The following is a 57,671-nucleotide window of genomic DNA, read 5'->3' as shown; positions in this document are numbered from 1 at the left end:
ATAAGGTCAGGAATTTCAACTGTTGCCCATTGAGCGTTACAACCCCTTGTTGGGCAACACTGCTTGCTTCGCAAGCATATTCGAGGGTCACTTTATACTCGCCGGCATCTTGTACATCGAGCGGAAATATAACAGCATCATCTGGAGTAAGCATGTCTGCAATAATACAATCATCATATTTCCAATCACCGGAATCACGCGAATAGATAACCGGTTTCGTTTGGGCATGGCCATTAAAAATAGCCCATATCGCCGGAATATCTGCCTGTGGATATTGGTTGCTGACTGTTTGTGTGCGGAGTTGCGACAGGTCGGGTTGCAGACCTTCATATTCCATTACAAGTACGGTATTACGCGTATCTGGGAGTATAGCCGGTAACGTTACAATGGCTTCCTCAAGCCGTTGTTGCCATTGTAACATTACCGGATTACCAAGTATTTTTACAGCCAGGATCTTTGCTGTTATACCAGGCACGCGCAGCTCATGGTTGGCGGGCATTTGCCATACATGCAGGTATAGCTTCCCAGGCTTGCTGGTGGTTACTCCCTAGGGCTGGGCGGGAACAAGCCCCCAGGTGGTGCCATCAATGCTTTCTCCATATTGCTGTAGCCATTGGCCTGTCTCTTTCAGATAAGCCGAGGAACATGCTGGCCACTGGCCATTGCCACCGAGGTTGAGCATCAGACTTTTTCCTTTAGCAGCCATATTAGCCAGCAACCGTATTATTTCAGAGGATGATTTAAAATTAAGATTGTGCTGTACATAACCCGGAGGATCATCATGGAGACCGATCGATTCCCTAGTGTCGGCCACCGGCGCCAGATGCAATACTACCATACGGTTCGAACTGTCCGGTATATCCTGGGAAAAAACCGGACATTGCAACAATAAGAGGTAAATGAATAAGAACGTGAACGGAATACGGCAGCACATAGGTTGATGATTTAATAATAGCAGGAAAAAATACCCCTATCTGCCAGCATTAGCAAATGGAAAATGTTATCAAGGAAAGGGAAAATGATATTATTTTAAAAATTGCAGGCAGCAGTGCAGCAAAAGGTATTAACCAATGATTAACGATTATTACCAGTGTTCTTCCCTAACTTAGCTATGCAAAAGTAAACATATGCTGAATATGTAAGTAACTTTTCAAATTTAGCAATCATCTTATCTAATTATTATAGGCTTTAATGTGTTTTCGCATCTGACGCTATGACGCGGATGCCATGTGAATGTTTTATTTAGCCCCTGCTGTATATCAGCAGGGGCTTTGTTTTGCCGGTAATTATCGTTTTATGGATCGTTATTGCAATTATTGTTTAGGTTGAATTAACCTTCGGGGGTGATGTTACTTCTAATATTGTTCTACCATTTCTTCAGCAACAGCAGCCTTTAACTGAAAAATGCATACAACTAATAAATATTACAGCTGAACCTGTTGGTTTCTCAAGCCGACGGGGTGTTTTTTGTCTTTCTTAAAAATATTGAACAAAAACCCATAGCTCTAACGACCCATGGGTTTTTGATTTAATCATCATCTAGCTATAGCGCCTTTGCGGTTTCCACTGCGGAGGCTTTTATATATCTGCCCCAATGCTCCCGCCTGGCACTTTTCCGGGAGCCAGCCTCAATCTATAACATGAATATTTATTCGCTTATCTTTGTAGGGTGAAATTGAAAGATAACAAGAAGGTAACGCAAATTTTCCAGGCTGCTTTAAAACTGGTGGCGAGTAAAGGATTATCCGGGATTACAATGTCTGATTTATCCAAAGAAGCAGGTATAGCCACCGGTACAGTATATATCTATTTCAAGAGTAAAGACGAACTGATCAATGCCTTATTTGCCGCTTGCCGGGCAAATTCCGTGAAAGTATCTTTCCGGGGATATAATCCGCAACAGCCTTTTAAACTGGAATTCAGAAAGATATGGCTGAATATCCTGCGGTATAAACTACACAATTTCGAGGAAACCATTTTTTTAGAGCAATGCTACCATTCGCCCTTTATCACTGCTGAAACCCGCGAAAAAACGCAAGCCCTTTCTGCCCCTTTTCATGCTTTGATAGAACGGGGTAAAAACGAGCAATTGATCAAACAAGTGGATACGGTATTTTTACTCACCTTTATGTTCGGCACAATGAATGAATTAGTGAAACAAACCCATTACAGCGGGATAACACTTAACAGAAGCCTTATCAATACAACTTTTGACCTCTGCTGGGATGCTTTGAAAGCTTAATAAAAATGAATATAAATTCATAACTTAATATACCTTACGTATGTCGGACATTTTGATTGCAGTAGATCTGAGCAGTTTTTCCGAAAACCTGATCAACACAGGCCTGGACATCGCTAATAGAATGAACGCCTCCGTTACTTTATTTTCGGTGGTAGAATTGGGCATAGGTATAGGTTTGCCCGAAGGCGGCCCCGTGTACGTTGATGATATATCCAGTCGCATCAGTGAAGTAGAAAACAGGTTGGAGGCTTACAAGGAGAAATATCCTGACCACAATATTAACATCGTGGTTGCCACAGGAAACCCTAAAACCGCTACCCTTACCCAGGCACATGACAGCAACGCTGCTATTCTAGTAGTAGGTACCCATGGCAGAACAGGGCTGGACCATATGCTGCTGGGCAGCAATGCGGAATATATTATCCGGCATTCCCGTATACCCGTGCTGGTAGTACCTTACAACCGCGAAGAACATTAACCTGCAGAGATTAACACTCAACAATCATAAAACACAACAGTATTGCCCAAAGGCTGTTTACCCAACCGGTAGACGGCCTTTTTTGCACACCACTATCCTGAATACCCGTTTTTTATTTTTGCAAACCCTTGAATTTTAACAAAGAAGAAAGCTTATATTTATAACGAATAATTAAATGTACACCAAAGTCTTCCTCCTCCCTTTCCAGCTCCCCACTGGTTACGGGTTGCTTTTGTATTCTTTCTCCTTCTATTAACAAACCATTACTATGAGACAATGCTACTCTCAAAAAAGTTTATTGCTGATCGTTATACTGCTGCTAACTGCACCTGTTGCATTTGCCCAGTTAAAAATCGGCGATAATCCTGCTACTATCAACAAAGCTTCTATTCTGGAATTGGAAAGCCTGCGTCAGGGTTTATTGCTGCCCCGTATTACAGATACCACGCTTTCCCCTCTCAACACGGCACCCGATGGTATGATCATTTATTTCACCGGGAATCAAAGTTTACTCGTAAGACGTGGCGGCTACTGGGCCAAACTGGTAGATAGCTTAACTGCCTCTAACAATAGTTGGCAACTGCAAGGCAATGCCGGTACCAATACCAACAATTACCTGGGTACCTCCGACAATCAGCCTTTATCTATCCGCACCAATGCTATAGAAGCCATCAATATCAGTAATGCCCAAACAGTAGCCCTCAAACAGGTACCTGCCAATAACTCCCTGATAAGCGTATTGGTAATAGACCCTGCTACTGGTACTATTAATCAACGTAACCTCTCTGCCGCCGCCTTCAGCGATGCGATCCGGACGCTCAACGGCCTGGCACACCAGGGATTCACTATCCGGGCAGATACACTGAATGCTAATTATGGTATTACCTCCTCCGACGCAGATAGTACCATCACCATGAACATCCCTATTGTAGGCGATGCCTCTCAAAAAACGGGGTTGCTCACTTATGCCGACTGGGAAGCATTCAACAGTAAGCAAAAAGCTATCACTGTAGGCGCTTTCGTACTCACGCCTACCAGTCCCAATGGCCTGGTACTCGACAGTGCAACCGGCATCCTTCACCTGGTAGCGGCAGATGCTACCAATCCTGGCGCGGTATCTACTGCTGCACAAACATTTGCCGGTGTAAAAACATTCAGCGATAGCATGTATGCCACCCAAGGCCTCGGCGTAGGCGGACAAGCCACTATTAACAACGGGCTCAATGTAACTGCCGGCGGCGCCAATATTACTGGGAATGTGGTGCTAGCCACTGCACCGCCCAACGTTAGCACGGCTACTACTTCAGTGTTGTTCCGTAATCCTGTAACCGGCGCCCTGGAAAAAAGGGAGGTAGACTCCTCTGCTTTCTCTTCCGGCATACGGCGTATTAGCGGTCAAACCGGCCCTGTGATCTATCTCGCCACCGGAAAAGCAGGCACTGATGTTAACCTCGACAGCACCAGCGTTACCAATACCCTCACCTTCAATATTCCCGACGCCAGCGTTACTGCCAGAGGTGTGGTAAACGACTCTACTCAAACCTTTGCAGGCTATAAAACCATCCGCGACACCCTGGCGGTAGGTAAAAACGCTATTGTAGGTACTGGCACTACGCCTAATTCCACCCTGCAGGTAAGTGGATCTATGTCGCTGAACATCCGCACAGCCAATAGCTCAGATGCTCTCTCTGAAACAGATAATACCTTACTGGTAAATGCCAGCGGCACCAATACCGTTATCACATTGCCGCCTGTTACCAATATCACCGGTAGGGTATATACGATCAAAAAGATATCCGGCACTATCGACAATGCAGTAACGCTGCAACCACAAGGCGCTGCTCAGATAGAGGGTGCAGCTAATTATGTCATCTATAACAATTACACCTATGTAACCATTCAAACAGATGGCTCCAATTGGTATGTGATCAGGAAGTAAAAATGAATGGTTCTACTGTAAATTGTTATTCATGCTGAAAACAAGGATTAAACGCCATATCCTGTTATGTAGCCTGTTAGCGTTGTTTTCGCATGTACATGCACAACAACTCAAACTGGGCGACCCTACTTCCTCTACGGTGAAAGCGGCATTACTGGAACTAAATTCCACCAACCAGGGGTTATTGCTTCCCCGGGTAAGCGATACTACGGTAGCGCCTCTGTCTACTTCCCCTGATGGTATGGTGATATATTATATACCCGCTGGCAGCCTGCTGCTCAGGCGCAATGGCACCTGGTCGCGACTGGCCGACAGCACCGCCGTAAGCAACAATCAATGGTTGCTCACCGGCAACGCACTAACAGACAGCACTACACGTTTTATAGGCTCTACCAATGGTTATGCTTTTAACATCGGCACCAATAATATCAGCAGGGTAACAGTTTCCTCCACCGGTAATGTGGGTATCGGCACTACTGCGCCCACTGCACTACTAGACGTAAAAACCGGGGCGGCCAATACGTCGGGGGTCCGGCTCGAAAACCTCACCAGCGCCTCTAGCGTTACGGCAGGCGCTGGTGGTATAGGTGTAGATGCCAGCGGAAACGTAGTAAGAACAGCTACGCCTCCGGTATATTACAATGCAGCCGGTATCGTTTCACAGCCCTTGAAAATATTTGCAGACTCCCTAACGGCTACTACTAGCGCCAGCGGCCAGCTGTCTGTTAATATTTCCAGCGCAGGATTCACAAAGATCCTCTCCATTACGGCCACTGTAAAGGGAGGAACAGATGCTAGCAGCGTTTCTATTCCGGTAATCCTGGGATATAGCTTAACAGCCATTAATTTCCAGCTGGTACAAAACAACTCTACTGTTGTGCTACTCTTGAACACATCGGTACAAGGGCTAACTGCCAGCGCCTCGGTGAGCCGAACTATTTTCGTGAACGTAGTGGGTTATTAATTCATTAAAAAAATGGAGTGACAGGTCCCGTAAAATATATATTAACATTATTCTTCACCCTCATGGTCCCAGTGGCCATGAGGGCGCAAGCGGTTACCTGGTTGCATCCCAACAGCAAAGTAGGTATATTCGGTACCGACACCATTGCGATATTCGGCGACCTGGTCAATGAAGGCGCTATCCGCACAGAAAAAGGAGCCACACTTAATTTTTACGGGCTGCATTGGCGCAATAGTAATAGTGCATTGCTCCTGGATGAGAGCAACGATGGATATAGTGGTACAGGCGGCCTATTCCGGTTCATGCAAACCGATCCAGCCCTGTACCAGTACATTAGCGGCGGATTTAGTGCCGTCACCGGGGAAGGCCCTGGCTTTCCCAATATCAGTGTGGAAAACTCCCCGGGCGTTTTCCTGGATGACCTGAGCGATCTGAAAATCGTACATACGCTCGATATGCAACAGGGATATGTTTTCCTGAACGGGTGGAACCTGGTAATAGGACATCATAATCCTGGCAACATCCTCCATTATTCCTCCCGGCACTTTATTGTTACCGGTGGTAATTTCGGTAGCGGAGCGTTATACCGCAGTAATATTTCCCCGTCGGATCAAACTGTGGTTTTCCCTATTGGCACACGGCCAGCCGATTATACGCCACTGGCCCTGGAAAATTCCGGCGCCCCGGTTACCATCCGTGCAGGCGTTTCCGATAGCGTGCGGCAACAGTTGACCACCGGGGCTAACCTGCAACTTACCAGTGTTAATAAAACCTGGGAGGTAGCTATGCCGCAACCCGATGCCGCTATTTCTCTACACCTAATATACCGCCGGTCCAACGAGGGCCCCATCTATGAGGCTAACCGCAACACCGCATACCTGGCCAGGTATGTGGATACCGCCTGGGATGTGGCCACCCTGCGGGCTGCACCGGTAGCACCTAATATTTACACCGCCGGCGCCCCCGACCGGAACCAGGAATTTGTGTCCCAATCGTTCCAACACCTGGGCACAACCAATTATTTTACCAGCTTGGTAGCTGAAACCAACAACAATCCCCGCCAAACCACACTGACATTCTTTAAAGCAGAGCGTAGCCATACCAACGAAGACTCAGTACTGCTTACCTGGATCACCGGCAGGGAATACCTCTGCAGCGGCTTTTCTATAGAGCGAAAACCTGTAAGTAACGCCGATTTCGACTCTATCGGGTTTATGCCCAGCAAATCTCCGGGAGGCATCAGCTTTTTCCCAGTAGGATATGAGACAACTGATTTTCCCAATAATGATGGGTTTATCTTCTACCGGTTAAAAGTGATCATGACCAATGGCACCTATTTCTATAGCCCTATACAGTTAGTAAAAGGCAAAAATGCGCGGGAAAATATTTCCGTATGGCCTAACCCATTACGTGGCAACATCATACACCTGTATTATGGCGCTTCTCAACACGTAAAAGCGATCTCACTGGTAGACGTGCCCGGGCACCGCCTTACCTATGAGAAATTCCAACAACCTTTACAACCAAGAAATTATTATGAAATTACTGTTCCTTCCGGCCTGGCCAAGGGGACCTATTTTCTGCAGCTGATAGGCGAAAACAATGAATTGATCCATACAGAAAAAATTATCCTGATGTACTAGCCGCCAATATACTGCAGCAACTTAAAATCCCCTTAAACTGCCTCCCTCTAAGGGACTGATATAAAAGTTCATTTAACTTTGCGGGTTAATGCGAAAACCGCGATAACGAAACCTGAAACCTTTGGGAAAGACATTATTTACTGCAGCGTTCTGGCGCAAGCTCCACCTAAAAGAGCTATTGGCAGTGTTATTTATCTTGCTAGCCATTTATTTTTTCCGTTCACAACGTAATGAACTGTATTCCCTGATCCCTGCTATCGAAAAATCGGACAGCGGCTGGGTGATCATGGGCATAGTAGTGACTATTATTTATATCCTGTTACAGGGTAGTATGTACGTATTCAGCTTTCGTTCGGTAGGCGCCCGCCTGGATATCATGAAAAGTATAGAACTTTTTTTGAAACGCAATCTGCTGTCGGTGTTCCTGCCGGCAGGAGGCATTAGCTCGCTGGCTTATCTTCCTCAAAGCCTACGCCGCAGCCACTTGCATAAGCAGCAGATCCACCAGGCTTCAGGCATTTATGGTTTTGTGGGCATCCTGTCGGTTTTTCTGGTAGGCATCCCCGTAGTAGGCTATGCCATGTTGCATGCCTCTACCATGAAAGATGCTGTATGGGGACTAACCGCCATTTGCGTGCTGCTCCTAGCCGTAGTATGGCTGGTACACTCCATGCAAACGAAAGGCAAGGCGTATCAATTACTATTGAGATACTTTCCCGGTGCAGCACATGAGGTAGACGAGATATTTACCTTTCACCTGTCTGTTCCCGATTTTATATATACCGTGCTCGCTTCCGCGCTGATTGAAATAGCAGGAATCGCGCATTTGTACATCAGTATGCTGGCCGTAGGCGTAACTCCTTCCTTGGAAGCCGCCTGTGTAGGGTATATTGTGGCCACCATTTTCCTGATCATATCCCCCTTCCTACGCGGGCTGGGCGCGATTGAGCTGTCCCTGGCCTATCTGCTCAGCAACTATGGGTTTACTACCCTACAAGCATTAGAGATCACGCTATTATTCCGCTTATTTGAATTCTGGTTACCCCTCATTGCCGGCATGTTTGCTTTCGCTTTAAAGGGCAAAGAGCTGGTATTGCGGTTGTTACCGCCTATCCTGATCTTTTTGTTGGGAATGGTGAATATATTTTCCGTGCTAACCCCTCCATTGGCCAACCGCATGCACTTATTAAGGGCTTACATTCCTGGTACTTCCATCCATGCCACCAATTTACTGGTAGTATTCCTGGGATTAGTACTGCTGGTAACGGCTACCTTTCTGATACGTGGCCTGCGCAGCGCCTGGATTGTAGCACTGGCGGTGTCCTTGCTGTCGGTACTGGGGCATATAGGCAAGGCGCTGGACTATGAAGAGGCATCCCTTGCCCTCATTACCAGTATTATTTTATTGATCACTTCCCGGCAATACCGGGTAAAAAGTAATCCCCAACTGGTGAACATTGGTGTGGTAACGGCGTTGGCCACACTATTTGTAGTGCTCATCTTTGGTACTATCGGATTTTATTTCCTGAATGCACGGCATTTCAATATCGATTTTAGCTGGCAGCAATCCATCCGGCACGCTTTCCACTGCTTTATGTTACTGGAAGATGACGGACTACAACCAGTTACCCGCTTCGGGAAAGAATTTATGTCTGCCCTGCAAGTGCTGGGTGTAAGCACCTGGGCCTTTCTTTTCTATACCATCATACGTCCTTACCTACACGTCACCCAGCAAAGCAATACCAGTCTCGAAAAAGCCCGCTTTTACCTGAGTCAGTATGGCGATTCACCCATGGATTATTTCAAAATAGGACAGGATAAACTACTGTATGTCTCTGAACAATATGAGGGCTTTATCGCTTACCGCGTAGCCGGCAGCTTCGCCATTGTGTTGGAAGAACCGGTATCCAGCGAAGAGAACAAAGTATCGTTATTGGAAGAATTTGACCAGCAATGCCGAAAAATGGGGCTGCGGCCCGCGTTTTACCGGGTAGATGAAGACAGCACCTACTATTTCAGCCATCTCAAAAAGAAAAAGATGTTGATCGGCCAGGAAGCGATCATGGATATACGTCATTTTACCCTGAGTGGGAAAGATAAAAAATCATTACGCAATGGCTTAAACAGCCTGGCTAATAAAGGTTACGTTACCACTTTTCATGCAGCGCCACAAACGCCGGCTATACTGAAAGCTTTGCGGGAAGTAAGTGATGAATGGCTGCATCAGTATGAAGTCAAGGAGCTTACTTTCTCACAGGGATCATTCGATGAAGCTACCCTCCGTGAACAGGATGTCATTACGGTATCGGATGCCAATGGGCAAATAGTAGCTTTCCTTAATATTATCCCGGATTATGCACCGGGAGAATGTACCTACGACCTTATCCGCAAACGTTCCGATACGCCCGGCGGTGTTATGGATGCATTAATCATTGCCTTGATACAGGATGCGCAGCAAAAAGAATTGCATTATCTCAACCTGGGAATGGTGCCTATGTCCGGGATCATGCATCCTCAAAATACAGCGGAACAGATGGTGAAATATGCATACGAAAAACTGCGCTTTTTCCGCCACTATCAAGGTTTACGTGAATTCAAGGAAAAATACGCTACCCAGTGGACCAATAAATACCTGGTATATGAGCATGATTTCGACCTGATTCAACTGCCATCAGCGCTGAGTAAAGTAATGCAGCCCTGATGACAAACTATCGTGGAATGGCTTTTGTTTCATAGACTCGCTTTAAATTAGGATATGTTATTTACACACACTTTGTCCAAAACAACAAGACTGTTTATTTGCCTGATATTATTTACGGCGATGCAGTTAAAAGCTCAAAATGGCATCAGTAACCTGCCGGTAGTAACTAAAGCGCCAACGGCAGGTTGTACGGCGCCCTTAATACTCTATATTACTGGCGACGGGGGCATGAAAAAATTCTCCGCCAATGTGATTGAGTCATTTCATCAAAAAAACTATCCGGTAGTAGCGCTCAATGCGTTGAAATATTTCTGGAGTAAAAAAACACCCCAACAAGCCGCCAAAGATGTAACTGCCCTGATCCGGTATTATCAGTCGCAATGGGGCAGCAACAATGGAATTGTGTTAATCGGCTATTCACTGGGGGCCGACGTACTACCATTTATCTACACCAGTTTACCAGCGGAACTCACTGAAGAAGTGAAACAGCTCGTACTATTGTCGCCCTCTCTGTATACCGATATGGAAGTACATGTATCCGATATGTTGGGCAAATCCAGCAACAGGGGAATGAGCGTTCCTTCAGAAATGAACAAAATTACAGACAAGCCTTTTCTGTTGGTGTTTGGTGCGGAAGAAAAAGACTTTAACTTTTCTGTGCTAAACGTTCATTATCAGAAATTAATACTACCCGGAGGGCATGCATATGATGAAGATGCCAATGGGGTAGCAGGTAAAATAATTGACTCCTTACAACCTTAAAGCATAAACGAAATAACTTACATGGGCAGTTGGTAACGTTTAGACAGTTCTTTCCGCATGTCTTTGGTGAGTCCAATTCTGGCATTACCTACTACTACGTGGTCTTGGTCTAGATGGGTAATATGCCGGAAACCGATTACATACCAGCGGTGCACCCGCATAAAAGCAGTAGTTGGTAACTGTGCCATGATCCAATCCAGCGTTTCTGTGGTTACCAGTTTTTGTTCTTTCAGGTGCAGCAGGATGTAGTCATCCATTACTTCTACATATTGCAGGTCTTCATAAAAGATCTTTTCATACCGGTGCTGCGTTCTCAGCATAAAGTAATTTACCGTATACCTGGCAGGGCGGATAGTACCTTCCATATCTATTATATTATGAATGTGAATAAATACTTCGTATAACCGATCCTGTGTAAACGGCTGTTGCAACAAGGCTGCTGGCAGGAAGTCGTAGCTTCCGGGGGAGCTATCCGGATATACCATCATCATAACCGGCAATACATTATCATATTCCGGTGCTGGTACTGCCAGATCTTCATAGCGCCCTATAAGTAGCACATCAATAGTCTGAGTTTCCAGCCAATAACGCGCTTTGTCCATAGTATTGCAGCGGCAAACCAGATAAACAAATGGTATAGCAGACAAGTAATTCTCTAACGCATCGAATCCTTCAGGGTCATTACCCAAAATAACACAGTTTAGTACCATAGAGCAGATTTAGGTCTTTTACCTATATGAAAACTTACTCCAGTCAGTTGACCGCGGATACAGATGATTTAAGTAGGAGCAGGTGACTGAATAGAAACCTGCGTATTATCTAAAATCTAATCTAAACCGCGTTATGAAAAAAGTTGATCATCATCATACTTTGTCGAAAAGCTGACAATTTATTTCTTAGCTAAAGTTGGATTTATTTAGGGAAGGAACAGTTAATCCAATGTTAAGTATTACAGAAAAAGAAGGTGGACAGTAAAAGCATTTGCCACAAGTTGGCAATACTTTCCCTGTCCACCAATTAAGGAGGATTACATAAAAGATCCTGTAACAACTGTAATTACAGCTGCGCATGCAGATCTAAGGCCCAAAGGGGCAACGAAGGCGCAATAGAGAGCTAACGGGAAGGCCGGTTAACTGGTCAGTGCGCGCAGGCCATGTTACAATACGAGGAAGAATAAAAGTAACATCGTACTCACGGCTAGCAGGTTCTTAGAAAACCTGACATTAAAGCCGCCTTTTTCTGAGTAGTAGTAACTTTCTTTGTACCGGTCGTACTCAATGGGAGCACCTAACTCCTTCATCATTTTGAGGAATTCATAGAGTGTTCTTTCGGAAATACGAAGCCGCTTGGCTAACTGAGCTGGCTTACCGGTCCCTTTGATCCTGATAAGGTAATCAATGGTCTGTAGTCTGTCAAAATAACGCTTTGGCATGTGGCATAGAGGGGTCTTAACGGTTATTTACTGAATATACGATTTGTGTCTTTATTAAACCAGTATTATCATATATATATTTTAATGTAAATATTAACAACCTGGTTTAAATGGGTTTTTGAAATTCTGGCTGCGGGACAATGGCGCTGATGCGGACGAATTGCGTATATATACTAAACGTTTTACCGCACCTTTTATTGAAAATACTGCGAAAAAACTCACTGCAATAATGCTTCATAGAGGATATTGGCTAATGCAGTACCATGATCTACTGCAGGATCCGGCGGTCTGGTGGCAAATACTTTTCCATTTCTACTGATGATGATCAGGGAAGGGAACCGGGTAATACTATATTGCGACAACACCTCTTGCTGTGGTTCGTCCAGGTGCAGCAGCCATCCCGGCAAACCGTTACTGGCATTACCTTCGCAGCAGATATTCACAAACGATACCTGGTCGTTAAAGCAGAGTTGTATTTCAGACAACGCTGATAATATAGGATTCCTTCCGTTATAAAAATGCAGTAACACTACTTTTCCGTTAAACTGCTGCAGGTTAACCAATTTTCCTTGTTGATCCCGGAAACTACAGGCTGGCGCTATACTTCCGCGACCAATCCCCTTCTTTGCCTTGCCATATAAAACGGTAATGGCTTGTTTACAGGCAACGTTTTGCACAGAAGATAAGAAGTCGCGGGCACACCATTCTTGCTCCTCCTGCTGATTGCCAGCGGCAAAGCCCTGTATCAATGCATGCGCCAGTAATTTATCCCGTAACTTCCCATTATAACGGGTTTTGAGCCATTCGTAAATGGCCCGGTTACTACACTCAAAACGATGCTGCACAAAATATTCCGCCTCTGCTTTTTGCAACAGGTAACTTAAATACCGTACGGCCATGGCAGTAGTATCTGAAGGAATAATCGTTGGCAGGAAAGGTAAAATCTTTCTCCGGTAAAAATCCACCTGTCTATCTTCTAATGTGCTGTCTGGCGCCGGAGGCAATTTCCAAAGCGTACCAAGCAACCTCCCACCTATTTCCCCCAATACATGCGCCTTTACTAACACCTGGGCCACTACACCCATGCTATCTTGGTATGCGGCTAATACCTGGTTGCCAGCTTGTAACTGTTGCCGGTAATAATCTGCCAATAACCCGGCATCGAGGCGCTCTGGCGGGGCTATCCGCTCCATTGCCTGCCTGGCAGCGTATATACTACGGCATGATACCGCCCCTCTCCCGCCAAACGTGAGACTATCCCCCCGCATGCCGATCTGTATACTGTCCCCACTACCTATCAATCCATAAAAATTATATCCCTGGCCGGCATCTACATAAAAAAAGACCTCCTCTCCCGGTGATAAAGGCAAACGGAAATAAAAAGAATCCGGCTGTATAAGATTATCCTGCGTAACAGCAGGAGATATACCCGCATCCTGCCAGTATATTAGCGATACCTGTTTTACAGAACGGTCAGCTATCCTACCTGTTATTACAGTAGTGCTTTGTGCAGCGGTGATATCGCTCCATAACAGTAAAATGCAGCCTATTATGTACTGCAACAACTTCTGAGGGTTCATAATCAATTTTTTTAAATGGTAAAATCCCCATGGTAAAAACCACAGGGAGATAATATTCACAACGATAGTAAATGAAAACTTAAAGTATATCTTATACAGGGTACGATCGATTAATACTCCAGGTTTTGTGATGCAAGTATAGCAGTATTAAAATGCCCAAGTGTTAATCCTTTCTTAACTGTTAATACATTTCCGGCAATCGCCCATCTACCGGGTAGTTTCCCAGGTAGATAAAAACATACGCCATACCCATACAGGCGTGGCTTAAAACCTACAAAGGCGCAAAGTTGCCTTCATCAAGCCACTTTGCGCCTTTGCCAATATTTACCAATAATATTAACCTTTATTAACCGGGCGGTCAGCTACGGTACCTTTACCGTAGTAGTACGGCTGCTACGACCTGCCGGGCTGAACACCTTCAGTTTCACTGTTTTCCCGCCTGCCTGTATAGGAGTAGTATATACAGGGCTTTTTTGCGTAGGCTCTTCACCGTTAGTAGTATACCGGATCACCAAACCTGGCAGCTGTACATTGGCGCGGAACACGCCGTCATCCACCTGAACACCCGGGGTAGGAATACGCCAGTTAAAACCACCATCATAGTAATCTAGACGGGGCATTTCCCGTTTACCCAGCACATTGCTGAACACACTCCACGCCTCTGCATACAGCGTGTCTGCCTTTGCCGGATCTTGCGCTGTAGCCCAATACGGATCTTGCGCCCATGCACGTTCCGCCAGTCCGAGTAATTTGGGCAGCATCATATACTCCATACGATCAGAACTGGTTACCGTTTCACTCCACAGCAACCCTTGGATACCTGGAATATTAGAGGCGCCGAAACCGGTTAAACGGTCTTTACCTACAAACAATTCCGGCGTCACCTGGTTGCCACGGCCATCTACTTTTGAATTTTTATAATAGTCGAAGGGAATAAAATAAAACGGTTTGTCCACATCAACAAAACCGCCCCAATAGAAGCCCGGTTCATCGAATGATTTCATGTAGGCCATATCAAAATAGAAGTTGCTTACACCAGACAATACCACCTTATAACCTGCATTTGCCAGGCGGTAGGATAAGTCTTCCTGCCCACCTCCGATTACATTATTCCATACATTCAATTGGAAACTATCATTCACAAAATCGGGATTGGGAATACTGGTGCTGCGGCCATTCAGCGTTGTTTTACGCATGCCTGTTTCTTCCCAACCTGCCACCGACAGGCCACGGGCTTTCAGCAATTCATTTACCTTACGGTAATAGTAATACCAGAGGTCTTCCACCCCCTTTATCGATTTGTTTTGCTGCATCAAAGCTATGCAGGCCGGGGATTTTTCAAAGGCGCCATTAGGCACTTCATCTCCTCCCATATGCACTGCCGTGAGCGGAGCGCCGGCTTCCTTATACATCCCTTGTAACTCTTCCACTACTTTATCCAGGAAGCGGTATACTGAAGGCAGGGCCACATTCATTACGTTATCGTTCCAGTACTGTACGGAATGATAGTCAGATTTGTCTTCCAGATCAGTGAGCAGAAACTCAGTTGCTTCTTGCGCTTTACCGGCCGCTTTCAGGCGGTAGTAGCGCGACTCCATAGATTTAACTGCCGCCCGGGCATGGCCGGGGCTTTCAATTTCCGGCAGCACGCGTATATGCCGCTCCGTTGCATACCGTAAGATGTCTATAAAGTCTTTACGGGTAAAATAACCGGAACCCGCCATATTGGCCGTATCCGGGCCGGAGCCATAGGAAGGCGGAAGCATGCTTCTGCCATCAGCGCTATGTCCACGCTTTCCCCCTACAGATGTTAATTCCGGCAGGGAAGGTATTTCCACCCTCCAACCTTCATCATCACTAAAATGAAAGTGCAGTACATTCAGTTTATAGAGGGCCATCAGATCCAGTATACGGAACAGATCCCGCTTATTATGAAAATTACGGGCCACATCAATCATAAAAGCCCGGTAACTGAAACGGGGATGATCGGTTACACTTACGCAAGGGATGCTCATGGTAGATGAAGATCCAGCCCAGGCCGCAGGGGCTATCAAGGTTTTAAGGGACTGTATGGCATAAAAAGCGCCAGCTTCTGTACCTGCGGTAATAGTAATCCCTTGCTGCGTTACCTGCAAATCATACCCTTCCGGCGTTGTCATGGTAATACTACTATCGTATACCAGCTTTACCGGTGTTTTTCCCGTAGCAGTTTTCCCCAGCAGGGGTTGCAGCTCTTCCCTCAGCATCGCAGCACTGGCGGCCAGCTGCGGTGAGTTAGTAATCACAGGTAATCCTTGCAATACCAGGTTTCCACCAGTAGCCGTGTAAGATACCGGGGTAGGAAACACCAATGGCAACGCCGATACAGGAATGTCCCGGATACTGGCGTTTTGTTTAAAAATATCGGCAGGCGTCACCACCGCAATTTTATCACCAGGATAACGCATTAATTGCTTAGCAGCAGTGGAAGGCCGGATGCTATAATCTGTAATGGCTATCCCTTTCCCCGGTTGTTCTTCCCATACTATGTATAACCCGGAGGGAGCATCTGTGAAGTTCACCGCCCACGCGTTGCCAATAACATTTAGTTTTAATGAGTCGCCGGACGCAATCCCAGTGAATCCCTGCGTTGGCGTAAAACGATACAAATCGCCGTTAATATGTTCTACACGAATATGCTCCGGCAGCTCTCCCGGCGTAACCATTCTTACAAAGTTGAAATACAGTTGCCATCCTCTGGCCGGGAAAGGCTTGTTGCCTGTATTGATAAAGGTGAAGGCCGACAGGAAGTTGTCTTTCCCCTGATAGTGGTTCTCTATTACTTCCCAGCTTGTTTTTAAGCGGGCAACGTCATAGGGTACAGGATGCTGGGCTTTTAGCCCGAAGGCAGTCGCTAACAGCAGCGTACAGAAGGCCATCAACTTACCAGGATAATTATATCTTTTCATGTGGTGGGCGGATTAGAAAAATAGTAACTGGCAAGATAGTAAAAGATGAGGAGGAAGAATGGGTTAATAAAAAAAATTAAAAAGCCATATGATTCATTTGATTTTATTGGAGGATATTTAAAGCGTAACAGCACTGCAGGAGCAGGTATGCTACTGGACCGTTGGTTGATAGAGTGCCAAGGCATTTTCCCGGCAAATAGCAGCAGCGATATTATCGGGGAAATGATCCAGGATCAGTTGCAGATCGGTTGGTACAAAAGTACGGGGTGCGCGGGTAGAAGGCAGATCTGTTCCAAATAGTAAAGCGCCGGGATTAATAGCACTGATCTGCTTCATAGCCGTGAGCACATCAAAATCACAACGGCTAAAGCCTGTGGCCTTCACCCTGGCGCCTTTTTCCACTAATGGTAACAGGTACTTGAATCCTGCTTTGGAAAGCCCCAGGTGGTCTACCACCACAGCCGGCAATTTATGCAGCGTAGTAAACAAGCCCGGTAATTGCCGGGAATCCACATATAATTCTACATGCCACTTTACCAGGTCGTATACCCTTAGTCCCAGTTGTTCTAAGAACCGGATGCTTTCAGCACCACCGTGCTGTACATTAAATCTTATCGCGCGCACACCAGCTTCGTGCAGGGCTATAATAGTGTCGTCGGGAGTACTGGCAGGGAGCTGTGTTACGCCTACATAGCCGGGGCCCAATTGCTTCAACGCTGCGAGTAACCAGGCCTGGTCAAATCCCTGGAAAGACCCGGATACTACTGCACCTCCTTGTATAGGCAATGAGGCAATTTTTTGCCGGTAGTCTGCTACTGAAAAATTAGCTGGTAGGTACCCATAGTTGGGTTGTAAGGGAAATTGGTGATCTATAATATGCAGGTGTGCATCAAATATGGGCTTATCAAACATGATCTCATCATTGTTGGTACAAACTACAAGCTACAAAATTTAAATGTGAACCAACAGCATCCGGTTACTACCCACCAATGGCCAGCAATCGTCAGGGAGCAAACCCGTGATCAGCATGGCATTACTGCTAATCATAGGTCAGCTCCCTGTTATTTATTTGAGCCATTATATCTCCATTGCTCCGGCAGCCGCTTCATCTACAAACCAGTGCAGTTCACCATCTACAGGTCTGATAAGCTGTGAAGGGAATTTTTCGGCATCGAAAGTGCCTTCAATTACATTTTTGAGCGTAATCGCTTTGTTTTCGCCGGTGGTCAGGAACAGTACGCAGGCAGACTTATTTACTACCGGCGCTGTTAAAGTAATGCGGTACATGTCTTGCGCCTGCAGGAAAAAAGCTTTCACCCAGGCTTTCTGTTCGTGCACTACGGGGGTACCAGGAAACAACGACAACGTATGTCCATCATCTCCCATACCCAATAAAACCAGGTCGAAGGTAGTATCGCTCTTGCTAAAATAAGATTGGAGCAGCGCTTCATATTCAGTTGCTGATGCTTCCGGACCTATATCGGTACGCATTACGTGGATATTGTCTGGATTCACGGCTACTTTATCTAATAATTCTTCGAAAGCCATACGGGCATTATTACGGTCATCTTCAAAGGGCACATCTCTTTCATCTCCCCAGAAAAAATGTATTTTCTCCCAGGGGATCATCATGTTGTAAGGTGCTTTAGCCAACAGGCTATATAGTTGCCGGGGCGTATTGCCACCAGATAATACGAAAGTAAACTGTTCCTGAGACTGTAACACTTCCTGGATATAATTGCTGATCCAGGCGGCTACGTTTTCACTCAGCTGTGCAGGGTCTTTAGCGATATGCAGTTCCATAAGGGTATTTTTATTTCATTACAATAGGGCTAAGAAAACAAAGGAGTAAAGGAACATATCTTACATTATACTTCCTTTACTCCTTTGCTTCGGCCTCTCTGAGAGGAATTATTTAGAAGGTAAATTGATCCAGGTATGGCCATCGCGGGCTACCAATGCGTCTGCATCATCCGGGCCCCAGGAATCTGGTGCATAGTTCGGGAAGTCCTGCGGAGCGCGATTTTCCCAAGTTTCCAGGATAGGCATAATCACTTTCCAGGCAGCATCCACCTGGTCGCCACGCATAAACAGGGTAGCATCTCCTTCCATTACGTCCAGCAGCAGGGTTTCATATGCTTCCGGCGCATGCTCGCCATTGGCGGCATCGTAGTTAAAGGTCATATCTACAGGGTCCAGTGTCATGGTTTGTCCTGGGCGTTTTGCCTGGAAGCGGATACGTATATCCATTTCCGGTTGGATGCTGATGGTGAGCCTGTTGGGGCGCCATGTTTGGGCAGCTTCCATTGGGAACGAATAAGGCGGCGCTTCTTTAAAGGTGATGATAATATTGGTGGCCTTCTGGTGAAGGTATTTACCGGTACGCACATAAATAGGCACACCCTGCCAACGCCAGTTATCAATAAAGAACTTCACCGCGGCGTAAGTTTCGATATTAGACTTAGGCGCTACTCCTTTCTCTTCACGGTAGCCCAGCACCTGGTTGCCTTTCATCCAGCCAGCAGAATACTGTCCGCGTACAGCGTATTCATGTACCTTATCCGGTGTAATGCGGCGGATAGCATTAAGCACATCTACTTTTTTGTTACGTACTTCGTTGGCATCGAAAGATACCGGCGCTTCCATAGCGAGGATACACATGATCTGCAGGATATGGTTCTGCACCATATCACGCAAAGCCCCAGCCCGCTCATAATAACCACCCCTGCCTTCCAGTCCTACGCTTTCTGCAGCAGTGATCTGGATATTATCGATATAATTACGGTTCCATACCGGTTCAAACAAGGCATTTGCAAAGCGGAATGCCAGGATATTCTGGATGGTTTCTTTACCGAGGTAATGATCTATGCGATAAATCTGTTCTTCTGTAAATCGCTTCGACAATAGTTCATTGAGCTCATGCGCGCTTTGCAAATCGTGGCCAAATGGTTTTTCGATTACAATGCGGGTACAATGTTTATCGCTGCAGAGATCAAGTTCTCCGAGGCGGGTAGCTATATCCGGCACCAGTTGCGGCGCTACGGCGAGGTAAAAGATAACGGTAGGATGTACGCCCCATTCTTCTTCCTTCTGCTTCACATAATCCGTAATTTTGCTGTAAGAAGAAGGATCTTCGGCGTCCATCTGCAGATAAGAAACATGGCTGCTGAAATCTTTCCAGTGACCGTTCTGTTCTCCTTTGCGGCGGGAAAATTTACTGATCCCTTCCAGGAGGTGTTTATGATAATCTTCGTCGTTGTACGGACTACGGCCCATACCTGCAATGGCGAAATGCTCAGGCATCCACTCATCCAAAAACAGATTGTAAAGTGCAGGCGTGAGTTTGCGGTAGTTTAAATCGCCGCTGCCTCCGAAAATAAAGAGGATAGAAGCAGGAGGGCGTTTATGGATCTGCATATGCTTAATTGAAGATGAACATTATTTTATTGATGCTGCCATTCTGTATGGAAAGTGCCGGGCATATCAATACGCTGATAAGTGTGCGCGCCGAAATAATCGCGTTGCGCCTGTATCAGGTTGGTAGGCATACGGCCTGTACGGTAAGCATCAAAGTAAGACAAGGCCGACATAAAGCCGGCTACAGGAACACCTGCAGCCACTGCTTGCGCGATTACGCTGCGGGTATTGCTTTCTACCGATTGCACCAGGTAAGCAACAGCTTTATCCAACAGAATGTTTGCCAGGTCAGCATTTTGCTGATAGGCTTGTGTAAATACTTCCAGCAGGGAAGAACGGATAATGCAACCACCTCTCCATACTTTTACTACTTCTGGTAATGGAATTTCCATTTTCAGGTCGTGGGAAGCTTCACGCAACATAGCTAATCCCTGAGCATAGCTCAGGATAGTAGCGAAGTACAGAGCGTCATGCACCTGTTTGATCCACATCTCCGCCGGAGTGTGTATAGCATTTTCAGGTTCTTTATACAGAGTAGCAGCTTCCAGGCGCTGGTCTTTATAGCCAGAGAGGGTACGCATCGCCACAGCGGTATCTATTACGGGAACGGCTACCGGCAGCTCCATAGCATCCTGGGAAGTCCACTTGCCCGTACCTTTAGAACCCGCCTTATCTGAAATAACATCTACCAGGCGTTTGTCTGATTGATCATCTTGTTGCAGGAAGATATCTGCTGTGATTTCTACGAGGAAAGATTGTAAAGCGCCCTGGTTCCAGCTTTTAAACACTTCATGCAGCTGGTCGTTGTTGAGGCCAGCCCCTTTTTGCAGCAGGGCGTAGCTTTCACTGATCAATTGCATAATAGCATACTCGATACCATTGTGTACCATTTTAACATAGTGGCCGGCGCCTTCTTTACCAAGATAAGCTACACAAGGGGTATCCTTTACTTTGGCGGCAACAGCCTCCAACATAGGTTTTACCTTAGCATATGCTTCCAGATCGCCACCAGGCATGATGCTGGGGCCTGTACGGGCGCCCTGTTCACCACCGGATATGCCCATACCCATAAAATGGATACCTTTCGGGCGGAGTTCCTGTACGCGGCGTAAAGTGTCTGTGTAATGGGAGTTTCCTCCATCTATTACTACATCGCCCTGTTCCAGCAGCGGCAACAGGGATGCTATCACGTCATCTACCGGCTGACCGGCGGGTACCAGCATCATCAACTTGCGGGGACGTTCCAACAACTGCACCATAGTGGCCAGCTCGGAAACGCCTTTAACAGTAGTACCAGGGGTAGCGGCTGCTTCTAATGCGCTGTTCTTGGCAGCGTCTTTATCAAAGCCGATAACGGAAAAGCCATGATCTGCCATGTTGAGCAACAGGTTTCTACCCATTACGCCGAGGCCAATCATTCCAAAGTCATATAAGCTGTTTGCCATATAGAGAAGTTACTTAAGGAGCTGTAAAAGTAGGGAAGAATTGGGAAAAAAAACTATGTCTTGTAGAGGCCCTATGGGGGCCAGCTTCATAACGTACCAAATGATACAAAGCCCTAAGGCCAGGTAATACCACAGATCTGCCCGGATGTAAACGGAGCCTTGCGTAAAGTAAATAAAACAACAGGGATATGTCCGTAAAAACACCAAGAGAAAAACATTCAGGCTTTTGTTGGTATCTTTACGGAACGATCTCCAGGCACGGCTATGCGGAGTTTCTGCCTGCATTGATAATACCAAAAGAACAACGCATAATCAGCTTTTCATAGGTTTCCCTGCCATGTCCGTTGCCCGGCATTGCATCCAGCTCTCTTATACGCGTCAACGCATATTGCTGCGTTGTAAGCAATGGCAATACAATACGTTCTCTCATCTGTATCGAGAGCAGGTCTATAGGACTGCCGGCCATTAACTCGGATTCTCCGTTCAGGCGCAGCAGATACTTTTTAGTAAGTTCAAATTCGTTGTAGATCATCTGCCATACTTCTCCGTATTGCGGATGCTTGGCTAAATAAGCGGTGAGCGGGAAATAACTCTTCTTCATGGCCATCTCGCAGTTGTCCAGCAAAGTTCTGAAGAACAGGGAATGTTGGTACAAATGGAATACCTCTTCCCATTTACCTTGTTTATCCAATTGTTCCAACGCACTGCCCACGCCGTAGTAGCCAGGCACGTTCTGCTTCAATTGGCTCCAGGCGCCTACATAGGGTACAGCCCTCAAATCATTGAGATTTAATTTTGCAGAAGCATTCCGCTTGCTTGGACGGCTGCCGATATTCGCTTCTGCATAATAGCGCAATGGGCTGGCATGGTCCAGATAAGCCAGGAAATATGGATGTGTTTTTAATTTATTGTGGGCCATATATCCTTCGTCTGCCAACGATTGTAACAGATTTTCCTCTGATTTGGTCAGCGTTACTTCACGGGAGGAAAACAAGTCGTTGGTGATACCAGCATGTATCAACTGTTCCACATTGAACTGTGCAGCATCTACGGTACCGAAATTAGAGCTGATAGTTTGTCCCTGTATGGTTTGCTGTATTTCTTTATTGGCAATATTCCTGCCCATGGAAGCATAGAACTGGTGCGTTTTTCCGCCACCGCGTGCCGGAGGACCTCCTCTGCCATCGAAGAATACCACGTTGATACCGTATTCTTTGGAAATAGCAGTGAGTTCTTCCTTTGCTTTATAGATGCTCCAATTGGCCATGAGGTATCCCCCATCTTTAGTGCCATCGGAAAAACCCAGCATAATGGTTTGTTTGCACTGACGACGGCGCAGGTGCTCACGGTAATCTGTATTTTCATACAACAGCTTCATCACCAAACCGGCTTGACGCAGATCCTCGATGGTTTCAAATAACGGTACTATGTCTACCGACATCTCTTCCTTTTTCCAGCCACTCAACAAAAATAAACCATATACTTCCATTACATTAAGCACACAGGTACTATGGCTGATAATATAACGGTTACACCCCTCTTCTCCATTGGCTAACTGTATCTGTTTAATACCGGCAATGGTTTGCAGGGTATCCTGATGGAGCGGATTTTCCAGCAGCATTGGATCTATAGCATCCTGGATACCTAATAAAGTGCGGATCTTTTCCCGGTCGCTCAGGGAAGTATAATTATCTGGCAGGGCAGATGTTTTAGCTGCCACTGCTTCCAGGACTGCTCCATGTATGGAACTGTCTTGCCTTATATCCAGTGATGCGAAGAATAGGCCGAAGATCTCTACCTTGCTGATCAGGTTATCTACCAGGTGTACAAACAGGCCATTATGATCTGTAATAATAGTATTTCGTATATCCGCTAACGTATCAAGTATTTCCTGACGGCTGATATCTGCTTTATGGCCAGGTTTAAATAAATTGCGCGACAATTTTCCTTCCAGCGAGGCTACAACATTTTCAACACCTTTAAACGTAAGGCGACGGCGCAAGTTACGTACTTCACGGAAGTAGCATTTCATTATGGAAGCGCGCAGGGCTGTAGCCACCTCCATAGTAGTAGGCGCATTCACAAAAGGATTGCCATCTCTATCGCCACCTGGCCAAAAGCCCATGCGGATCAGGGAATTATTACTACTGATAGCACCGGGGAACTGGCCTCTCATAAAAGAGAGAATACGGCCGGCCGACTGATAAAATATATTTTCCAGGAACCACACCAGGCTGATAGCTTCATCGTATGGGGTAGGTTTTTCCTTCTTAAAGAAGGGCGTTTTACCCAACTGTTGCAGGTACATATTTACCTGACTGGTGTTTTCATCGATCAATGCTTTAGACAGATCGTTGATGATACCTAATACTTCGCTAGGATAAAACTGGGTAGGATGCGCGGTGAGCACAAGCCGTACTGAAAAGTCCTTCAATTTCTCTTTCAGTTGTTCCTGGGCCTGTTCCTGTACCACTTCCGACTGGAGATGACGTAATGTGCCGGCGCCTTGCAAGTCGCGGATATTACGGAAAGCGGCATCTTCAAGGGCATCAAACAACACTACTTGTCTTTCGGCATATTGCACAAAACGAAACAACAGATCGTTGCGCTGCTGCTCGTCGGTATAGGTAGTATATTGCTGAAAGAAAGTATCTATGATCTCCTGCGGACTACTGCCTTTGGCATAGCCCTCCTCACAATGCAACAAAAAAAGCGACAGGAATATGCCTGTTTTTTCCACACGGTGGAAAGGCAAAGAGGTAAAGAGGCTATTATATAGCTGAAACTTGGTTCCAACGAGGTTCTTGAACTGTTGCAGCGAATTGTTTACCGGCGCTTCCATACTAATTTATCCGTTTAGGGTGCTAAAGAAGAGAACTAAACAGCCGTTAAATTAATAATTATTATGATGATTTATTAGTTTTTTGATTTTTGTTTTACATACACACTTAATGTTTGAATATTATCTAATAGATAAGTAGATATACAAAAGGCAATCCCGGCCGCTGTAATGCGCACCGGGATTGTTAATCAGGATTAGAAGGCGTGGGTTATATGGACAAAGGCCGGGATAAATAGGAATGGCGGAAGAAAATCATACGGTATTGGTTATCTGAAAATTTTTATAGGTATACAACATTATTGGTGTAGTGCAAACCGGATTGGCAGGTTAAAAAATACGGAGACATTTTGTCCATTTTGCCGGCCGGGTTTCCACTTAGGCATTTTGCCAACTACGCGTATTGCTTCTTCTTCCAAACCACCGCCTTGTACAGCACCTACAGTTTTTACATCGGAGATACTACCGTCGCGGTTCACTACGAATTGAACAAAAACAGTACCCTGTATTCCATTTTCCTGGGCTAAAGTTGGGTATTTAGTTGTTTTACCTAAATACTTCATCAGCGCCGCCTCACCACCAGGAAATTCGGGCATTATTTCCACCGTTACAAAAGGCCGGTCGTTTGCAGCTGTAGGTGGCGCTGCTACTACTCCCCCATCCATCCCTTTGCCACGGAGATCAATATCCATGTCTGCATCTACCCCTCCTTCTACACCATCAATGTTAGCCACACCTATTATTTTATCCTTCATGTCTATCTGCTTAGGTGGCATTTCATCTGGATTCACATCTTCTTTTGTGATCACCATTTTGCTGGTGAAAGCCACAGTAGTAGCAACTGGCGGAGGTGTAGCCGGAACAGCAGGCGGAGGTGGAATCACCGGGTCTGGCTCTTTCGGTATATCCAATTGGGCCAGCTCTATTTCTTTGATCTTAAATACCGGCTGCTCAGTATGACCGGCTGCCATTAACTGGTTATTCAATACATAACCGCCCATGATTACCAGCATGATAGAAGCGGTGCCTATTATAGCGTTGCGAACCCGCCTGTCGTAACGACTACGTAATTCATAGGCCCCATAATCCTTATTCCTTCCGGAGAAGAGAATGTCGAGGAACTCGTTCCCCCTGATATTAGTTGAGTCCATGGTAATGTGTTTTATAAGTAGATGTCTTGTTAAAATGTTTTCCATAAGATTTTCTTATTTTTTTTTCGGGAGATGAAAACAAGAGAACGTCATCTTCGTATAGGCGATACAGCAAGATGTATTATTCATAAAAAGAAGTCCCGACGTATGTCGGGACTTGCTGGCACTGGGGGGACCTTACCTGGGAAACAAGTGGTTCCTACATTATAAGTCAGGCTTTCGGAAAAGTATATGCTTCTACGTTAGTAAAGCAAAGCTGCTTCCGGATAATAATTTAAAAAACGTTGGCTGGAAAGCAGTGATGGATAATTTTATCCTCCAGTCCCCGGGGCAAACTGCCGGCAAAACCCACCAGAATTGTTTGAAGCAGCGCCCCGTTTGAACTGAAGTTGATAGTTTATGGCTCATGGATAGTAACAAAAAAATGCTGTTAAACGACGTATATACTTAAAGGTTATTAAATAAGCGGCACTGCTATCATATCGACAGCTCTTACTTCAGGGGTCTGGTAACTGAATAGCAGGAAATTGTTTCATACTGCATACCATCCATGTGGGATACAGCGATTAAGATGTTAGTTGTATATGCCAGGAGGATGCGGGTAGGTCTGTTGCGATAAATTTACCACCAATAAATTTGCAACGCACCTTCCCCCGCAAGCCTGACCAGGCATTCTATTTACAGCTTACAGAACGCAAGATCTTTTTAATAGCTACAGCTACAACAATAGCACGCTATCTGAATATAACGGGAACAGGTGATAAATTGGTCCTCTGCATATTGCGTGAGGGAACGCATTCCACTTGTCAGCATGTGCCTTTTCATAGTGTACTTATATTTACACATTTTTATCAATAATAATGATGGCCGCACACCTTGCTGGTGGATCAAAGGATGCCGGAAGCAATTGCCTGATGCTTCCATTGGGAGACAGATTCAATTAGTCTACAGATCTGGTAGACAAATATACATAGGGTTTTATTAATTCCAAATAATTGCATCAATTTTTTTGTGTTTTTCTTTAATGGCTATATGTTATCATATGTTTACAAAAGCTTAATTCAGTATCCTCCTCCGCACTTCGCGATACGTAATACAAAGCTTATTTTTGCGGGCATGAAAGAGCATGTGAAAAATGTAGTGCTGATAGCACTCGGCGCACTGATATTTGCTGTCGGCATTAACTACCTAGCCATTCCCAATAAATTGTCGGAAGGAGGCGTAATAGGCATCACCATCGTTACCTATTATTTTCTGGGATGGTCTCCAGGCATTACTAACTTTATTATCAACGTCCTGCTGGTTATTGCCGGGTATAAGCTATTGGACAAAAGAAGTGCGGTCTATACCGTTTTAGGCATATTCTTTTGTTCCTTGTTCCTTTACCTGACAGCGGATAAATTGGCGCCTCTTACCACCAACTCACTACTGGCTGCCATTTTTGCCGGACTACTGGTAGGCATCGGCATAGGACTGGTATTCCTTTCCGGTGGCACCACTGGCGGCGCTACTATTATTGCCCGGTTATGTAATAAATACCTGGGCTGGTCTCTCGGCAATGCCATGCTTATTTTCGACATTATAGTGATCCTAGCCTCTTCTTTCATCATCGGTGTAGAAAAAACCATGTATACCTTTATAACCGTTTACATCGGGGCCCGTACAGTAGATTATGTTGTGGATGGTCTCAATACTAAACGCGCCATCACCATTATCTCTAACCATACCAGCACACTGGCAGCCAAAATTACCGGCGAACTTAAGCGTGGCGCTACCGTACTGCACGGGCATGGCGCCTACACCGGCGATCCGAAGGAAATACTGTATGTAGTGATTGGCAAACAAGAGCTGATGCGATTAAAATCACTGGTACAGGCAACCGATCCTGAAGCCTTTGTCGTGATCCACGAAGTACATGAAGTACTGGGCAGAGGGTTTTCAAAATAAACCCTTCTTAACAACAAATTTTAAACCTAGCAAAGGGCCGGTTAAAAAATAATGGCCGGCCCTATTTATAACACGAACCCTTCATAAACAATACATTAGCCCCTACTACCTTCCACTGCAAAACCACTATTACTGCTTTCCCCTCCTACTTTATTTGGATTTTGGCTTTTAGATATTTATATTGTAGTCAGCCGAACGTTCTTTTTCTTTCCTTACCATCTTATCAACCGCATAATTACAGAACAATGACGCCAAGCCTGCAACGCTTTTTACCGCTGGATGTATTTCGCGGTATGACTGTATGTTTCATGATTATCGTGAATACCGGTGGCACAGGCTGGCAGGTATAGCGGAGTTAAATTCATTAAATTGTAGGTAAAAAATACAATGGACCTCTCTCTCAAAGGAAAAACAGCACTTGTGTGCGGCAGTTCACAAGGAATAGGTTTAGCTACTGCTATAGAACTCGCGTTACTGGGAGCTAATTGCATTTTACTGGCCAGGAACGAAGACCGGTTAAAAGCTGTTCTTCCCTTATTGGCAGTAAAGGGACAGCAACGGCATCGTTATGAAATAGCCGATTTCTCAGAAGTAGCACAGGTAATCGCCGTAGCTAACGACTTAGCGCAGCATGGGCCGGTGCACATCCTTATTAACAATACCGGCGGACCGGCGGGAGGCCCTATCTTAGATGCCGGCGCCACCGCCTTCACCAACGCTTTCTCCCAGCACCTGTTATGCAACCAGGTCCTCGCACAAGCATTGGTGCCAGATATGATTACCGCAGGATACGGCCGCATCATCAACATCATTTCCACCTCAGTAAAAACGCCATTAAAAAACTTGGGAGTATCCAATACTACGCGTTGGGCAGTTGCTGCCTGGTCTAAAACCCTGGCTACTGAACTCGCGCCGCATGGTATAACAGTAAATAATGTACTTCCCGGTTCTACTGCTACCGCCAGGCTGGAAACGCTGATCAACAACAATGCTACCGCCCGCCAGGTAAGTAAAGCAGCAATAGAAGCGGAATGGCTGAAAGAAATTCCCATGCAGCGATTTGGAGAAGCCCACGAAATAGCCGCATTGGCCGCCTTTCTAGCATCCCCGGCAGCTGCCTATATTACTGGCACCAGCATCGCGGTAGATGGAGGAAAAACGCCCGTAATGTAAACCCATATAACGGTGATGTAAACACGGCTGAACCTACAACAAAATATGAACAGATGTGTTAATGGTTACGTAAACCTATCAAATCATGGCTGTATGAAAAATGGCTGTTCATTCCTTGTTACATTGACGCCATATTTCCTGAAACAGGTATTGCTACCCTGGAATTATTGGAGTGGTTAGAAATAGGGTTATCCGCTAAAACAATCCTGTTGCAGGAATATGGGGTTTTTAAGGGCTCCTTTTGTGTTATGAATACCACTACAAGGCCCATTAAGCACTGATAAAGTACATAATTACTTAGCCCCATTTCGCCAAACATACATTTCGTGAATGGTATTTACAATATAAAGCCCAAGATGATGAACAGTCACACACACACACAAATACTGTCTGCTGTTCGCAGTCAGTTGCCCGCCGGGAAGACCGACTATCCGGCTGCTACAGTTATCCCCAAAAAGATTACCACGTTGTTACCCGCTTTTGAAGACCGCGTCCGGGACGCCGGAGGCACCTTGTACAAACCAATAGATGCCACAGCTGCGCAGATACTACTGGCGCAACAATTCCCAGAGGCACGCGTCATCTGTTCTACTACCCCAGAAATTGCAGGTAACCGCGACCTTCACGTTATCACAAACCCGCATGAACTGGCAGATATAGATGTAGGCGTAATACGCGCCCGGTTCGGCGTAGCAGAGAACGGGATGGTATGGTTAACAGAAGAAGACCTGGTGGTAAATGCCCTGGGATTTCTTTCCCAGCATCTGGTAATCCTGCTATCTCCTACAGAAATAGTAGCAGACATGTATGATGCTTACCTAAAGGTGCATCTGGAAGACACCGCTTATGGCTGCTTCATGATGGGTCCTTCCGCTATTTCCGATATAGGCGCAGTACTGGTACATGGCGCCCAGGAAGCGCGAAGCTTAAGCGTTTACCTGATGTAATCAGCAAGGAATAAAATTAACAACGCGTACCAATTTACCGTTTTCAAAATACAACTGCACACTGCTCACACTTTCTTTACTGTAGGAGTCTCGCAGCGTGATCATATCTGTTTTACCTTCATTTTCCGCCTGCAATACTGCATTGGGGAACCACCGTTTTATATCCTCCCAGGTAGTATTGCAGGAGAGCGTTATTTTTCCACAGGTAAGTGTACTATTGGGGATAAACACAAATTCTTCACAAGCCAGTGAATCTTTGTACTCCTCGAAAGTAGCGCCATTTTTATAATAGTAATTAAAGTCTTCTTCAAACTGGGAGCCACAAATATCTTCCCCGGCAGCGGAAATCACGCTATCTGGCGCCCCAAGCAGCCTTTCCAGCTGTTGCCTGTTAGTGAACAGCGGCACCTTATTATTAATCAGCGCCTGTGGAAAAGGAAATACTTCTATCTGATCCCATGGTATATTCCGGTGCAACTCCTGCAGGGAATCCTCTGAGGCAGTAAGCGGCCTTATATTTTCTGAAGCCGCAGCTACCGCTATGTTGTCTTGCTCTTCCTGTTTGGCCTGTTGGCAGGCAGCAAATATAGTTACTGCAAAGAATAGCCCGATGGTTGTTTTTTCATACAACCGATTCCGTATTTTCAGCATGATCCGGTTAAATTAAGACTAATCATTCAAAAATCACATAATTAAAATAATTTATATTAAATACCAATTATTTTTTATGGGGGGAGAATAAAAAACCCGGAAGAAACTTACCAGGAATCTATATTCCTGGTAAGTTTCTTCCGGTAAATAACCCAATATTTTTCTTATCAGGTATTAGATCTTGGTAATAAGCAAGTGGACCCTTTAGCTTTTGAAAAGCTAACCTTATTTATTCAGCAGTTTTTTTATTTCTGCTTTACTATCTTCCACATTCTGCCAGATCTGCCTATCCTCGCAAACTGTTCCTTTATATTTGATGGTAATCTTTGTTCTCCGCAATACCACCTGGTAGTATTCCGGAGCATCAGGGGAATTTTCCCAGGTAACTTTGCCATTTTCTTCAATACCGCCGGCCAGTTTATCTTCCACAATATCATGGATCTTTTTGCGCAGGTTTTCTGCAAAATCATAACTCACCTCTGTTTTCACGAGGCAGGAAGAATCGCGTACCGGTATAGCAGCAGAGGGGGCAACAGCTGATGAATAACGGGAAAATAACAGTAGCAGGGCAATGGCTGCTAATAGCAGTAACGGGAATTTGTGTGTACGTTTCATGGGGAAGAGAAAATTATAACGTTGGCAAATAGGTATATAACAAGTCCGGATAAACGATCTCTCTTTGATTTGGCAATAAGTCCAACCTATTATTAAAATAACCTATTTATCTCACACTACAAAAACTCTTTTCAGGACATAGGGGTAAAGCCACAATAAGGTGTCGATATACTGGCTGTTAGCTACGGAAACTGGATAAATTACTAACTGAATGCTTTGAGCTGCCAACGAAACCAGCCTCCCGTAGCAAGTTAGCAGGGGTAGTCTTGGCTTTATTGATATTGTTGTTGCAGGTTAAATAAGATCTTTTTCGCTGCTTCGTTCATTCCCGGCAAACTATCTGCTGGTATGAAGTGGCGTTTGAAGGCCATTATAGCGGCAGTGGAATCTTTAATATCATAACCGATAATGCGCAACGCCAGCAGCGTATTAAACGATCCGGGAACCACCGTAGCAGCAGTGTCTTTATACCACAGTCCAAATCCTTTTCCTGCTAATTGTTGCCAGGGAAAATACGCGCTGGGATCTACTTTTCTGCCGGGGGCAATATCGCCATGCCCTATGAAATTGGCTGCGGGGATATTATAACGGTGCTGCAGCGTGTCTAGCAACACCAACAAGCTGTTGATCTGGGCCGGATCAAAAGGTTCCTGCCCGTTATTGTCCAGCTCAATACCTATGGAAGAAGAGTTAATATCGGTAAGGTTTCCCCACTTGGCCACGCCTCCATGCCAGGCACGGAGATAGTCGTTGAGCATATGGTAGATAGTGCCATTACGACATACCACATAATGAGCGCTTACCTGTGTTTGTTCCATGGTAAACGTTTTTAGTGTTTGTTCACATGAATGCTGAGCAGTATGATGAATAATAACCAGATTGGGTTTACGCATATTAAAGTTAACCGTACCTACCCAGGATGTAGGGGGTATACCCTCGGGGCCATTGATGGGGCTAGGCTCCCGGCGCAGCACTTTCGCATAGGATTTTGTGCGCTGCCGGTATTTTTTATTGCTAGGGGCATACGGATTACGGGCGCAATAGGTAAGGCCCCCCATCATTGCCAACAGGCAAATTGCTTTTATCAGGTAAAATATAGTTTTCCTTTGCATCTGTTAAAGTTTGCACAACACTACTGGATAAAGATACTAAATGAACCGATGTGCCGTTTTTTGTTGGAATACTATGAAAAGTGTTCTTTTAAATATACATTTACATTTTCAATAATACTTTTTTGGGGTATTAAAAATCTATGCCACATTGTCTGGAGTTGCCTACTACCTGCTGTTACCGCTGATATACGCGATATCGCTATTGCCTTTTCGTGTACTTTACCTGGTTTCTGACGCAGTATATGTTTTGTTATATTACGTACTGGGCTACCGTAAAAAGGTAGTATTACAAAACCTACGTAATTCATTTCCGGAAAAGAGTGAGGCGGAAATTCACCGCATCTGCAAAGATTTTTATCACTATCTCTGCGATCTTTTCCTGGAAACATTTAAAACGCTTACCATCAGCAAGGCTGCTATGGTAAAGCATTGTAGCTTTACGCCTGATACCCTGGCGCTATTTGACCAACTAGATGCCGAAAAGAAAAGCATCGTGTTGGTTATGGGACATAAGGGTAACTGGGAATGGGCTGGTAATACGTTCAGCATATTGTGTAAACAACAATTGTACGTTATCTACCACCCACTGGCCAACAAACATTTCAATGGGCTGATGTACCGTATGCGCACCCGCTTTGGCACTAAGCTGATTGCCATGCAAGACACTTTCCGGGATATGGTGCAAAACCGGGACAAGGTTACCGCCACCGCTTTCATTGCAGACCAGGCACCGCAGCCTAAAACTGCACAATGGCTTAATTTCCTGCATCAGGACACGCCTGTTTTTAAAGGCACTGAAAAGATCGCACAAAAAATGAACTACCCGGTAGTATATGTAACTGTACAACGTAAAAAGCGCGGCTACTACACTGTAGTGGCCGAAGTACTCACTGCTACACCTGCTACAGAAAAGGATGGAGAAATAACAGCGGGACATACCCGTAAATTGGAAGCAGATATAGTTGCACAACCAGCCACCTGGCTCTGGTCGCACAAACGGTGGAAACACAAGCGCACTGCTATTATTTAGTCGACAAAAATTTTAAATAAGCTTATAATATCCTACAACTATTATGCTGGAAGGTAAAGAACTGATCCTGGCAACCAAGCCATACGCACGCGAACACAGAACTCTTAGCTGGCTGTATGCATTATCTACGCTATTTCTGTTAATAGCCACTCTTACTGGTACTTTAATGCTACCTTACCTGGTATTAAAAGTAATGGCCAGCATCCTTTCCGGGTTGCTGATCGTAAGAATGTTTGTGATCTATCACGATCATCAGCATCATACCATACTACATAACTCCTCTCTGGCCAACGCCATAATGATACTATTTGGCATATACGTGTTGGCGCCATCCAGCATCTGGAAACGCTCCCACGATTATCACCATAAACATAATTCCAAACTTTTCAGTGCCAGCATTGGCTCCTACCCTATCCTTACGCGCAACAGGTTTGAATCAGCCACACCTTCAGAACGCCGACGCTATCTGTTCAGCCGCCATCCACTCACCATTATCGCTGGCTACCTGTCTATGTTCATGATCGGGATGTGCATACAATCTTTTTTGAGCAGCCCACGTAAACATGCAGATGCCTTATTCGCCTTGCTTATTCACATCGGCGGCAGTGTAGCAGTATGTTATTTTTGGGGCTGGCAAAGCTGGTTATTGTTTATCGTTATTCCCTTTACTATTGCTTGTGGCCTGGGAGCATACCTGTTTTATGCCCAACATAATTTTCCTGACGTTGTTTTCAGTGTAAACAAAGACTGGTGCTACGATAAAGCAGCATTGCTGTCATCCAGCTACCTGGTAATGAGCCCGGTAATGCAATGGTTTACAGCCAATATAGGTTATCACCATATTCATCACCTGAATGCCCGCATTCCTTTTTACCGCTTACCGGAAGTAATGCAAGCCTTCCCTGAATTGCAACAGGCGCGCACCACCTCTTTATCTTTCCGCGACATGAGAGCCTGTTTCCGGTTGAAGGTATGGGACCCGGAACAAAATAGAATGATCAGCTTAAAGGAAATACGAGTTATCAGGACGGCCTTACTGAGGCGGAAGTCTGATCCTGCAATAATTGCTGGATAATTTTCTTTCTGGCGTCTAGTCCCAACTGGGTTAGTTCTTTTGTTTTTTGTAATACGGGTAAACCTGCAGTATGTGGGGAACCTTCCCTAAAAGGCGGGGCCGGATTATATTCCAGTTGCAACTGTATTATTTTGGCCATTTCTTCACCACCGATTAAGGCCGTTAATACCAATCCGAAATCAATGCCGGCGGTCACCCCACCGCCGGTGATACGATTACGATCTTTTACCACTCTTTCTTCCAGCGTTTCCACACCAAACATCCGCAACAGTTCTAGCGAACGCCAATGGGTAGTTGCCTTATACCCCTGTAACAGTCCGGCAGCTGCCAATACCAAAGCGCCAGTGCTCACAGACGTAATGTACTTTGCTTTTTCTGCCTGTTGTTGCAAGAACTGCAATACTACTGGCTCTTGTAAGAGTGTATTTATGCCATGGCCGCCAGGAACAAACAATATATCCAGCTGGGGGCAATCTGCCATCTCTATCGCTGGTTGCAATATTAGTCCTCCTTCTGCCCGGATAGGGCCGGAGGTAATGCCAACAGTCAGCACTTCAAAACAAGGAGCTTTTACAAATACATTGTAAGGGCCTGTAAAATCAAGTATGGTGAGCTCCGGAAAAAGCAACATACCTACTTTTAATTTCTGCATATGGGGAAGCTTTAACAAAGCACAATGATAAAACAGTCTGCTGAAAGCGGGGAGCAGGGAAAATGATGTATGTTACCACCTCATCCTTAGCTGGAGTGCAATATATCCAGCCCTTCCTACAACCGGTGCTGATCGTAAAAATTAACCGGAACCACGCGTTGCAATTGAGCAATAGCCGCTTCTTCCAAAGCAGGGGATATAGTGGCCCTAAGGGCATCTTCCAGTTGCTCCCTGGTTCTGATTCCCACAACAGCACTACTAACTGCCGCTTGTTGTAATACAAAACGGAGCGCTGTTTGCGCAGGTCCTCTCTCTGGCATACTCAGCTCATTAATGGCCGCGGCAGCAATGGCCACCGCTTCAGCCGTATAATTAAGATAAGGGGTCGCTGCTTTGTTTACCAACAATCCTTTCGCCACGCTGCCCCTTGCTAACACGCCTATGCGATGTTCTTCCAGTAAAGGGAAGCAATATTCCTCCGGGCGCCGGTCCAGCAAACTATATTGCATCATTACACTTACCATATGGGAATGGTTCACATACTCATGGATCACATTTGGGCGGATGGAAGAAATGCCGTAATAACGAATCTTCCCTTGTTGTTGCAATGTTTCAAAAGCGGCAATGGTATCTTCTATCGGGTCTTCGATTGTGCCGCCATGTAACTGGTAAAGGTCTATATAATCTGTTTGCAACCGTTTGAGGCTTTCCTCCACCGCTGCTATGATATATGCTTTCCGGGGGTTCCAATCCCAGCCGCTCCCATCTTCCCGCCATTGGTTGCCTACTTTGGTTGCAATTATCACTGATGACCTCTTACCTACTAAAGCCTTCCCTACTGTTCTTTCATTTTGCCCGCGGTCATAGAGGTCTGCCGTGTCAAAAAAATTAATCCCGCCATCTACAGCCTGATGAATAAGACGCGCATTCAGGGCATCATCACTGCCAAGCGACATACAGCCAAATCCAATCTCGCTGATAGAAAGCGTAGATTTTCCGAGAAAATGAAATTGCATATAGTATCCGTTTTAGATAGGTAACCAGCACGCTGGTATCATGTACCAGCTCCCCATCACGAAGGTATAGCCTAATGCACCAATTTTCACCACTCCGGAAAAATAATCCATCTCGTAAATATTGGGCTGTTTCGACAAACAGCCCTTCCTTTTAACACTCGTCCACCTCTATTTTAACCACTAAGCATGAGTATCTGGAATAACTATACGTGTTCATTGTATAATTATCTGCATGTCTGATAATAGGGCCGCCTGGAAAAGCAGCCCCCTTTTCTGGTATGTCCGATCCATTATGTAGTCCAAAAACTCCTGAATGCATCACTGTACATCTGTTGCTACAGGGCATTTGGACTACCCTCCTTTTTAGTTGTATATCAAATTGCCTTTCTTATTCTACTGAACTTGTTAAAATCAGGGACCTACTAAAAAGAAGGCCCCTATCATTCCCAATCTGATGCTACTTAATCAAAAAGTATATATAGAAGGCTATTGCAATAGCCTGGTTTTTCAGGTCGGGGACTGTTTGGATAAACAATCCCCTTTATTCCGAATTAATCGCAGCATAAAATTGCCTTACAATTTATACTGCCCGTTTAACCTATAGCATTGTATAAAAACAATACGCATTCCTGACGCCTGCATATTGAGCATCTTCGGTAATGAGGACCGCTTGGAAAAACAGTCCATATCATTTAAAGCTTCCATCTGTATGTTGCACTCCAATATTTTTTTGTATCCCTTCACTTGCTACAATTATTATAATATCAGGGACTACCTGAATAAGTGGTCCCGTTAAGAAAGCGTCGCAAAGACTTCAACTAATGATTCATCTCAAATTTGAAGAAAAAACAGGACCGTTTGGACAAACAGTCCCTCTCTGTATGTACTATCACCCCATTTGTGAATAGGATTTATTGATTAACTATATCGGGAACAAACAATGGGTTATCGCCAAATATCTTTACCCAATAACTTCCTCCTGGCTATTGCGCAGAGGGCCATATCCATATTATGCCATTTATACAAACAGATCTCCACGTCCAGCTAATTCAATACAAATAGAAAAAACCGGTGGTGGTAATGTCCTAAAAATGTACATGTTTGAAAATGTCTGTTAAATAAAAAAGACTGCATGTGGGTTAATTTTCAAATTTTCTAACAAACAATAACTGCTATAACCGTACTGTAAACTACCTTACAACCTATCATCGCACGGGTTAATAGTGCATGACAGTAATACATAATGGCTACAAAGCGACAGAAAAGTAGGTATATTTTCAACGATCATCTATCGTTATAATGCAAAGATAGTTACTCCCTGTTTTCATCAAACACTTATCGGGGCTCAAATCCCAATGAATAAGAATGAACAATTTTTAATTTTACTGAACAAAATGAACATGCAGTGTCAAAAAAAATATTGTATTAACAAAAGGATACTGAGATTATTATTGAATAATCAGACGTATATTCAATAGAAGTTTTCATACATACTTTAACGTTAGTAATCCTATCCCATGCAAGAACAAATCACAGGCGCTTTTTATGGCATTGCCATCGGCGATGCACTGGGTGTACCGGTAGAATTTAAAACCCGGAGCTTTCTTTCAGAAAACCCTATTACTACGCTTACCGGTTTCGGCTGCTGGAACCAACCTCCAGGGACTTTTTCGGATGATACTTCTCTAACTTTCTGTACTGCAGAGAGCCTGATTGCGGGATACGACATTCATACGATGGCTCAAACCTTTGTACGCTGGGCCCAATTCGGTTACTGGGGCGCCCATAATGAAGTATTTGATATTGGCCATACTACCCGGCGCGCCTTGCAAAGAGTGGCTGTAGGTACTTCCCCTTTCGTTAGCGGTGGCTTTGAAGAATTTGAAAACGGAAACGGCTCCCTGATGCGCATGATGCCGCTGGCCTTCTATCTGGTAAAAGAAAATGATATACACCAACGCTATCAAACGGTAAAAGAAGTATCAGGTATCACCCACCAACATTTCCGCTCCGTACTGGGATGTTTCATCTATGTAGAGTTCCTCCGTCATTTGCTATCGTTAAAAAACCTACAGCATGCATACGCGCAAATGCAACGGTCTGTAAATGCTTATCTGCATATGCAACCATTTAATCCGGCAGAAGTAAAATATTATGAAAGGATATTACAACAACAGATAGCAGCGGTGCCGGTACAACAGATTGATAGTTCAGGTTATGTGGTGCACACCCTGGAAAGCGCTTTATGGTGTCTGCTCAATACCAACACTTATGAATCCTGTGTGCTTGCTGCTGTTAATTTGGGAGGCGACACCGATACTACCGGCGCCGTAGCAGGCGCAATAGCAGGACTACATTATGGGATTAACCAAATACCAGCAGCCTGGATCGAGCAAGTAGCCCAATCCGCAGCAATCAAACAACTGGCCCAACATTTCTCAGTTGCGCTTAACGCTACCAAGGCATAATAACTACAAATTTTTTGTTAAAAAACATTTGGATTTTTGCCTGTACACCTTGTAAAATCACAGGATACCGGCAAAAATCCCGGCTTACAACGCCAACTTTTACGGTAACACGTTGCAAAACAATATTTTCTGTTTTGCCTCACCAACCATTACTTGCTTCTTAACAAAGTCCACTATTTTCAGCGTTTTTTTCCAAAAAAATACCGGCCGCATTTTTGCATACTACTCTTTAAATTAAACTTTAGTTACCATTTTCCGTCCAATAAGTAACTGAAAAATAGAGGATTTGAAGTGACGATTACTATTTTAATGTTAAGAAAATGAAAAACAGATTTTATATACTGTTTGTGCTGATTGGCCTTATGGGCACATTTACAGTTAACGATGCTTTTGCACAGAGAGGCGGAGGCGGCCATGGTGGCGGTGGTGGCGGTGGCCACTTCGGTGGTGGAGGTTTCGGAGGAGGATTTGGAGGAGGCCGAATGGGAGGAGGAGCCCCCAGCGGTCGGATGTATTCATCTCCGCATATGTCATCCCCCCGCGTAACCGCGCCAGTTAACAGAGGCTACTACCGAGGCGGATATTACCGTGGCGGATATTACCGCGGTGGATATTACGGACGCCCATGGTACAGACCTTACTACTACCCATTCTTTCCTCCTATTGGCTTGTATGTTTCTACCCTGCCTTACGGTTGTTTCGCATTAGACGCAGGATTTGGCCCCGTATATTATTACGGTGGTACCTATTATGAATCTAGCGGCGACGACACTCAAGGCTACAAAGTAATACCGGCCCCATTAGGCGCGGCAGTTCCGGACCTTCCGGACGGCGCACAGGAAATCAACATGGATGGTAATGTGTATTATGAATCAAATGGTACCTATTACCAGGAAACCATGACAAATAGCGGCCGACGTTATGTGGTAGTTGGAGAGAATGGTAAAATAGGCGACAGAACAGTACCAACTACAAATGACCCAAGTAACACCATTGCCCCAATTAACAACGGCAATAATAATGGTACAGACAATATGGTCACCCAGTTACCAGACGGTTGCCGTACTGTAAGCATTAATGGTCAACAGTACTTTTTATCAGCCGATGGCATGTATTACCAAACAGTACTGAACAGCGATAATACAATCGTAGGTTACAGGATAGTTGGTAAAATAAATGCTACTAATTAAGAAAAAAATATAAAGACATAGTTGTTCAGTAAAACAAGAGGCTGTCTCATAATTTGTGAGGCAGCCTTTTTATTGGCTTTACCAACTGCTGCTGGCGTCTCCTCCCGACAACCCGGTGCCTAGCCAGACGAAAAAGAAGAAAACGAGGAAAGAGCTACTGAAAGAACATGCAGTCAAACTCCCTGGCAAGGCCAATTCTTTTAGGGCGCTGCCATTAAAAATACTATATTTCAGTATATATACGTTTTAGTTATTCCTGCTACAATTGGCAGCAATAGTTGGCCGTGATAAAAGATTACATAAATTAGTGATCTTAAACCAGTTAACATTGTTACTTTATAAGATTATCAATACAACTCACATGAAAAGGTTTTTCATATTGGTTGCCCTCATCGTTCCGGCATTACTGCAAGCCCAAACGAAGCTCACCGAAACAGTTATAGACGATTTTTCGGCCAGGGTGGCAGCTCATTATCAACTTCCGCACGATTCTATTACAGGCTACATTGCGGAACAGTTAACCCGTAGCGGCAACGCAGGTTTGGATGTAGACTCTACCGTTTTTGATCTGAAAAAAGATCTCACAGCACTGGATGCCGCCCTGAAATTTCTTTATCAGTATAGCGACTGCAACCGGCAACGGTTTATCGCCAACCTTCGCAGCATGAACCTGCAAAGCAACAATATATTCCCTATTGCTACCTACACGGCCAATAAATACAAAAACGATATTAAGGCCCTGTTAGACGATAAAAAAGACTTTCTGTCGACTTACGCAGGACCGGTTACTGGCAAAAAACCGCCTGCCAGTATTTCGGAAGTAGCAGCCGCTAACCAGGCAGCGGCCAATGCCTCCTCTGCTGTTGATGCAACCCCTGGCAGCTCCAATACTGAAATAGATAGCAACACAAACACAGCAGCTACTGCACCTGCTGCCGACCTGCGCAATTGGGAAGTACACCCCTTATTTCAGGTTCGCAAGCCTGAACAACTACTAGAAATGTATGGCCAGGGCAATGTGATCCAACATGATGCCGTTAACCTGGCTGGCGATAAAGAAGGGGAGGCTTACCTGATTTATCCCGACACCGACAATGAACTGGAAGTACAGTTTGATGGAGACAACGGAAATATCCTTACCTTCTCCCACTATCCTTCTAAATGGAAATCCCCTTATGGTATTAAAGCTGGCGACCCGCTGGAAAAATTAATCAAGGTAAACGGACGCCCGTTCAAGATCAATGCCTTTGAGTGGACAGATGGTGGCAAGGTAACCAGTTGGCAAGGGGGCTCCCTTGATGGCAAAGGCGTAGTGATTGTGCTCAAAGCCAACAATACCGGCGATCCTAAACTTTATGACCAGGTTACCGGCGACAAAATCATACGCTCAGATATGCCTGCCCTTAAAAAGCTTGATATTATTATTGAATCTGTTGCTTTTAAAGCAGCACAGTAGCAAGGCAACTGTTATATCGTTATCCGGTTATTATATGCTGAAAAGTATCTGATAACCGGATATTTTTTTGCTATCTTGTCATTATGAAACAATTTTTACTATCCGGCAGCTTGCTGATACTGGCCCTGACCGGGATTTCCACTAACATGAATGCGCAAACGAAAAAGTACCCATCACTGAATCATATGGCTTTATACGTGGTAAACCTGGAACGTAGCACGGCCTTTTACCGGGATATTATAGGACTGGAAACGCTGGACGAACCTTTTAAAGACGGCAGACATAGCTGGTTCAAAGTAGGGGAACATAGCCAGGTACATGTGATTTCCGGCGCCGACAAAGCTACCACACACGATAAAAATACCCACTTATGCTTCAGCGTACCTTCCATGAAAGAATTCCTGGAGGTATTACAACAGCACCATATTGCCTGGGAAGACTGGCCAGGCAAAGCCGGCTCCGTTACCCACCGGGTGGATGGCGTACAACAGATTTACCTGCGTGACCCAGATGGATATTGGCTGGAAATTAACGACGATAAATACTAATCCTCTTAAAATAGGGCATATCAGGCTATAATTCCCTGATTTTTCCTTAAATTCAGGGAAGAGAGTCTTTAGTTATACCCTGTTTTTATGTCATTACTACTGAATGTTCCCTCTGAGGATAAGGCACTGGCGGCGGCCAAAGGCGCACAATGGGATAGCGCCACTCAAACTTGGTATTTACCGGAAGACCAATACGATCGTCTAATGGAAATAGAACAATGGATACCTGTGTGCCAACCAGCCATTATACTGCCCAGTGAAATTACTATTGTTCAGGCTCACCGGCCCTGCTGGAATTGCCAACACAATAGCCAGGTGATTGCATTAGCCGGTAATTATTTTTTTGAAAAAGATATCAATGAAAGGGATGAAGCTGTATGGCTGGAACAGGATTTTTTTACTTTATTCCAACAGGTGATTGCGGTTTCATCCAACCTACAGGAATTTCTGGCATCTTATTATCCACATTTCAAATTAGCCTGGTCACATACCACCGAAAAAAATTGTTGGTTAAATCACTGTACTACCTGTGATCATGTACAAGGCGACTGGTTTCTGTTTGATGAATCTGGTAGTATATTTAACCCTGCGGATAAAGAAGCTGCCAGCCAATTGCTGATACGCAATTTCCAACTGGCGCATGCCCCTTTAATAGACGGTGTGTATTGTTTGGGAGATCATCTTAGGTTGATCAGTGAATTTGCAGAGCGGGGCAGTATCCATTCTTAAATGGCAAACTTACAGTTGCACCCGTTCTTTCAGGAAGTCGAAATACCTGCTATCTTCTTCCTCAAATATTTCTGTACCCTCCAGCATATACGCCCGCAACAGATGTTCCAATGCTTTATCTGATTGCTGCAGTTCATAAAGGCTTTCTCCTAAGCGCAAGTGTACAAACCCAATGCTTTGCGCATCCGGCCCATTCAAGGCATTAAAAAAATGATCTGCCGCCATCGTATAATCTTCCTTAAAAAAGTACATGTCCCCTATGCTGGCATATAGCCAGGTACTGGCTTCCCATGCGCTCCGGGGCTCGGGCAATAGTGTTAGGGCCGTTGTAAATTTAGCAATAGCGCCGTCAAAGTCATCTTCGTCTGCCAAGGCATTTCCCTCTTCCGATAATATTTCCACCTGCTCATAAATGTCAACAGACAGCTCTTCTTCTACCATTGCAGCAAGGCCTTGAAATACCTCCAGGTATTTAGGGTCTTCTCCTTCAAATACCTGCCCTTCGGATTTATACATCGCCTGCACCAGGAGCTTCTCCGCCTTATCCATATCTCCATTCTCGAAAAAAGCTTTTCCCAGCACAAATTCCCTTTCGCCATCATCCATGCGTTCCGGATCACAGTCCTGCAAAATTTCTGCCCAATGCAACATAGCGGGGTATTCATTTAATGCTGAATAGGTTTCTGCGAGGGCAAGGGCAATCTCGTAACTATCGTCGTATGCCTGGCGGGGCACCGGCAGCATTTCCCAGGCAGCGGCCAGTTTATCGGTGTATCCCGCGAGATCATCGTTTGTAAACAAGACCTCTGCTTCCTGCCAAAGCGTCTCCAACGTAGTAATAATATTTTGATCCTGTATTTCCATATATCAGGTATTTAAAAAGTAGTGGTATAACCGGTAATCACGAAGGTAGTGGAATTTAAGATGCAGCGCATTATGCGATACTGTCTGTTTCAAACGAACGACGCTGCCGTTGCAACTTTTCTCCTTTATATTCTTCTGCCAGCTGCAACCGTCTCAGGCCAATTTTTACATATTCTTCCTGTAACTCAATACCGATGCTATTCCGTCCCAACTGCCTGGCTACTGCGCAGGTGGTAAATGTGCCAGAAAATGGGTCCAGGATGGTATCTCCTTTGTGGGAACTGGCCCTGATGATCCTTTCCAGGAGCGCCACTGGCTTTTGAGTTGGGTGATTTTCGTATTCGTTCATACGATAACGTACCCTGGAAAAATCCCATACATTACCCGGTACTTTTTGGGTATTGTAAATAGCGGGGATTGCTTTGCGGTAATCGATCAATTTTCTCCGGGCGCCAGTTTTGGCTTCAATGAGGATATCGGCAGCATTGAAGGTATAATGCTGTTTGTCTTTTACAGCATATAGAATTGGTTCATACATGGAGCCAAAATATTTTTTTGCCTGTACCCCAGAGCTGTCGTAGTTCCATACAATCCGCGAAAGGATATTTATTTTATGACGCAAATAAATATCAAAATAAGGCATGAATTGAGTAGCCGTCATCACATACAGGCTTCCATGAGGTTTTAATTTCTGTAAGCAAAGATCCAGCCACTGGTAACACCAGTGCAAATAGGCTTCCTCAGTATTCCACTTTTCGATATGGCCGCTAAAGCACTTCCCTATATTGTAGGGAGGATCAGCAAAAACCAGATCCACCGAATGATCCGGTACTAGCGTTTGTAGAGCCTGTAACGCATCTCCGTGAATGATCCGATGTTGATGGGTACCGAATATTTCCATGCTGTTTTATTTCTACTGATAAATTTATATAAAAAAGGCCAAGATATCTTATCCTGGCTTTTCCCTGTGGCTATTAGCAATCAGTAAACAACCACTGTCTCCATCATGTACCCAAAAATAGAAAAGAGGGTGTATCGTACGATACACCCTCTTTTCTATTATAGCTTTCAGATATTAATAACCTGGATTCTGATACATTTTTGTTGGATCCAATTTATATTCATCAAATGGGATCGGAAAATACCTGTCTTTAGTATTAAAATTAACCAGCTTTGCATTTCCAAAGTCTGCCTGGGATTTCGCTTTAAAGAAAGTAACCAGTTCCGGTGTGGTAAAGAACCTCAGCAGATCAAACCATCTGTGGTGTTCAAAAGCCAACTCTACTCTGCGCTCATGTAAAATAGCCAGTTTCAAAGTAGGATATTTTGCACTATAATCTGCATCTGTACGTGCAACTTCATACAATGGCATCCCAGCTCTTTCACGCACCATATCCAGATATTGAATGGCTACCGCATCATTTCCTTGCAGCATATTCACTTCAGCAAGCATTAGAATAATATCTGCATAACGCATCAGCGGAGTATCATTTCCACCATAGCCATTTACACCTGCTGCATCACTAGCATCACGGTATTTAGTCACAAACCAATCCTGTACCTGCTCATTTGCAGCATATTTTACAGAGAAGGTTTTTCTTGGGTCATTCACCTCATAATCCTTGATCAGATCTGGCGTAACATTTCCGCCAACACCTAATCCTTTTTTCTGTGAATTGATTGTTTCTCCCAGCGCCTGGTTGTTGGCTGCTATACTTGAACCATAAGTGATATCGCCTTGCTTATATACAATCTGGAAGATCACCTCCGCATTAGACGTCTTTTTTGACACATCAAATACATCTGCATACGGAATGTCTTTTAAATTAACGAACGAACGCATATTGTATGCGGCAGTCAGGTAAGTGTTAGCATTCGCCAGGTTCTCTGTCTTATCCTTGTCAAACGTTGTGGCCATTGTTAAATACACCTGGCCCAGCAATCCATTGATCGCCGCTTTAGAAGCCCGTCCTACACCTGCACCAGATTGTAAATTTGGCAGTTTACTATTTAAGGCATCTTTCAAATCAGCTACAATCTGGGCATACACTACGTCCTGTGGCTGACGGTAAGTATTTGCAGTAATATCACCTGTACTGGTTAATGTTTTGGTCACCAAAGGCACATCTCCCCATTTTCTAACCAAATGAAAATAGATTAACGCCCGGATAAATTTAGCTTCTGCCAGGTATTGTAATTTTGTATCGTTGTTGGCAAAAGTTACTTTATCAATGTTCGAAGTGATACTGTTACACTGTGTAATCGTTTGATATAAACTTACCCAATGAGATTTTAAATAGGTGTTGCTGGGCAGTATGCTGAAATTACCGAACTGAAAAGGCTCACCTGCGTTTGATTGAGAGTCGTTGGTTCCGGTATCATCAGAACGCTCGTCAGTATATAAACCGCTATTTTCTCCGATATTATTACTACCTCTTAAAGAGCTATATGCACCGTTAACGGCCAACAGCACACTGTTCTCCGATTTAAAGAAATTCCCTACCGCTGTTCCATTCGGATTGTTCCGTTCCAAGAAATCCTTTGAACAAGACGCCAGTGATATTAGTGCCAGGAAAAATATGACTGTATATTTATTCATTGCTATATTTTTAATACCCATTATTTTAGAATGTTAATTTCACGCCTAAGTTATATGCTCTAGCTAATGGATAATTTCCATAATCTACACCTGGCGCCAAGTTTGTACCAATATTATAATCTACGTCAGGGTTGTATCCTTTATATTTTGTAATGGTAAATGCGTTATCCACACTTGCGAAAATCCTGATATTTTCTATATGCTTGTTCACTGATCTCGGAATGTTATAACCTAAGATAGCATTGGTCATTCTCAGGTAAGAACCATCCTGTAAGTAGAAAGAAGATAAACGGGTGCTGTTACTTTGTGTTCCTGCACGGGATGCACGGTAGTTTAAGCCGCTTCCTGGCTGTGATGGCGATACATACCTGTCTGCCACCTGAACGTACTGGTTACCGGAACCTTCAAAATTGTACAGGTAATAATCCTGTCCGTCCAATATCTTATTTCCATAAGAACCGTTGAAGGAAGCACGGAAATCAAATGATTTGTAAGTAGCATTTAAAGCAAATCCGTAAGTGAATTTAGCATAAGGGCTACCAATAACTTTTTTATCCAAGTCATTGATCACACCATCACCATTCACATCTTCAAAATACAAATCACCTATTTTTGCCGGGTTAGAAGATGCAGAGGAAGGAGCAACTTTACCCACATTGTCAGCTGTTATTCTTCCCAGTACATTGAAACCATAGAACATTCCTATTGGTTGTCCTGCTTCGGTGATGTGTGTTTTGTATGAACGTTCAGCTCCTGAAGTGATAATAGTACTTGCAGCACCTAAATTCAATACTTTGTTCTTGTTCAGGGAGATATTACCACCGAGGCCTAAAGTGAAATCACGGTTTCTAACGATCTGACCATCTACCTGGAAGTCAAATCCTTTATTCTGTACTTTACTGTCTTTTAGGTTTGTCAGGATGCTTGAGCTACCGGAAACCGCTGAGATAGGCTGGCTATATAACAGATCGTAGGAACTGCTCAGGTAATAGTTAACAACAAACGACAGCCTGTTATTTAATACACTAATATCAGCACCTACGTTATACTGTGAAGTAGTTTCCCATCCCAGCTTTTGGTCTTTTACACCACCAATAATCACTGCAGAGGCAATTGTATTTGCACCAAATACAACTCCGGTAGGTGAATTTACTGTTTGGATAGCGTTGTGGTTACCGATATTATTATTACCACTTAAACCCCAGCTGGCTCTCAGTTTCACACTGGATTGCGCTCCGAGGAAATCATTGTACCAATCTTCTCTCGACAAATTCCAACTTGCAGCTATTGAAGAGAAAGCACCCCATTTGTTCAAAGGACCAAATCTGGATGATCCATCTGTACGCATCGATCCTGTGAGGAAATATTTTCCGCTATAGTTATAGCTTAAACGTCCGAAATAAGACAATAAGGTACTAGATGACTTTCCTGTTTGTGAATTATCTAAAGTAAACAAACTTGGATCGGCACCTTTATCTGTAATTTCACCAATGAGGTCACTTGTGAAACCTTTTGCCGTAAGCCTTATTTTGTCGCTGGTAGTTTCCTGTGCAGCGTAACCACCCAGCACATTAAAACTATGCTTGCCAATCTTCTTATTGTAGTTCAAAGTGAATTCGGCCAGTTTATCCACCTGGGTTAAGGTTTGTGCTACGGCATTCGCTGCTGCAATAGAAGAAGGCGAATATGGCGGGTTTCCACCACCGTTACTCAAACTAGTTGGTAAGTAATAATCATACTTTTCGTTATAGAATTGCGTACCCAGGTTCGCTTTAAAGGAAAGTCCATCAAGAATTTCATAAGTAGCGTTGGCACTGATAGTACCTCTGTAACCTAATCTATTGCTCTTTGTTTCTTTAACTGAAGCCAATGGGTTTTCAATTCCCTGGTAACCAAATTGGTTAGCCAGCGCGTTCATACCATATTTTATTGGCGCACCTGTTTCATCGGTAGCTGGTAAATACGGGATATAAAGCAATGCCGCCATCATTGGGCTGAAACGTCCTTCTCCTACCTCTTTGCTGGTAGCTTGCGTATAGGACACGTTAACGCCGGCTTTCAGTCTTTTACTAATATCTGCATCAATATTGGATCTGAAATTAAGCGTTTTCATACCTGTATTGGTTACAATACCACTCTGGTCTTGATATCCTCCACTTACAAAATATCTAATGTCTTTAGCGCTTCCTGAAAAGGAAAGATTATGACGTTGGAAAGGGGCATTTCTGTACAATACATCCTGCCAGTCGGTATTATACTTCGCATCAATTCTCTTCTGGTTAGCAAAATCATAAATATCTTCAGGGATACTTACTGATGATCCGTTACCTACGTTAGCGATTCTGGTTGCATTGTTATCAGAGAACATCGCATCTGTCCACGGTTTACCTGCATTTACTACCAGATCTTTATAAGCGTTATTACGTCCGTCGATGACCAGATCAATAAACTGGTTTGCATTCAGCAGCTTAATCTTTTTCTCCAGCTGGCTGATACCACTTTGCAAGTCATATTCAAACTTACCTTTGCCATCCTTGCCCTTTTTGGTGGTGATCATCACCACGCCACCAGAAGCTCTGGAGCCATAAATTGCAGCTGAAGCCGCATCTTTTAGAATGTCGATTGTTTCAATATCCTCAGGATTCAGAAATACGTTGTTTCCTGCAGGATAACCATCAATAACATACAAAGGATCTGAACCTGCCGTGAGCGAACCAATACCACGAACACGAATTTTCGTTCCTGCGTAAGGAGCTCCACTGGTTTGTGAAACCTGTACACCAGCTACTTTACCAACCAACGCCTGGCTAACAGTTGGTGCGGTTAAGTTTAATTCTGAATTTTTTACACTGCTAATGGCACCTGTTACATCAGATTTTCTGATTTTTTGGTAACCAATTGCTACCACTTCATTTAAGGTACTGTTGTTAGTTTTCAGGGCAACGTTAATCACTGTTTTTTCATGAACAGCCATCTCTTTTACATCGTAACCCAAATAAGAAAAAACAAGCGTTGTTCCTTCTTCTACAGTAATGGTGTACTGCCCATTTTCATTTGTTATTGTCCCTTTTTTCGTTTGTTTATCGTAAACATTTACGCCCAGCAAAGGTTGTTGTTGCTCATCTGTAACTGTACCTGTAATAGTAATACCGGCTTTCTGTAAATTCTGGTAGCCATACTCATGATTCCTGTTTGCTGCTATTACCGGCAAATTGCACGCTGCCGCTAGCCCGACCGGTAAAAGCAATTTCCAACAAATATTTTTCATATTTGCGGTTAATAAAGTTGAAGCCATCTCTTGTTTGATTGTGATTTTTATTAGTCTAGTAAATCGATTTAGCAAGGCATTAAAAATGCATACAGATACATCCATTCGACAGCAAAGGTAATAGTGTACTTTGAACACTATGTATTCCTTATATTAATTTTAAATGAATATTAATACCTTATCATAATATCATAAAACCATTATATTTAGTTTTGTTGGATGCATATGAAACATCTTTTTATATTAGTAATTGCCTGGGGGATTTCACTACCATCCATGGCCCAGGAAGCCAGTCCAAACCGCCAGTATCAATTAATCAGTACGTCGCCCGGCTTTGTGCAATACAAAAATTATTATTTACTAACCTTATTTCAACAACTACCTGAATTAAGGAAAATGCTGCAAAATGACCCTGTATTAAAGGAGTTTTTTGCACATAAAATGCAATTAGCAACCGAAGCTTTAAAGAATTGTGGTTTTGAGGTTCCTTGCTATTCCTCCGCTTTAAAATTCAATGATGAAGAAATACAGGCAGTATCTAACCGATTGACTAAATTATTTATTGCCGGCAACGAATTGGATAAACTCGTTAAAAATCATCTGATCCCATCGGGTTGCTATGGCCTCTATGCACACCTAAGCCCGAAAGAAATGCTGATCAAAGCCTGGGAACAAGATGCTAAAGCCATCAATTATACAATAGGGGTATATATGAATGGAGATCAACCCAATTATCCAAAAATCGATTCTATCAGCTTTAACGTAAAAGACAGAGGCTATACTGAACTAGTTGCCACTAATTTGAAACTGGCAACAACCTCTCAGCATACCTTATTCTTCGAACCTTCTATGGCATTCGCAATGGAAGCTTTAGAACTTAACGACAGAAAAGATGCGGGAGATTATGAACCAATGGCTACTACAGTCAATAAAGCTGCGATAGACCGGATCAACCAGATTAACTGGAATAATTATCCTTATTCAGTTATTCTCATTCCTGGTGAAGGACCGGAAGATAAAGAAACAGCATTGAGCGCCGGAGGCATGTTGAGATGCAGATTAGCAGCGTTGCAATACACAAAAGGGGCAGCTCCTTTTATTGTTGTATCAGGAGGCAGAGTACATCCTTATAAAACGAAATACAGCGAGGCATATGAGATGAAAAAATTCTTAATCAATACACTTCAAATCCCTGAAGAGGCCATCATTATGGAGCCTCATGCCAGACATACCACTACCAATATACGTAATTGTGCCCGGCTGATTTTCAGGTACGGTATCCCCATGGATAAACCTGCCATTACTTCTACACTTAAATCACAAAGCTTTTATATCAGTGATGCAGTTCCCGAGCGATCAAAAAAAGAACTCGGATATTATCCATATAAAAACGGTAAAAGATTATCTGACACAGAAATGGAGTTTTATCCCAATACCCTGTCTCTGCAAATTGATTACGACGAACCTCTTGACCCATGAAAATTATCAGCTTAATACTCATTTCATCTGCCCTGTTTTTTTGGCAACATCATTCACCTGACGCAAAGCTCAGTAATAGTTTTACCTTGGATTCCTTAGGCGCCTGCCAGGGAATATCAAATCAACAGGGTAAATATTTTCTGTATGGCGACCGTGAGGTTGGCGTGATGCGTGAATATAAACTCGGAACCAATACACTCATCGACCAACACAAAGAATACCAGTTCACTGAAAATGGCATCAATATCATTAAGCATCCTACAGGAATTGCTTATCATAAAGGATTGCCTACTTTCATTGGTAACTCTGTGCGGCTGAATGAAGCTGGTACTGCCTGGAAAGCATTGATCTATTCCATCAACTGGGAAGGTTTCCTAAAAACACATACGCTGGATGGAAACTTAATCAATACTATCCACGACGACGCCTGCATACAAGGTGTACGGCCTGAATATGTACAGTATAAGGGAAAATGGTACGTAGCCACTGCTGATTATGGCAACAAAGCGAATGAAGTTCGCCTTTATGATCCGGCCGTACTTCAAACCGCATCTAAAACAAGTGATAAAGGTGTGCTGTTTAAAAAATTCAAATGTGGTCCCTGGGTACAAAATCTGCTTTGGGTAAATACCAAAGGCATTTTAATCCTGATCCAGAATCAAGTGGAAGGAAGAAAATGGAGATTAACCTATCTGGATCTCAATCAGTCTATTGAAAATGGTGAAGAAAAAATCATAAAGGTAATTGACCTGGATAAACAGGATGAACTGGAAGGTTTTACCATAACAGATAACCAGCTGCAAGGCATAGCAGTAAGCTCTTCAAAAAAAGACAACATCAGCTTCCTGAACTTAAGCTGGAAGTAAAAGCCTACAATCAGCTACTTCAACCACAGACAATTCCTTTACTATTGGTAGTTTCACTTATCGATAGTAAAGGAATTGCTAAAGGAAAACAGGGTTATTCTCCAACTGCATCATACCTCAATCCGGTAAATAGCAACCAATACTCCAAACAGCCTCATACCTTATTATAACAAGGAAATGATGGACACTTTTTTATTTGGATATTGCACTAAGACCCTTTTGTAAGTCCTCTGCATTCATTACAGGGCAGCATTCGATTTTGGCATTCAATGCTCTAAAAAATGGTTCAACGATGCCAGGCAAATCTGAAGCATCTTTAAGATCAAATACGAAAATGCCTGACCTACAACCTTCGGAGGCAAGAAAATAAGTTGCTTCCGGCTTTATTTTCTCTATTGTTGACATAATAATTTTTTGAAGAGAACCATCTGCTACAGCCTTATTTGCTGCTTCTACCTGAAAGATGACTTTTAATAAGGTACGCATTCCAGTAATTTTTAATGGTAAATGAATATTTTAAAACATTCTATATCCATTAACACGAATCTCAATCATATAGTTTTATATTTTAAAACATGTCTCAATCAAAGTCATACATTCTGCATAAAATTATTCATCATTGTAAATAGTCATGAAATAGGTGTTGGACTAGTACAGAAGAGTAATGATCTCAAAGTTACCTACTAACAGATCAACGTCGTTAATGCTGTGCCCAATGGGCAAACGCATATTGAATGGCTTTACCAACCTGCACATAATTTCCCAGTATCTATTCCCCTAACTTTACCAATACTTGTAGCAGTGGATTTTTAATCATCCAGGTTCCCTAACCAGCGCAATGGTGAATATTTATCCCCAATACAAGCATCTAAGATCAGGTCTGAAGCATGTTCAAAGTTTTCACTATTGCTTAGTAGCACCACAGCAATACCTTTTGCAGGAAAAGCGACGAAATAATTCTGGTTAGCTTCACCATGACCAGCATGGAAAAATGCGTTGCCAGCTTCGCTTTGAAATAATCCGATACCTAATCCCCAAGCCAAATGAATTTTATCGTTATCAAGCGTTAAACTATCCTTTAAAGGGCCAAATCCGCGTTTACTTTTTACACTGATCTGAGGTGAAAGCATCTGAGTATACGATTTATGTGATAGCCCCTTTTGTAACATCAGATTGATCACAAACTTTGCGTAATCCGAAGCAGTTGTGGTCATTGAACCTGCTGCCCGGCCATCAACCCTTCTTTCAGATCCATAGACTTTCCCATCTTTATAATACGCTAGAGAAAAGTTCTTTTCAAATGCGGAATCCCAGATCATAGAAGTATGATCCATATGCAGGGGTATAAAAACCTCTTCTTTAGCCAGCTGTTCCAGCCGCTTGCCCGTGTATTCTTCCATCATAAACCCCAGCAAGTTTAGTCCCTCATTAGAATAGTAGAATTTTTCCCCTGGCCTGGCGATCAGGTTCACTTTACCCTGATATATGCCCCGTAATACCGGCATGCCCGAGCTATGGCTTAAGAGCATCCTGGGCGTGATTTTATTAAATGCGGCAGTGTCATCGCCCAGGTCTTTCCATTTGGGGTACTCACCTATCGGTTTCTTTAGATAATACTGAACAGGCATGTCCAGACTGAATATTCCTTTTTCTGCCAAACGGAGAAATAGGTAGGCACTCACCGTTTTGGTGAGCGATGCGGCGTACATCGCTGTATTATCCTCAATTTTTAATTGTTTTTCAATAATTCTGGAACCAAAGTTTCCTTTCCAGACGGTCTGATTGTTATTAATGATCGCTACCTGCAGGCCCGCAATCTTCACACTGTCAACAATATAAGCTAACCTCTTCGTTAATGCAGCTATAGAAATAGTCTTGCCATTCAGTTGTTTGACTGTAGTGGCTTGCTGTGCATATGAGGTTAAATAAAGACAGCTGATTAGAAGGATGATTAATCTTTTCATAACTTGTTTTTTACCAAGATAAAATTAAAAAACATACAACGACATCCTGCGTCACCTATACGACAACCCGGCCTTAAAGCCGGCTTTTAACTAAAGTGATGGCTGAAATTTTAAAAAAGCATAAGAGAAAGGGTATTTTACCGGGGTACATGATTTGTTCCAGGGTTATCATCGCTTATAGGTTAACTTAGTAAATAGATACTTGAATATACTAAATAATGAGAATATTTGGAAGATTAGGAATGAGCGAATATCTTAGCACTACTCAGATAATTTTAAGCAAAAACGTTTAAATCACAGCCTTTGACTCAAGATCCACTTGATCACGGCCCAATTACCCGTGAAGAAATACAAAATAAAATTGATCAATATGGCTGCTACATTGTATTGGTTGAGCCAGATAATTATTTGCCAAGCTACGCATATACTATCGGGTTATACCAAAAATTCAAACATGCAGAGATTATATCCTTTGGGTTATCTACAGCCCTGTTAGGCGATCTTTTAAATAGTGCTTGTGCATTAATAACAAGTGGTAGCACGTTAAATGCGGGTGTACTTTATGATGAGTTTATAAAAAACTACCCTGTACAATTCCTGGACGTAGACAAATCATATCATTCAGATTACATGGCAATATGTAATATCTTCTATCGTACAGATAATTACCCTACACTGCAAATGGTATGGCCGGACAAACAACCATTATTCCCTTGGGAGGCAGGATTCAATTCCGACTGGAAATTTAAGCAGCCGCTACTTGATCGAAACACCGATTTTAAATTCTATGAAGAGAAGAACGTAGCCGTATTTACTACCCGTCATGTTTTAGAGGGCAAGCCCATTTTGTATGTTTACCATAATGACGATGGGGCATGGCAGTTTCATAGTGAACAGGAGCCGGATCTTAAAGATTCAAAACTGGTTTGCCTGGAAGAAATAACCAAAATCGATCTCAGTGTGAATGAGCTTTACCACTTGTCTTTGGGGAAACGCGCCTGGCGAGAGGCTGTCAATGATCCCTGGGATTGGGAATGACGCCAAGCCAATTATTTCAAAAATTCTTGCAGAATTTCCAAAACTATTCAAAAGGGCCTATAAACAATAACTGAATTTCGGAGAGGTTGGCACCAACTACCATTTTTCAAAGTCTGTTCCCTTTAACCAATAGTCATAAAAATCAATCATTTCATTTATTTCCTTTTTCTTAAGAAGATATTCTTTCGTTTCTACCTGATGATTTTCCCTGCGTAAATTCAACTCCTTCATTTCCTGCCTCTTTAAGTGTCTTTTCTTGACGTTTTCATAATGCTCAAAGGTTTTCTCCTGGGCCTCGAGATACCCTTTACTTGATAAATAGTTATTATTCTGAAGCTGCACTCTTTCGAGGGAACTTCCCCTTCTTTCTCTATATGGAACAGTTTGGCCAAATTGAAATAATGGCTTCTGACGGATGTATTGATCAAATCCCTCACAGGTAAATTCAATTTCACCCCGTTGAGTAACAATTAACCATGTAGTTTTATGCGCTGCTACCTGCCTTTCTATATAGTCAATCTCAAAAACATCTTCCATAACTATTTCAAAGTCAAAAGAAAGGATCTTGGCTTTTTTAAAAACCAATGTTGCAGGCGCCACCCAGAATGTAAAAGATAAACCTTCAAGATCCGGCTGATTCCATTTAAATATATAGTCAATATCAAATTCAAGGTCTTCCTTTAAGGCCATTTTATAGATCTGCGAGTCATGCCAGCCCATAATATCAAAGTCATCTTCTGTCCAAATACTCTTTTCTAATTCATAAGACATATCTATCATACTCATCGTTATTAGATCATTTCTTCTCTTTATCAATTTTTCGGAGTCTATCAGTCCAAATTCTAGTCATGGCATTTCCAATACCGGCAAATTCATCAATCGAGAATTCATCAGTTTTTGCATTATTACACCAATAGCAACAAAGAGCCACATTGTCCTTTGTATAAGGAGCAAAGGGATCTTTTCTATCTAATTCCATAAATTTGCCCCTCGTAAGATGGCGCTTAGTCTTAATCCAGCCACTTTCTGCTAGATTTTTAATTTCGGATTCAAAGATTTTACAATAAGTGCAATTCCTGTCCGTTTCATCAGCACCATAAAATTTAAGGAATTCTTCTTTTGAAAAGAAATGCGACTCCAGAAATTCCTTTTCTAAGACAGATATTTGATGAATGTTTCTGTCATACCAGTTCTTATACAACTTATCCAGCACTCCCATTGTAATATGTGCGTAACCCGGTACAACAGCTGTGGAAACCATCTGATGACAACGTGCGTATAAATCGTATAATTCTTTCTGAACAGGAAGCTTAATCAGCTCATCAACATTGGGTTCGGAAATTGACGGGCTCTGTATAAAAAAATGGAACAAGCGAATATTAATAAAATTCTCAAAGGCTCGTTTTCGTATTTCACTATATTTCCTTTGGGCAATATTTGTTTGGGGCATTGATTTTCTTTAATGTGATACAAGTAATAGATATTAGTTTCTAAGCCTTATTAAGTTTACTGCCACTTTATCATCATCTCTTTTCTCTGACTTTGACTAAGCTATTATAGATAGGCGTTTGTGTAAGCTTCTCCTAAAACTAGGCCATTAGGGGAAGCTTACACTTTAAAATTAAAAAATCGGAGCGAAACCCCGATTTTTTATGATTTACACAGTTTATGTAGTGTCCATTTGCTATTTTTGATTTATCCACACCCATGCTTGAATTCCTCAAAAATGCTCGATACAGAAAGTATAAGTAAATGATTTACTGGACGTTATATCAAAAGTCCTCCATTTAGGAAGATTTACTGAAGCCTCACAATCCGCTCATGTCGATACATCTCCTTCGTTCCTTCAATCGGAAAAGAAAACCAATATCTTTCTACAGGGTCAGTATCAGATACTATATGCAATAAATTGGAAATAAAATATGAAAATGAGAGATTATGAAGTATATACCTAATGTAACAACGTCCTTGATAGTCTTCGATCGGTGGTTGCAAACCTATAGTATTCTCCCAATATCTAATAAAATTATCAGTGCCCAAGGAAATATGATTTACTAGCCCATTAGAGGCCCTTAAAGCATTGTCTATGCGTTCTGAGCCAATATCCCCATCGAAATCAAAGGAAAAAACGCCAACGAATTTCTTCCGTCCTTCCCCAGCATTCGAAAACGTTCTAAATCTCCGTAAATGATTCAATTTTTCGATAACGTTATTTAGTCCTTGGTTTCCTGTTTCACTATACGCAATTAAACTTGACTTTACCTCAATTACTCCTCTGACTGCTGATTCTGTTAATATTACAAAATCTCCTTCCTTGAAAACAACAGGTGCGCCTCCATCATAAATAATCAAATCAAGCTGATGTGATATCAGCCCCTCACGTCCATAAACATGATCATTGTTACCCACTATAAAACCAGTACCAATTCTTAAATTCGAAGGCAAAAACTGGCCAATTATCTTCGCAAGTATCGCCTCTTTAAACCGACCGTCCTCCCCCCAATTGGCATTACCAATTAAATTCCTCACACGATCTTTTGTGTACTTCAGTTCTTTGGTTATGGATTCTTGAAAAAGTCTAATATTCACTGGTGACATCGCAATAAAATTATAATTAGAATATACACTCTTGCTTAACCTTCTTCATCTCAGTATATGCTTCGTAAACCATCATAAATATCTTACCGTATAGAGAAGACGTTATTAAAGCACATGCCTTCCTACCCTATTTAAAGCTCTTCAACGTTATCCTTAACCTTTCCAAAGGTCTCTAGTTCAATATACTTTGAATTAAATAGTTCAGGCGGCATTTTCTTCTTTAATAAATTATGAAAGTTTTCATCATGTGTAGATAGAATGATTTGCTTTCCTAAATTCACTACAATACTTCTCAACAAATCAATTGTTGAAAGAATATTGATACTATCCATTGATTGAATGGGATCATCAATAAAAATTGAGTCTACTGGCTGTCCTGTTTCATCTTTAGTATTCAGTGCTTTAGCTAAAAAAATACTTAGGCTCAAAATATTGAGCTGAGCTGTACTAAAGTACAAATTGGGGATATGAGGAATCTCATCATTATCCCCAATAACAAATACATTTAACTTTGGCTTATCGCCATTGAAATCACATTTAAATGTAATTCTTTTACAATCCGGATGAGGGTCAATTTTCTTATAAATGGAATTAATCAATTCTTCATAGAAAAAATTCTCAACTTGATGATGAATATACTCCGAAACTTTTTGACGTTCCTCTGTTAGCTTACTTCTAACTTCTCCTTTCTTAAACTCGATCTGCGCATTAATTGAATTGAACGACCGCTGTAAAGATTCATAATTTAAAAAACGGAGAAGCAAATCTTTTTGCTCGAATAACAAACGATACTTTTCCATAATCGATGTTACCTTTAACTCAGAAGTCTGCAATTCGGCTTTCTT

General features: G+C 43.4%; 46 protein-coding genes and 1 pseudogene (1 of these 47 running past the window's edge). 20 read left to right on the top strand and 27 right to left on the bottom strand.

The genetic code is table 11. The features are described from left to right. A protein-coding gene (locus ACDQ55_RS06670; protein ID WP_420980494.1) for a hypothetical protein crosses the window boundary here: on the bottom strand, positions 1 to 499 show its 5' portion. 164 nt of this gene lie to the left of the window's left edge; the window shows 499 of its 663 coding nt (coding positions 1-499); it begins with the start codon at positions 497 to 499; its stop codon lies off the left edge, out of view. A 48-nt stretch (positions 500 to 547) separates the two neighbouring features. Then, complete coding sequence (locus ACDQ55_RS06665) at positions 548 to 838, bottom strand: alpha-L-fucosidase (protein ID WP_420980492.1); 291 nt, start codon at positions 836 to 838, stop codon at positions 548 to 550. 831 nt (positions 839 to 1,669) lie between these two features. Here ACDQ55_RS06665 and ACDQ55_RS06660 point away from each other — a divergent pair. From ACDQ55_RS06660 to ACDQ55_RS06630, 7 genes are all read left to right on the top strand, one after another. Then, on the top strand, positions 1,670 to 2,242 hold the full coding sequence (locus ACDQ55_RS06660; protein ID WP_420980490.1) for a TetR/AcrR family transcriptional regulator: 573 nt from the start codon (positions 1,670 to 1,672) through the stop codon (positions 2,240 to 2,242). A gap of 40 nt (positions 2,243 to 2,282) precedes the next feature. Then, entirely contained in the window at positions 2,283 to 2,720 is a 438-nt protein-coding gene (locus ACDQ55_RS06655) for a universal stress protein (protein WP_420980489.1), read from the top strand. Between the two features lie 268 nt (positions 2,721 to 2,988). Beyond that, a complete protein-coding gene (locus ACDQ55_RS06650; protein ID WP_420980488.1) occupies positions 2,989 to 4,659 on the top strand; it encodes a hypothetical protein in 1,671 nt (556 codons plus the stop codon). Between the two features lie 31 nt (positions 4,660 to 4,690). Further along, positions 4,691 to 5,623 (top strand): hypothetical protein, encoded by a 933-nt coding sequence (locus tag ACDQ55_RS06645; protein ID WP_420980487.1) that lies wholly within the window; start codon positions 4,691 to 4,693, stop codon positions 5,621 to 5,623. A gap of 62 nt (positions 5,624 to 5,685) precedes the next feature. After that, a complete protein-coding gene (locus ACDQ55_RS06640) occupies positions 5,686 to 7,266 on the top strand; it encodes a T9SS type A sorting domain-containing protein (RefSeq protein ID WP_420980486.1) in 1,581 nt (526 codons plus the stop codon). A 121-nt stretch (positions 7,267 to 7,387) separates the two neighbouring features. Next, the gene (locus ACDQ55_RS06635; RefSeq protein ID WP_420980484.1) at positions 7,388 to 9,967 is read left to right on the top strand and encodes a phosphatidylglycerol lysyltransferase domain-containing protein; all 2,580 of its coding nucleotides are present in this window, start codon (positions 7,388 to 7,390) and stop codon (positions 9,965 to 9,967) included. Between the two features lie 120 nt (positions 9,968 to 10,087). After that, positions 10,088 to 10,729: an AcvB/VirJ family lysyl-phosphatidylglycerol hydrolase gene (locus ACDQ55_RS06630; protein ID WP_420980483.1), complete on the top strand. Its 642-nt coding sequence runs from the start codon at positions 10,088 to 10,090 to the stop codon at positions 10,727 to 10,729. 17 nt (positions 10,730 to 10,746) lie between these two features. On the opposite strand, the gene ACDQ55_RS06625 is transcribed toward ACDQ55_RS06630, so the two are convergent. The 10 genes from ACDQ55_RS06625 to ACDQ55_RS06580 all read right to left on the bottom strand — a co-directional run bounded on the left by ACDQ55_RS06625 (position 10,747) and on the right by ACDQ55_RS06580 (position 25,541). Further along, complete coding sequence (locus ACDQ55_RS06625; protein WP_420980482.1) at positions 10,747 to 11,439, bottom strand: LytR/AlgR family response regulator transcription factor; 693 nt, start codon at positions 11,437 to 11,439, stop codon at positions 10,747 to 10,749. A gap of 446 nt (positions 11,440 to 11,885) precedes the next feature. Then, entirely contained in the window at positions 11,886 to 12,161 is a 276-nt protein-coding gene (locus ACDQ55_RS06620) for a hypothetical protein (protein WP_420980481.1), read from the bottom strand. A gap of 218 nt (positions 12,162 to 12,379) precedes the next feature. Then, positions 12,380 to 13,741 (bottom strand): TlpA family protein disulfide reductase, encoded by a 1,362-nt coding sequence (locus tag ACDQ55_RS06615; RefSeq protein WP_420980479.1) that lies wholly within the window; start codon positions 13,739 to 13,741, stop codon positions 12,380 to 12,382. A 362-nt stretch (positions 13,742 to 14,103) separates the two neighbouring features. Further along, on the bottom strand, positions 14,104 to 16,689 hold the full coding sequence (locus tag ACDQ55_RS06610) for a family 20 glycosylhydrolase (RefSeq protein WP_420980478.1): 2,586 nt from the start codon (positions 16,687 to 16,689) through the stop codon (positions 14,104 to 14,106). Between the two features lie 150 nt (positions 16,690 to 16,839). Next, positions 16,840 to 17,601, bottom strand: a complete 762-nt coding sequence (locus tag ACDQ55_RS06605) for an amidohydrolase family protein (RefSeq protein WP_420980477.1) — start codon at positions 17,599 to 17,601, stop codon at positions 16,840 to 16,842. 165 nt (positions 17,602 to 17,766) lie between these two features. After that, the gene (gene pgl / locus ACDQ55_RS06600; RefSeq protein WP_420980476.1) at positions 17,767 to 18,492 is read right to left on the bottom strand and encodes a 6-phosphogluconolactonase; all 726 of its coding nucleotides are present in this window, start codon (positions 18,490 to 18,492) and stop codon (positions 17,767 to 17,769) included. 108 nt (positions 18,493 to 18,600) lie between these two features. Beyond that, entirely contained in the window at positions 18,601 to 20,106 is a 1,506-nt protein-coding gene (zwf, locus tag ACDQ55_RS06595; RefSeq protein ID WP_420980475.1) for a glucose-6-phosphate dehydrogenase, read from the bottom strand. A gap of 26 nt (positions 20,107 to 20,132) precedes the next feature. After that, the gene (gene gndA, locus ACDQ55_RS06590) at positions 20,133 to 21,551 is read right to left on the bottom strand and encodes an NADP-dependent phosphogluconate dehydrogenase (RefSeq protein WP_420980474.1); all 1,419 of its coding nucleotides are present in this window, start codon (positions 21,549 to 21,551) and stop codon (positions 20,133 to 20,135) included. Positions 21,552 to 21,813: 262 nt separating this feature from the next. Further along, positions 21,814 to 24,393, bottom strand: coding sequence for a phosphoenolpyruvate carboxylase (locus tag ACDQ55_RS06585; protein WP_420980473.1), 2,580 nt, complete (start codon positions 24,391 to 24,393; stop codon positions 21,814 to 21,816). Positions 24,394 to 24,689: 296 nt separating this feature from the next. After that, on the bottom strand, positions 24,690 to 25,541 hold the full coding sequence (locus ACDQ55_RS06580; protein WP_420980471.1) for an energy transducer TonB: 852 nt from the start codon (positions 25,539 to 25,541) through the stop codon (positions 24,690 to 24,692). Between the two features lie 1,116 nt (positions 25,542 to 26,657). On the opposite strand from ACDQ55_RS06580, the gene ACDQ55_RS06575 reads away from it, so the two are divergent. The 3 genes from ACDQ55_RS06575 (at position 26,658) to ACDQ55_RS06565 (ending at position 29,608) form a co-directional block, all read left to right on the top strand. Next, positions 26,658 to 27,488 carry a YitT family protein gene (locus tag ACDQ55_RS06575; RefSeq protein WP_420980470.1) on the top strand — a complete coding sequence of 277 codons (831 nt, stop codon included), beginning with the start codon at positions 26,658 to 26,660 and terminating at the stop codon, positions 27,486 to 27,488. A 387-nt stretch (positions 27,489 to 27,875) separates the two neighbouring features. After that, entirely contained in the window at positions 27,876 to 28,661 is a 786-nt protein-coding gene (locus ACDQ55_RS06570; protein WP_420980469.1) for an SDR family oxidoreductase, read from the top strand. 356 nt (positions 28,662 to 29,017) lie between these two features. Further along, on the top strand, positions 29,018 to 29,608 hold the full coding sequence (locus ACDQ55_RS06565; RefSeq protein ID WP_420980468.1) for a LutC/YkgG family protein: 591 nt from the start codon (positions 29,018 to 29,020) through the stop codon (positions 29,606 to 29,608). Here the strand turns inward: ACDQ55_RS06565 and ACDQ55_RS06560 are convergent, their stop codons facing one another. The 3 genes from ACDQ55_RS06560 to ACDQ55_RS06550 all read right to left on the bottom strand — a co-directional run bounded on the left by ACDQ55_RS06560 (position 29,609) and on the right by ACDQ55_RS06550 (position 31,986). Then, positions 29,609 to 30,259, bottom strand: coding sequence for a hypothetical protein (locus ACDQ55_RS06560; protein WP_420980467.1), 651 nt, complete (start codon positions 30,257 to 30,259; stop codon positions 29,609 to 29,611). A gap of 225 nt (positions 30,260 to 30,484) precedes the next feature. Continuing rightward, positions 30,485 to 30,874, bottom strand: a complete 390-nt coding sequence (locus ACDQ55_RS06555; RefSeq protein WP_420980466.1) for a hypothetical protein — start codon at positions 30,872 to 30,874, stop codon at positions 30,485 to 30,487. Between the two features lie 272 nt (positions 30,875 to 31,146). Beyond that, entirely contained in the window at positions 31,147 to 31,986 is an 840-nt protein-coding gene (locus tag ACDQ55_RS06550; protein ID WP_420980465.1) for an N-acetylmuramoyl-L-alanine amidase, read from the bottom strand. A 148-nt stretch (positions 31,987 to 32,134) separates the two neighbouring features. Between ACDQ55_RS06550 and ACDQ55_RS06545 the strand changes: the two genes are divergently transcribed. After that, entirely contained in the window at positions 32,135 to 33,016 is an 882-nt protein-coding gene (locus ACDQ55_RS06545) for a lysophospholipid acyltransferase family protein (protein ID WP_420980464.1), read from the top strand. 43 nt (positions 33,017 to 33,059) lie between these two features. After that, positions 33,060 to 34,091, top strand: coding sequence for a fatty acid desaturase family protein (locus tag ACDQ55_RS06540; protein ID WP_420980463.1), 1,032 nt, complete (start codon positions 33,060 to 33,062; stop codon positions 34,089 to 34,091). Here ACDQ55_RS06540 and ACDQ55_RS06535 read toward each other — a convergent pair. Together ACDQ55_RS06535 and ACDQ55_RS06530 are read right to left on the bottom strand one after the other, a co-directional pair. After that, positions 34,039 to 34,743, bottom strand: a complete 705-nt coding sequence (locus ACDQ55_RS06535; RefSeq protein ID WP_420980462.1) for a DJ-1/PfpI family protein — start codon at positions 34,741 to 34,743, stop codon at positions 34,039 to 34,041. The genes ACDQ55_RS06540 and ACDQ55_RS06535 overlap by 53 nt on opposite strands. 116 nt (positions 34,744 to 34,859) lie before the next feature. After that, entirely contained in the window at positions 34,860 to 35,759 is a 900-nt protein-coding gene (locus tag ACDQ55_RS06530; protein ID WP_420980460.1) for an aldo/keto reductase, read from the bottom strand. Between the two features lie 1,517 nt (positions 35,760 to 37,276). Here ACDQ55_RS06530 and ACDQ55_RS06525 point away from each other — a divergent pair. The 5 genes from ACDQ55_RS06525 to ACDQ55_RS06505 all read left to right on the top strand — a co-directional run bounded on the left by ACDQ55_RS06525 (position 37,277) and on the right by ACDQ55_RS06505 (position 42,150). Further along, entirely contained in the window at positions 37,277 to 38,227 is a 951-nt protein-coding gene (locus ACDQ55_RS06525) for an ADP-ribosylglycohydrolase family protein (RefSeq protein WP_420980458.1), read from the top strand. Between the two features lie 320 nt (positions 38,228 to 38,547). Continuing rightward, the gene (locus tag ACDQ55_RS06520; RefSeq protein WP_420980457.1) at positions 38,548 to 39,417 is read left to right on the top strand and encodes a DUF6515 family protein; all 870 of its coding nucleotides are present in this window, start codon (positions 38,548 to 38,550) and stop codon (positions 39,415 to 39,417) included. Between the two features lie 361 nt (positions 39,418 to 39,778). After that, a complete protein-coding gene (locus ACDQ55_RS06515) occupies positions 39,779 to 40,873 on the top strand; it encodes a hypothetical protein (RefSeq protein ID WP_420980456.1) in 1,095 nt (364 codons plus the stop codon). 83 nt (positions 40,874 to 40,956) lie between these two features. Further along, positions 40,957 to 41,421, top strand: coding sequence for a VOC family protein (locus tag ACDQ55_RS06510; protein ID WP_420980455.1), 465 nt, complete (start codon positions 40,957 to 40,959; stop codon positions 41,419 to 41,421). An 87-nt stretch (positions 41,422 to 41,508) separates the two neighbouring features. Further along, positions 41,509 to 42,150 carry a DUF5710 domain-containing protein gene (locus tag ACDQ55_RS06505; protein WP_420980454.1) on the top strand — a complete coding sequence of 214 codons (642 nt, stop codon included), beginning with the start codon at positions 41,509 to 41,511 and terminating at the stop codon, positions 42,148 to 42,150. Between the two features lie 9 nt (positions 42,151 to 42,159). On the opposite strand, the gene ACDQ55_RS06500 is transcribed toward ACDQ55_RS06505, so the two are convergent. The 4 genes from ACDQ55_RS06500 to ACDQ55_RS06485 all read right to left on the bottom strand — a co-directional run bounded on the left by ACDQ55_RS06500 (position 42,160) and on the right by ACDQ55_RS06485 (position 48,881). Further along, positions 42,160 to 43,014 carry a tetratricopeptide repeat protein gene (locus ACDQ55_RS06500; protein WP_420980453.1) on the bottom strand — a complete coding sequence of 285 codons (855 nt, stop codon included), beginning with the start codon at positions 43,012 to 43,014 and terminating at the stop codon, positions 42,160 to 42,162. A 70-nt stretch (positions 43,015 to 43,084) separates the two neighbouring features. Further along, complete coding sequence (yhdJ, locus tag ACDQ55_RS06495) at positions 43,085 to 43,915, bottom strand: adenine-specific DNA-methyltransferase (RefSeq protein WP_420980452.1); 831 nt, start codon at positions 43,913 to 43,915, stop codon at positions 43,085 to 43,087. A 174-nt stretch (positions 43,916 to 44,089) separates the two neighbouring features. Next, positions 44,090 to 45,613, bottom strand: a complete 1,524-nt coding sequence (locus ACDQ55_RS06490; protein ID WP_420980451.1) for a RagB/SusD family nutrient uptake outer membrane protein — start codon at positions 45,611 to 45,613, stop codon at positions 44,090 to 44,092. A gap of 25 nt (positions 45,614 to 45,638) precedes the next feature. Beyond that, positions 45,639 to 48,881 (bottom strand): SusC/RagA family TonB-linked outer membrane protein, encoded by a 3,243-nt coding sequence (locus ACDQ55_RS06485; RefSeq protein ID WP_420980450.1) that lies wholly within the window; start codon positions 48,879 to 48,881, stop codon positions 45,639 to 45,641. A 225-nt stretch (positions 48,882 to 49,106) separates the two neighbouring features. Between ACDQ55_RS06485 and ACDQ55_RS06480 the strand changes: the two genes are divergently transcribed. Together ACDQ55_RS06480 and ACDQ55_RS06475 are read left to right on the top strand one after the other, a co-directional pair. Continuing rightward, the gene (locus ACDQ55_RS06480) at positions 49,107 to 50,360 is read left to right on the top strand and encodes a YdcF family protein (RefSeq protein ID WP_420980449.1); all 1,254 of its coding nucleotides are present in this window, start codon (positions 49,107 to 49,109) and stop codon (positions 50,358 to 50,360) included. Next, positions 50,357 to 51,226 carry a hypothetical protein gene (locus ACDQ55_RS06475; RefSeq protein WP_420980447.1) on the top strand — a complete coding sequence of 290 codons (870 nt, stop codon included), beginning with the start codon at positions 50,357 to 50,359 and terminating at the stop codon, positions 51,224 to 51,226. Before ACDQ55_RS06480 ends, ACDQ55_RS06475 begins: the two co-directional genes overlap by 4 nt. Before the next feature lie 192 nt (positions 51,227 to 51,418). Here ACDQ55_RS06475 and ACDQ55_RS06470 read toward each other — a convergent pair whose 3' ends face one another. Beyond that, positions 51,419 to 51,712, bottom strand: a complete 294-nt coding sequence (locus ACDQ55_RS06470) for a hypothetical protein (RefSeq protein WP_420980446.1) — start codon at positions 51,710 to 51,712, stop codon at positions 51,419 to 51,421. A gap of 323 nt (positions 51,713 to 52,035) precedes the next feature. After that, positions 52,036 to 53,190 carry a serine hydrolase domain-containing protein gene (locus ACDQ55_RS06465; protein ID WP_420980444.1) on the bottom strand — a complete coding sequence of 385 codons (1,155 nt, stop codon included), beginning with the start codon at positions 53,188 to 53,190 and terminating at the stop codon, positions 52,036 to 52,038. A gap of 303 nt (positions 53,191 to 53,493) precedes the next feature. Here ACDQ55_RS06465 and ACDQ55_RS06460 point away from each other — a divergent pair, with 303 nt between their 5' ends. Beyond that, positions 53,494 to 54,228, top strand: a complete 735-nt coding sequence (locus tag ACDQ55_RS06460) for a DUF4262 domain-containing protein (RefSeq protein WP_420980443.1) — start codon at positions 53,494 to 53,496, stop codon at positions 54,226 to 54,228. 96 nt (positions 54,229 to 54,324) lie between these two features. On the opposite strand, the gene ACDQ55_RS06455 is transcribed toward ACDQ55_RS06460, so the two are convergent. The 4 genes and pseudogenes from ACDQ55_RS06455 to ACDQ55_RS06440 form a co-directional block, all read right to left on the bottom strand. Then, a complete protein-coding gene (locus ACDQ55_RS06455; protein ID WP_420980441.1) occupies positions 54,325 to 55,008 on the bottom strand; it encodes a hypothetical protein in 684 nt (227 codons plus the stop codon). A gap of 16 nt (positions 55,009 to 55,024) precedes the next feature. Further along, the gene (locus ACDQ55_RS06450; protein ID WP_420980439.1) at positions 55,025 to 55,678 is read right to left on the bottom strand and encodes a hypothetical protein; all 654 of its coding nucleotides are present in this window, start codon (positions 55,676 to 55,678) and stop codon (positions 55,025 to 55,027) included. A gap of 347 nt (positions 55,679 to 56,025) precedes the next feature. Continuing rightward, positions 56,026 to 56,826 (bottom strand): DUF6602 domain-containing protein, encoded by an 801-nt coding sequence (locus ACDQ55_RS06445; protein WP_420980438.1) that lies wholly within the window; start codon positions 56,824 to 56,826, stop codon positions 56,026 to 56,028. 131 nt (positions 56,827 to 56,957) lie between these two features. Next, positions 56,958 to 57,671, bottom strand: a pseudogene (locus ACDQ55_RS06440) (hypothetical protein); the annotation flags it as partial.

The sequence above is a fragment of the Chitinophaga sp. 30R24 genome, assembly GCF_049056765.1.
In the GTDB taxonomy this organism is placed as follows: Bacteria; Bacteroidota; Bacteroidia; order Chitinophagales; family Chitinophagaceae; genus Chitinophaga.
The sequence above is the reverse complement of the archived record's forward strand: the minus strand, read 5'-3'. Positions and strand labels throughout refer to the sequence as shown.

Coding starts and splice junctions, on each gene's coding strand:
- ACDQ55_RS06665 (WP_420980492.1), bottom strand. CDS start 838: ATGGTAGTATTGCATCTGGCGCCGGTGGCCGACACTAGGGAATCGATC.
- ACDQ55_RS06655 (WP_420980489.1), top strand. CDS start 2,283: ATGTCGGACATTTTGATTGCAGTAGATCTGAGCAGTTTTTCCGAAAAC.
- ACDQ55_RS06650 (WP_420980488.1), top strand. CDS start 2,989: ATGAGACAATGCTACTCTCAAAAAAGTTTATTGCTGATCGTTATACTG.
- ACDQ55_RS06645 (WP_420980487.1), top strand. CDS start 4,691: ATGCTGAAAACAAGGATTAAACGCCATATCCTGTTATGTAGCCTGTTA.
- ACDQ55_RS06640 (WP_420980486.1), top strand. CDS start 5,686: ATGGTCCCAGTGGCCATGAGGGCGCAAGCGGTTACCTGGTTGCATCCC.
- ACDQ55_RS06630 (WP_420980483.1), top strand. CDS start 10,088: ATGCAGTTAAAAGCTCAAAATGGCATCAGTAACCTGCCGGTAGTAACT.
- ACDQ55_RS06625 (WP_420980482.1), bottom strand. CDS start 11,439: ATGGTACTAAACTGTGTTATTTTGGGTAATGACCCTGAAGGATTCGAT.
- ACDQ55_RS06620 (WP_420980481.1), bottom strand. CDS start 12,161: ATGCCAAAGCGTTATTTTGACAGACTACAGACCATTGATTACCTTATC.
- ACDQ55_RS06615 (WP_420980479.1), bottom strand. CDS start 13,741: ATGAACCCTCAGAAGTTGTTGCAGTACATAATAGGCTGCATTTTACTG.
- ACDQ55_RS06610 (WP_420980478.1), bottom strand. CDS start 16,689: ATGAAAAGATATAATTATCCTGGTAAGTTGATGGCCTTCTGTACGCTG.
- ACDQ55_RS06605 (WP_420980477.1), bottom strand. CDS start 17,601: ATGTTTGATAAGCCCATATTTGATGCACACCTGCATATTATAGATCAC.
- pgl (WP_420980476.1), bottom strand. CDS start 18,492: ATGGAACTGCATATCGCTAAAGACCCTGCACAGCTGAGTGAAAACGTA.
- zwf (WP_420980475.1), bottom strand. CDS start 20,106: ATGCAGATCCATAAACGCCCTCCTGCTTCTATCCTCTTTATTTTCGGA.
- gndA (WP_420980474.1), bottom strand. CDS start 21,551: ATGGCAAACAGCTTATATGACTTTGGAATGATTGGCCTCGGCGTAATG.
- ACDQ55_RS06585 (WP_420980473.1), bottom strand. CDS start 24,393: ATGGAAGCGCCGGTAAACAATTCGCTGCAACAGTTCAAGAACCTCGTT.
- ACDQ55_RS06580 (WP_420980471.1), bottom strand. CDS start 25,541: ATGGACTCAACTAATATCAGGGGGAACGAGTTCCTCGACATTCTCTTC.
- ACDQ55_RS06575 (WP_420980470.1), top strand. CDS start 26,658: ATGAAAGAGCATGTGAAAAATGTAGTGCTGATAGCACTCGGCGCACTG.
- ACDQ55_RS06570 (WP_420980469.1), top strand. CDS start 27,876: ATGGACCTCTCTCTCAAAGGAAAAACAGCACTTGTGTGCGGCAGTTCA.
- ACDQ55_RS06565 (WP_420980468.1), top strand. CDS start 29,018: ATGATGAACAGTCACACACACACACAAATACTGTCTGCTGTTCGCAGT.
- ACDQ55_RS06560 (WP_420980467.1), bottom strand. CDS start 30,259: ATGCTGAAAATACGGAATCGGTTGTATGAAAAAACAACCATCGGGCTA.
- ACDQ55_RS06555 (WP_420980466.1), bottom strand. CDS start 30,874: ATGAAACGTACACACAAATTCCCGTTACTGCTATTAGCAGCCATTGCC.
- ACDQ55_RS06550 (WP_420980465.1), bottom strand. CDS start 31,986: ATGCAAAGGAAAACTATATTTTACCTGATAAAAGCAATTTGCCTGTTG.
- ACDQ55_RS06540 (WP_420980463.1), top strand. CDS start 33,060: ATGCTGGAAGGTAAAGAACTGATCCTGGCAACCAAGCCATACGCACGC.
- ACDQ55_RS06535 (WP_420980462.1), bottom strand. CDS start 34,743: ATGCAGAAATTAAAAGTAGGTATGTTGCTTTTTCCGGAGCTCACCATA.
- ACDQ55_RS06530 (WP_420980460.1), bottom strand. CDS start 35,759: ATGCAATTTCATTTTCTCGGAAAATCTACGCTTTCTATCAGCGAGATT.
- ACDQ55_RS06525 (WP_420980458.1), top strand. CDS start 37,277: ATGCAAGAACAAATCACAGGCGCTTTTTATGGCATTGCCATCGGCGAT.
- ACDQ55_RS06520 (WP_420980457.1), top strand. CDS start 38,548: ATGAAAAACAGATTTTATATACTGTTTGTGCTGATTGGCCTTATGGGC.
- ACDQ55_RS06515 (WP_420980456.1), top strand. CDS start 39,779: ATGAAAAGGTTTTTCATATTGGTTGCCCTCATCGTTCCGGCATTACTG.
- ACDQ55_RS06510 (WP_420980455.1), top strand. CDS start 40,957: ATGAAACAATTTTTACTATCCGGCAGCTTGCTGATACTGGCCCTGACC.
- ACDQ55_RS06505 (WP_420980454.1), top strand. CDS start 41,509: ATGTCATTACTACTGAATGTTCCCTCTGAGGATAAGGCACTGGCGGCG.
- ACDQ55_RS06500 (WP_420980453.1), bottom strand. CDS start 43,014: ATGGAAATACAGGATCAAAATATTATTACTACGTTGGAGACGCTTTGG.
- yhdJ (WP_420980452.1), bottom strand. CDS start 43,915: ATGGAAATATTCGGTACCCATCAACATCGGATCATTCACGGAGATGCG.
- ACDQ55_RS06490 (WP_420980451.1), bottom strand. CDS start 45,613: ATGAATAAATATACAGTCATATTTTTCCTGGCACTAATATCACTGGCG.
- ACDQ55_RS06485 (WP_420980450.1), bottom strand. CDS start 48,881: ATGAAAAATATTTGTTGGAAATTGCTTTTACCGGTCGGGCTAGCGGCA.
- ACDQ55_RS06480 (WP_420980449.1), top strand. CDS start 49,107: ATGAAACATCTTTTTATATTAGTAATTGCCTGGGGGATTTCACTACCA.
- ACDQ55_RS06475 (WP_420980447.1), top strand. CDS start 50,357: ATGAAAATTATCAGCTTAATACTCATTTCATCTGCCCTGTTTTTTTGG.
- ACDQ55_RS06470 (WP_420980446.1), bottom strand. CDS start 51,712: ATGCGTACCTTATTAAAAGTCATCTTTCAGGTAGAAGCAGCAAATAAG.
- ACDQ55_RS06465 (WP_420980444.1), bottom strand. CDS start 53,190: ATGAAAAGATTAATCATCCTTCTAATCAGCTGTCTTTATTTAACCTCA.
- ACDQ55_RS06455 (WP_420980441.1), bottom strand. CDS start 55,008: ATGATAGATATGTCTTATGAATTAGAAAAGAGTATTTGGACAGAAGAT.
- ACDQ55_RS06450 (WP_420980439.1), bottom strand. CDS start 55,678: ATGCCCCAAACAAATATTGCCCAAAGGAAATATAGTGAAATACGAAAA.
- ACDQ55_RS06445 (WP_420980438.1), bottom strand. CDS start 56,826: ATGTCACCAGTGAATATTAGACTTTTTCAAGAATCCATAACCAAAGAA.